Consider the following 57671-nt stretch of genomic DNA (forward strand, 5'->3'; position numbering starts at 1 on the left):
CGGCGTGGGCGGGATAGAGGTGGTAACAGTTGGTCCAGACGCGACCGGCCTTGATGCCACGGCCCATGCGGTAGGCGCGATTGATGTCGCGGGTCCAAACGCCGGCGCCGAGGCCGAACTCCGTGTCATTGGCAATCGCCAGCGCTTCGGCTTCGTCCTTGAAGGTGGCAACACCGACCACAGGCCCGAAGATCTCTTCCTGGAATACGCGCATCTTGTTGTGGCCCTTGATCAGGGTCGGCTGCACGTAATAGCCGGTGGCCAGACCACCTTCAAGCTTCTCGGCGGCGCCGCCGGTCAGGATCTGCGCGCCTTCCTGCTGGGCGATTTCCATGTAGGAAAGGATCTTGTCGAACTGCTGCTCGGACGCCTGGGCGCCGACCATGGTGTCGGTGTCCAACGGGTCGCCGCGCTTGATCGCTTTGATCTTCTTCATTACCACTTCCATGAAGGGTTCGAAGATCGATTCCTGAACCAGCGCACGCGACGGGCAGGTGCAGACTTCGCCCTGGTTGAAGAATGCCAGCACCAGGCCTTCGGCGGCCTTCTCGATGAACGCAGGCTCAGCCTGCATGATGTCTTCGAAGAAGATATTCGGCGATTTCCCACCTAGCTCCACAGTACTCGGAATGATGTTTTCAGCCGCGCAACGCATGATGTGCGACCCAACTGGTGTGGAACCGGTGAAGGCGATCTTGGCGATGCGGGTATTGGTCGCCAGCGCCTGCCCTGCTTCCTTGCCGAAGCCCTGAACGATGTTCAGCACGCCGGCCGGTAACAGGTCACCGACCAGCTCAGCAAATACCATGATCGACAGCGGCGTTTGCTCGGCTGGTTTGAGCACCACACAGTTACCGGCTGCCAGCGCCGGCGCCAGTTTCCAGGCCGCCATCAGCAGCGGGAAGTTCCACGGAATGATCTGTCCGACCACGCCCAGCGGCTCGTGGAAGTGGTACGCCGCGGTGTGTTCGTTGATTTCGGCAGCGCTGCCTTCCTGAGCACGAATGCAGCCAGCGAAGTAGCGAAAATGATCAGCTGCCAGCGGCACGTCAGCGTTCAAGGTTTCACGAACGGCCTTGCCGTTGTCCCATGTTTCGGCGATGGCCAACTTTTCCAGGTTAGCCTCGATGCGATCGGCAATCTTCAGCAGGATCAACGCACGATCTTGCGCCGCAGTCTTGCCCCATGCATCGGCAGCTGCGTGCGCAGCGTCCAGGGCCTTCTCGACATCTTCAGCCCCGGATCGCGGAAACTCGGCGATCACCTCGCCGTTGACCGGCGAGGTGTTGACGAAATATTCACCCTTGACCGGCGGGACGAATTCACCGCCGATGAAGTTTCCGTAACGTGGCTTGAAAGAAATGACGGCGCCTGCCGTACCGGGTTGGGCGTAGATCATGAGCGGCCTCTCTAGTTTTTCTGCTTGTCGGAGCCTGACCGGGGATGGACAGGGCATGGAGCGATCTTAGGCAGGCTGTGCCCATCCCCGGTATGCCCCCAAGGGACAGGTGCGTTCCTCATTTGGTAGTAGGTGCAAGGGCCTCATACCTTCCTGGCAAGCGGCACCCGTAGCCCCATCATCGAGCGGAACTGCCGCAAGTCGCCGGTCAGCCACATGGCCACAGGACGCAGAAACGCAAAGGCCGGCATTCAAGCCGGCCCTTCGTTGGAACACAGATCAGCGCTGGGCGACGACCTGTTCCTTCGGCAGCTTGAAGGTCCAAACCATGCCGCCCTGGTTGAAGTCCTTCACTCGCTTGGCGACTTCTCCACCCCATAGCGGTACCGCGCCGCCCCAGCCAGAGAGCACGGAGACATATTGCTCGCCGTCCATTTCCCACGTGACCGGGGAGCCGATGACGCCGGAACCGGTGTTGAATTCATACACCTTCTTGCCAGTCTTGGCGTCAAACGCCATCAGGTAGCCTTCCGGGTTGCCGGTAAATACCAGGTTGCCCTTGGTTGCAAGAACGCCACCCCACAGCGGTGCGTAGTTCTCGTACCGCCAGACTTCCTTGCCGGTCTTCGGGTCGATGGCGCGCAGGACGCCGATGTATTCCTCGTTCAGCGGTTTAATGGTGAAGCCAGCACCGAGATAAGCCGCGCCCTTCTTGTAGGCCACGCCTTCGTTCCAGATATCCATGCCCCACTCGTTGGACGGCACGTAGAACAGACCGGTGTCCTGGCTGTAGGCCATGGGCATCCAGTTCTTGCCGCCGAGGAATGATGGCGCGACGAACACCGACTTACCCTTGTCCGCTTCGCCCGGTGCGCCAGGACGCTTAGCGTCGTCGTAAAGCGGACGGCCATTCTCGTCCAGACCCTTGGCCCAGGTGATCTTGTCGACAAAAGGGAAACCACGGATGAACTTGCCGTTGGTGCGATCCAGAACGTAGAAGAACCCGTTACGGTCTGCGGTGCCAGCAGCCTTGATGGTCTTGCCGCCCTCTTGGTAATCGAAGGAGATCAGCTCGTTAACACCGTCGTAATCCCAGCCGTCATGCGGTGTGGACTGAAAGTGCCATTTGATCGAACCGTCGTCAGGGTCCAGTGCCAGGCGCGAGGATGAGTACAGGTTGTCGCCTGGGCGCAGGTGCGAGTTCCAGGGCGAAGGGTTGCCCGTACCGAACAGCAGCGAGTCGGTATCGGAGTCGTAGTAGCCGCCGAGCCAGGGCGCGGCGCCGCCGGTCTTCCACAGGTCGCCCGGCCAGGTCTTGCCGGCTTCTCCGCCGGAGATCCCGTTCTCGATCTTCTTGCCGTCCTTCATCACGAAGCCCATATGGCCTTCGACGGTCGGACGGCTCCACAGCAGCTCGCCATTCTTCGGGTTGAAGGCTTCGATCTTGCCCACCACGCCGAACTCGCCACCCGCCACGCCTGTGATCAGCTTGCCTTTCACCACCATGGGCGCCGCAGAGATGGAATAACCGGCCTTGTAGTCAGCCACGGTCTTCTTCCAGACGACCTTGCCGGTGTCCTTATTCAACGCGACCAGCTTGGCGTCGAGGGTGCCGAAAATCACCAGATCGTCATACAAGGCCACACCCCGGTTGATCACGTCGCAACACGGCATGATGCCGTCCGGTAGGCGTGCATCGTATTGCCAGAGCTCTTTACCGGTGCGCGCGTCGACGGCAAAGACCCGCGAGTAGGAGCCGGTGAGGTACATGACGCCGTCCTTCACCAGCGGCTGTGCTTCCTGGCCACGCTGCTTTTCGCCGCCAAAGGAGAAACCCCAGACCGGACGGAGCTGGCTGACGTTTGTGCTGTTGAGGGTATCCAGGGTGCTGTAGCGCTGCCCTTTCAGGCCCAGCCCGTTGGTCACGATCTGATCAGTGGATTCGGCATCATCGAGGATTTCCTGGTCGGTGACAGCCAAGGCCGACACGCTGGACAACGCCATGGCGGCGCAAAGCGCTGTCAGAGCGAAGGGCTTGCGAAGACCGGTGTGCTTCATTGCGGCTACCTCTGAGGGTTCATTGTTATCGTCGCCGGGAAAGTTTCCCGGTCTGCCGTGGATTCTTCGTTCCAAGCCCACCGCCAACAATTGCACGCAGTACCGATTTCCCTACTTCCTTGGTAGCAATACCCCGCGCAGCGCCCCCCATTGCTGCACCGCTATGAGATTGACGCACGGGCACCGAAGCCGAGCCCGGATGCGTCACAGGACGATTCCAGTCAGGCCGCGAGCCATACAACGCCCCGACTCACAGCGACATAAACCATGCTTCGTTGTTCAAGCATCATTCACCGCATGGAGCGCGGCGACGGTTCGTTGCTGCGATAATCGGAGCGCGTCATAGCCCGCGCACCCACGCGCCAGCGCGTTACAAATCGATGCTTCAGCAAGCCCAATCGCCTCTGCGGAGCGATAAAAGACAACCTGACCGAGGGGCGGCTTTTGCCACGGTACGGTCGAACAATTTCACACCCGTTATGCAGGCGTTTTTTAAATGAAAGAGAAGTGGTCAGCGTTTCCCTGGGTGTGCTTCGCCATGTGCGTAGGCGTGATGGGCACAGCGCTCATTTCACCGCTGTACCCGCTGTATCAGAACGTCTGGCAGCTCCGCACCAGCGATATCTCGCTGATCTACGTGGTGTACATGGTCGGCGCACTGTTCGGCCTGCTGTTCATGGGGCGCCTGTCAGATACCTTGGGGTTTCGCACCGTGATGCTGACCGGTCTGCTGCTGGGCTGGGCAGGTACCCTGCTGACCATGCTTGCCTGGAACCTGCCGAGCCGAATATTGGCCGCTTCGCGGTAGGGCTGTCCTCTAGTCTGATCGTCACGAGCGCCTCGGTGGGGCTGGTGCAGATTTCTCGCGACGGGGCCTCCCAGCGCATATCGATGATTACCAGCTTCCTGCTCGCGTTCGGCTTTGGTCTGGGGCCGATAATCGGCGGCATCATTGGTCAGTGGCTGCCGCATCCGCTGACGGTGACCTACGTGCCTTCGCTGATTCTCGGCGTGCTGGCCGTGTATGCCTTGATGCGCGTGCAGCTGAAATCTCATGCTGATGAACTGGCAACCGCGTCGCTCGGCTGGCGAACATTCGTCCCCCGCCTGGCTTGGGCCAGCCGCCGTGATTCGCTGGCTTTCATGCTGACCTGCGCCTGCCCGTTCTTTGCCTTCGGCGTATTCGGGATCTACGCCTCCCTGGCCCCGCTGTTTTTGGAAAAAATGCTGCCATGGCACGGTCCGGTGGTCAGCGGAACGTCGATCGGGGTCATTCTGCTGGCATCGGCCATGACACAGTTGGCATGCGCCAGAATGAGCGTGCGCTGGTGTGGCCTGCTGGGGCTGCTGGCGGTCGTGCTCAGCAATGCCATGCTCGTGTTCAATTTCAAGCTCGGCTCACCGGCCGTGTTCGTCGTCGGCGTATGCGCCGCAGCGGCGGGGCATGGCATGTGTTTGCTGGCCGGCATCAGCATGGTCAACCGCATCGCCACCCCGGTCGAGCGCTCCGGATTGATCTCGACCTACCTGGTATGCGGTTATGTCGGCAGCATCGTCCCGCTGATCGCCGCTGGCTGGATTGCCGATCATTACGGTCTGCCCGTCGCCATCACACTGCTGGGCCTGTGTGTCATTGCCATCGCCGCATCGCTGGCGGTGTGGTTTTTCCAGCATCCGCGCATGAGGGAGGCGTGAACGATGCCGCAGGTGCGCGAGCAGCTGCGGTGTCTTCGCAATGGGATCAGTTTTCGCTCAATTCGACTCGGTACAGCTCGGGCATCTCATAGCGTAGCCCGTAACTGGCGTAGCTCTCTTGCAGGACGCCGTCCTTGATCAGCCCCTCCAGCACGCCTTCGATCGCATACGCCAGCTGGCGGTTGGATTCGTGCACGGCCATGCCGAGCTCCCACACCTGTTTACCCATGTTCGGATAGGCGTTCTCCGCAAGCTTGAGGTGTTCATCAGCGGCCTGTGCGAGCAACCAGTCGATTTCGCCCCGCATGGCCATGGTCGCATCCACCTCCCCCGCCTGCATCGCGGCAAACGCTGCCTGTGCCGTCGGATAGTGATGGAGCATCGGCGAGATGCTGCCGTTGAATATCGATGACAGATAGAACGATGGAACGCTCTCTACTTCCACACCAACCGGGTGATAGCGGAACACACCCACGCTGGGCACCTCATCCAGGCGGCGATCGTCGTGCGCCGCTTGCCAGCGCTCGCTCTGGTAGGGACCGAACATGACCACCAGCTCGTTGATCAGCTCACCCAGCTCGTTCTGCTTGTAGGAGAACTCCCGGTCATAGGGCACGCGCATCATCACGTCGGCCAATACGTCCGGCCGCAGGTAATGGCCTTTCCAGATGAAGTTGCGCAGGTCGTCGTCCAGCGTCTCGTCTGGCGTGACCCACAGCACCTCGACTTTCAGGTCCAATCCGGCCGCCAACTTGTTCGCGAGCTCGACATCGACCCCGCGCGGTTTGCCGTCCACCATGAAGCTGTACGGTGGAAAATCCTCGTACATCGCCACCTTGAGCACGCCCGAGTCAATGATGTCGTCGAACGCGCGCACCTTGACCACGTCCGCTTGAACCCACGTGCAAACCATCAGAAGACAGAGCCCTGCGAGCAACTGGCGCATGATGATCACCGCTTGGCAGCTTCGCTTTCGATATAAGTGCGGATGGCCCAAAGCGCTTCCTGACTGAGGTAATCAGCCATGCGCGGCATGTACACGGCACCGTCGCGCACCGCACCGTTGATAACGCGCTCCTTGTACCACTCATCGCCATCGTAGCTGGCTTCCAGTTCGCGAAGATCGGGGGCGATCCCGCCAGAGATCGCTTCGAGACCGTGGCAGCGGGCGCAGTTCTGGTTGTAAGCGGAAGCTCCGATCTCGACGGCCTTGTCGTGGTACTCGCTCGGCGCACGGTAGGGGTTTTCATCAAGCCACTCCTCGCCCAACGGTTCCAGCCCTTTGGTCTCGACTTTTTGGGGCGTGACGTCGCCGTGAGCCAGCGCCAGACCGGCGAAGCCGAGCAGACCCGTAGCGAGAAGTGCGCGCAGTGATTTTTTGTTGTTCATGACTACCACCGTTGATTTCGATTACCTGAGCAAGGCAGCCCCGTCTGGAGCGCATGGTGGTCATCTTGGCGGTGGAACCGTGGTGGCAGAATCCTGCTTTGGTTGTCGGAACCTCCTCCCTTGGTAGTAGGCAACGGATCGCTTCCAGGAGACCCAGTCTCGCTTTCGGCCCGAGCGAAGCGCGTAAGATGCGAAGCGAACAGGCCTTGTCCATCCGCTCTATTCACAGGCGGGTGCCGTCAACATCCACCCAACGCGAGAGTCGATTGCCCATGACCGTAGTGCGTATCCCGCAGCGTTTGGATATCGACACCCTTCCCCGTTTCGAGGGCCTCCCGCTCGACCGCATCCTCACGCCTGTGACGCCGGAGCAGTTCGTTCAGGCTGTTGCCGAAATCACCGCCTACGCCGAAGTTGGCTTCGATACCGAGTCCAAACCCACCTTCAAGGTCGGCGAGCTATCCAACGGCCCGCATCTGATTCAGTTCGCCACGCCTGAAAAAGCCTATTTGTTCCAAGTGGGTGTGGAGGGTTGCATCGAGGCGGCGAAAGCGGTGCTGGAATCGGATCGGGTCCTGAAGATCGGCTTTGGATTGAGCTCAGATCGCAGCCGATTGCGCAGCAAGCTGGGGATCGAACTGCGGCATTACCTGGATCTGGGCACGACGCTGCGTTATCACGGCAAGAAAGGACAGGTCGGGCTGCGTGGCGCCGTCGCGGCGGTGCTGGCGGCCGGTCTTCGCAAGTCTCGTAGTGTGTCGACATCCAACTGGGCAAACCGGTCGCTGAGTGAAGCCCAGCAGCATTACGCGGCCAATGACGCCTATGCCGCGCTGAACGTTTTTCTGGCGCTGGATGACGAGGCAGCAGCTTCGCTGTATGAGCGGATCGTCGACAGACCGCAGCGGCAGCCCTGAGTCCTCCGGCTCCGCCCGCCCCTTATTGCCTTTGGCTTGCAACCCACCCGCCTCGATGACGTCTACTCCACAGATGCCATAACCGGAGGTGAATGTGGAGGGGATGTTTTTCAGTGGCTGGTCGACCCTGTTTCGAACCTTGGTGGTCGGCGTGCTGGCCTACATCAACCTGATCGTGCTGCTGCGTGTTTCCGGCAGGCGCACGCTCTCCAAGATGAACGCGTTTGACCTGGTCGTTACGGTGGCCCTGGGCTCGACCTTCGCTACCATCCTGCTGAATCGCAACGTGTCGCTAGCCCAGGGTACCTTGGCGCTGGCGCTGCTGATCGGCCTGCAGTATCTGGTGACCTGGTCGAGCGTTCGTGCCGGCTGGGTACGCAAAGCGGTAACGGGTGAGCCAGCGCTGCTGCTCTACCAAGGCCAACTGCTAAGTGGTGCGATGCGCGCCGCCCGCGTCACCGAAGACGAGGTGCGCTCGGCCATTCGCTCCAGCGGCTCCGCAGCGATGGATGACGTCGAAGCCGTGATTCTCGAAACAGATGGCAGCTTCAGCGTGGTAAGGGCGGGCTCCGGCGACAGCCGTTCCAGCCTGTCCGGCGTGATGACGCCTGGTCCGCGCGAGGTGGAGATCGAATCGTCTTAAATGCTCGACCTCAGGTGTGATGGAGCGAGCCATGCAAATTCTGTTGAATATCGACGTTGCCGATCTAGGCAGCGCGATCGGCTTCTATCGTGACGCACTGGGTTTGCGTCATGCGCGCACGCTGTTCGAGGGAACGGTAGCCGAGATGCTGGGTGCTTGCTGCAGGGTTTATCTGATCGAGCATGCCGAACGTGCGCCACCTACTGCCACAGACAAAACCAGCCGGAATTTTGGTCGGCACTGGACGCCGGTCCATCCGGATTTCGTCGTGGAGAATATCGCCATGGCCTGCGAGCGTGCGGTTGCTGCGGGAGCCCTTCAGGAGACACCCATACGCCAGTTCGCCTGGGGCGACCTAGTGACCTTCAGCGATCCCTTCGGCAATGGCTTCTGCCTGATCCAGTTTCCCGCTGAGCCATATGAGTGAGGGCGTGGTGCGCCAAACGCCACCCCGGCTACACTCCTGGCTCTCTCTTACATCGATCAGAGGACATGGATCATGACCCAACGGGGCAGCTGTTTATGCAAGCGCGTCACCTACGAGATCGACGGGCCGCTGACCGACGTCCTGAACTGCCACTGCAGCATGTGCCGCAAGCTACATGCATCCGCGTTTCGCACCCGTGCGCGGGTGGCGAGCCGCGATTGGAAGACCCTGAGCGGGGCGGAGTCGATCAAGTTCTACGAGTCCTCACCGGGTGAGCACAAGGCCTTCTGCTCGGAATGCGGTTCCAGTCTATTTACCCGTTTCGATGCCCATCCCGAGGTGCTTGGCTTTCCGCTGGGCACGCTGGACACTGACCCCGGCGTCAAACCCACCCGGCACATATACGTCGCCAACAAGGCGCCTTGGTTCGATATCACCGACGACCTGCCCTGCTACGATCAGATGTGAACCACGGCGCCACTCACGATACCCCCTTGGAGCGGTGTTCGGCGCCGAACACATCGTCCCAGCTCCAGCCATCCGCCTCGAGCAATGCGCCAAGCAGTCGGCGGCGCTCATCCTGCTCAACATGCGCTGGCCTCTTCAGCGGAATGCCCGCATGTTCCAGCGGCTCCAGCGCAACCACCGGACCTGGCGCCTGTGGCGACACACGGCGCAGGTAATTCGCCTTCAACATATCGAGGTGTTGGTTGATTGCCGCTTCCAGCACCTTCCGTTTCAGCCGGTTCTGGTCTACGTCGACCCGATCCAGCAGGCGCAGTGTCTCGTCCAGCGTCACGATCGCCGGGATAATGCTCTTGCTGGCCTCACTGTTGTGAAAGCAATGCACGACCGGGTAGGAATGGTGATTGAGCGTGTGCTGCACCAGCATCTGGCTCAAGCCAGTGGCGCTGTCGTAGAACCGAGAGAGATCCGTACCATTCCAGCTGTTGAGCAGAATTTGCTGCGGCGTCCGCCCCAGGCTCGTGACGATAATGCTTAGCTGGTTCTGCAAACTGACGGCCGAGAGCACCGGAACGAAGTAGGTAATCGCCACGGTAATGAACGTCAGCCCGCAGAACGCAGCGGCGCTGGTCAGCACGCGCCAGCCATCTCCGGAGGCCGAGTAGTCGCCGACGCCGAGGGTGGAGAGCGTGAAGCCTGCATAGTAGAAGGTTTCCCATAGATCGGCCGCGGCCTTGGTAGTGCTGTCGATTACCGAGCCGGGGTGAGACGCGAGCGCTAGAAACAGGCTCAGCCACAGGCAGACGATCCAGGTGAGCAAGATCGATATCAGCACACATTGGCCAGCGTATTCGAGCAGCCTGGATTCGCCTTGCCGTCTCGCTGCAAGAAAGAACAGACGCCATACGCCTCTCGACAATGCATTGGTGATCTTGCCTCCGCCGCGCATCGACAGCGTGGTCTTAGCTATATCCAGGGCCACCATGAGGAACAGAAAGATACCGAGAACGAGAAGAGCCATAACGCTGTGTGTCACTCCATCACTGAGAACCCACAGGGTAGGAAAGGAGCCGGCGTCCGGAAGTTCAGGTCACAGGACTCGCTGATTTCGGGTGCCCGATAGGCGTTCCGGCGGTCTGGTCTGTCACCCGCGCCTGATGCGTTGATCGACGTGCCACGAGCGGTCGAGGCGAATCCTGCCTCGTAACAGCTGTACCGTATCGAAGCCGCCCCCGAGAAGAACGTATTTCCCGCGCCGCGGGGCTGCAACGGATGTCAGTGACCGACCACCACCTCGCTGATTTGCATGACCGGCTCCAGGTCGGTGTAATTGGGAATATCGGCCAGAATTTCGTCGGCATGCGGGCCGAAGCCGGCCTGAAAGGCTTCAAGCGAATCACTGAAGATATGGCACATCGCAACGTAGGTGGCGGCCGAGTTCGGCGTGCCGCCAGATAGCCCCTTGTCCACCGTGTAGTAGAGACAAGCTTTGCCCATGCGGGCCTGCACCAGTGGCATGTGCTTGTCGCGGTAGTAGTTGTGGTCGAAACGTGCACCCGGGGTATTGGGATACATCACGCTGGCTTTGATCATGCTTCGTGTCTCCATCTTGCCGGACTTCGCGCAGCGCCCGGTTGCGGTTGGTTGTGGCACCGATGTCTATGGCACGCCCCGCACCGCACAGTTCATTGGTGAGTGACTCACTTGACCACGAACATGCCTTCCATGCCTTTGTTCTGCAGGCCCTTGCAGTAGAACGGGTAGCGGCCGGGCTTGATCGGCAGGAAGAAAATTTCGGCCTCGCCAGCGTCTTCGAACTCCAGCTCGACCAGCGTGACTGCCTTGATTTCCACGCCGCCGGCTTCGACCTTGCGCAGGAAGATCGACCGCGCGAACTCGGGCGCCTGAAAAGCGCATTCCTTTTGCCCGTCCGTAGTGATCTTCAGCTGATAGGCAACGCCGGTTTCCAGCTGATATTCCTTTTGCGACACGGCGTAGCCGGTTTCTTCGGAGCCGAACTTGAGGTCTGGCAAAGCCTGGGTGCGCAGGGTCAGGTCGCCGGCGGCGTGCACCTGGTCGAAGCCAATCAGGCTGCCGAGAAACAGTACGTTGAGAATCAGTGCTTTGTAAGGAGGCATCGGAATCTGCTCTTGTTGTTGTTGACGGTTCCTATGCTATTGGCCGTAACCAGACGCCGATTTACTACCTTGGTACACAGCGACTGGTACTTTCTGCATATTTCCTTCGCATCAACAGGGTTCCTATGCTGGCGACAACGCCGTAGGAGCCGCCCATGCCCTTTTATTTTCGACGAGTCGGTTGCCTAATCGCGCTCGCCTGCTGCACCTCGCTGACGCACGCCGACACGGCAAATGACAAAGCGCTGGACGTGCAGATCGGCTATCTGGGCTTTCGCCCCGATCCAGGGCCGCTGCTGTCCAACGTGATACCGGAACCCGAGGATGCCGGGCAGCGCGGCGCCGAGCTTGCAATCAACGACAGCAATACCACCGGGCGCTTCCTCAAGCACAGCTACGGGCTGACGGCAATCAGCAGCGACTCACCGCATCAGCTGATTGAAGAGGCCCTCGGACTGCACGGAAAAGGGCTGCGGCTGTTCGTAGTGAACGCGCCGGCCGCCAGCCTCAAGCAACTCTCCGAGACGTTACCCGATAGCCTGCTGATCAACGCCGGTAGCGCCAACGATGAACTGCGCATTACCCGTTGCCTCGGCAACGTGCTGCACACCCTGCCCAGCCGCAGCATGCTGGCCGACGCCCTGGGGCAGTTTCTCGCCGTGCGTCGCTGGAACAGATGGCTGTTGATCAGCGGCCCGACGTTGGAGGATCAAGCCTATGCGGCGGCGCTACGGCGCGCCGCCAAGCGCTTCGGCCACAGGATCATCGAGGAAAAGCCTTGGTCGTTCGACAACGACCAGCGCCGCAGCGCCCAGGCGGATATGCCGCTGTTCACCCAGGCCGACGACTACGACGTCGTGGTTGTAGCGGACGAACGAGGCGACTTTGGCGAGTACGTGCCTTATCACACCTGGCTGCCTCGGCCTGTAGTCGGGACTCAGGGGCTGACACCGACCGGCTGGCACAAGACGGTGGAAACCTACGGCGCCGCGCAGTTGCAGAAGCGCTTCGAAGCCCACGCCGACCGCTGGATGAACGACCGCGACTTTGCCGCCTGGATCGGGGTGCGCAGCGTCGCCACTGCCATCACCAAACTCGGCGTAACCGACCCGCAAGCCATCCGCCAGGTACTGCTCAGCGACACGTTACCGGTGGATGGCTTCAAGGGGCGGAAGCTGACGTTTCGTCCGTGGAACGGCCAGTTGCGCCAACCCATACCGCTAACCCATGCGCGTGGCCTGGTCTCGAATTCGCCCCAAAATGGATTTCTGCACCCCACCAGCGAGCTGGACACGCTCGGTTTCGACCGACCGGAAAGCGACTGCCGGATGAGCGAGACGAAATCATGAATCGCCGTCTCGCGATTCAGCTGCTGTGCAGCCTTCTGACGGCAGGATCGGCGGCGATTCAAGCCGACGAACTGGGCTACGAGGCCTATATCGATAGCCCCAAGCGGATCAAGTGCCTGTACGGCTACGTCACCGCCAAGACCGGCAACTTCGATGCAGCCAGGCAGATCTTCGAGGACTGTGTACGGCGCTGGGACGACATCTACTCGATGATTTCGCTGGCGCAGATGTACGAGAGCGGCAGCGGCGTCGACAAGGATCTCGAACGCGCCGCGGCATTGCTCAAGCGCGGCGCCCAGCAGCCGGACGACGCCAGCTACGTCAGCCTTGCGCGTTATCACTGGGGCGTCGCACTGGCTGAAGGCCGTGGCGTTGCAATCGATCGGCAGGCGGCTCGGGAATGGCTGATGAGCGCATCGAAGGGCGGCCAGACCGAGGCCGACGACTACCTGATACACATGGATCAGCAATCGGATTCCGACATCCGCTGATGTGCGCCACACAACAACAAGAGAGCTTTCAGATGATTCGAACCCTACTTGCCACCGCCATCACCTATACGCTGATCTGCGCCAGCGGATCGACCCTAGCCGCCACCGCCTACGTCTCCAACGAGAAGGACGACAGCATAAGCGTGATCGACCTGAATACCCTCGAGACGGTGGAAACGCTCGAGGTGGGCCAGCGCCCGCGCGGCCTGGCGCTCTCACATGACAACAAACTGCTCTATATCTGCGCCAGTGATTCGGACACCGTCCAGGTCATGGACCTTGCCACGCGCCGGATCATCAAACAGCTACCTTCCGGCGCCGACCCAGAGCAATTCGCCCTGCACCCCAACAACCGCTGGCTGTACATCTCCAACGAGGACGATGCCCTGGTGACCGTGGTGGACGTGGACAACGAAGAAGTACTGGCGCAGATCGATGTCGGCGTGGAGCCCGAGGGCATGGCCGTCAGCCCGGACGGCAAATGGGCGGTCAACACCAGCGAAACCACCAATATGCTGCACTGGATCGATACCGCCACCAACGCGCTGGTGGACAACACCCTCGTCGATCAGCGCCCGCGCCATGTTGAATTCACCAAGGACAGCAAGGTGCTCTGGGCTTCGTCGGAGATCGGCGGAACGGTTAGCGTGGTCGATGTCCAACAGCGGCAGATCCTCAAGACCATCAATTTCCAGATCAAGGGCGTCCACCGCGACAAGGTCCAACCGGTCGGCATCAAGCTCAGCTCGAATGGAAGGTACGCCTTCGTTGCCCTCGGCCCGGCCAACCATATTGCTGTGGTCGATGCGAAAACCTACGAGGTACTCGACTACCTGCTGGTCGGTCGACGCGTCTGGCACATGGCGTTCAACCTTGACGAGAGCCGGCTGCTGACCACCAACGGCGTCAGCGGCGACGTTTCGGTGATCGACGTCGATACGCTCAAGGTGGTCAAGTCGATCAAGGTCGGCCGCTATCCCTGGGGTGTGGTGGTCACGCCATGAGCGCACTGGACGTAGAAAACATCGGCTTCGCCTATGGCGCGCGGCAGGCATTGCAGAGCATTGGTTTCAGCGCTGCTGCCGGCCGTTTCACCGCACTGCTCGGCCCTAACGGCGCGGGCAAGTCGACACTGATTGCCCTGCTCACACGCCTCTACGATCTGCAACAGGGCGAGATTCGCGTGGCCGGTTACAGCCTGCGCAGCCAGCCGCGCGAGGCGTTGCGTCGCCTGGGTGTGGTGTTCCAGCAGAGCACGCTGGATCTCGATCTCAGCGTCCAGCAGAACCTGCGTTACCACGCGGCCCTGCACGGTATGCCGCGCAGCCTCGCGAATGAACGCATCGAGCTCGAACTGGAGCGCCAGCAGCTCGGCGAACGGCGCAACAGCAAGGTGCGTGAGCTCAACGGCGGTCACCGGAGGCGGGTCGAGATCGCCCGTGCGCTGCTGCACAGACCCAGCTTGCTATTGCTCGACGAAGCCAGCGCCGGTCTCGACCCGGTCAGCCGGCAAGCACTCAACGCGCATGTGCGGGCGCTCTGCCATGACGAAGGCATGAGCGTGCTCTGGACGACGCATCTGCTGGACGAAGTGCAGGCCGCAGACGAGCTGATCATCCTCAACCGCGGCGGCCTCGTGGCCCAGGGGCGCGCCGGCTCGCTGTCCGCAGCGGACGGCAGCCTGGCGCAAACCTTCGCTCGCCTCACTCGCACCCCAGCGGCGGCCTGATGCACCGTGATCAACCCCTGTTGCCCTTCCCCGCGCCGGATTCTGGAGCCATCGTTATGAGTGCCTATTGGGAATGCCTGCGCGCCATCGTCTGGCGTGAGTGGTTGCGTTTCGTCCAGCAGCGCTCGCGCTTTTTCAGCGCCCTAGTGCGCCCGCTGCTTTGGCTGGTGGTGTTCGCTGCCGGTTTCCGTGCGGCGTTGGGCATTGCGATCATCGAGCCGTACGACACCTACATCACCTACGAGACGTATATCGTGCCGGGACTGGCCTGCATGATCCTGCTGTTCAATGGCATGCAGGGCTCATTGTCGATGGTCTATGACCGCGAGATGGGCAGCATGCGGGTGCTGCTCACCAGCCCATTGCCGCGCAGTTTCCTGCTGGCGAGCAAGCTGCTCGCGACTGCCCTGATCTCGCTGCTGCAGGTCTACGCCTTTCTCATGATTGCCTGGTTCTACGGGGTACAGCCGCCAGCGGCTGGTCTGCTGATCGCCCTTCCGGCGCTGCTACTGGTGGCCTTGCTGCTCAGCGCACTCGGCCTGTTGCTGTCCAACGGCATCCGCCAGCTGGAGAACTTCGCCGGGGTGATGAATTTCGTCATCTTCCCGATGTTTTTCCTGTCTTCGGCGTTGTATCCGCTGTGGAAAATGCGTGAGGCCAACGAATGGCTGTACTGGATCTGCTCGTTCAATCCGTTCACCTATGCGGTGGAACTGGTGCGCCATGCGCTCTATGAGCGGCTCAATCCGACGGCGCTGGCGGTCTGCCTCGGCCTGACGCTACTGTTCAGCCTCCTTGCCGTACTCAGTTTCAACCCACAGCACGCCGCGCTGCGTCGTGCGGCCTGAACAGCTACTACTTTGGTACTGGTTTTCCTGTCGATTGTAGGATTCCCAATTGGCGCTCATTGCTCTGTAATGTGGCCGATCGAAGTACTGATGTTGCGCGCCGTTCGCCGCCGCCGCCAACGCCTTCGTCTCAGCCGCGGTGGATTACTTCGAGGGCTGGGCACGCCCGGGTACCGACGGCCGCTCCCTGAGAAACCGATTCAGCGCAACGCCCTGCCGCTGGACGATCGAAGCTGCGAACGAAGGCCTTTTCCGATCCACCCCACCATAATCACAACAATGAGGTGACCGGCCATGTACAAGATACTGATTGCTGATGACCACCCGCTGTTCCGCGAAGCCATCCACAACGTCATCCGCGACGGCTTTCCAGGCAGCGACATTCTTGAAACCGCCGACCTCGACAGCGCGCTGGCGATCACGCTGGAAAACGACGATCTGGACCTCGTGCTGCTGGATCTGAACATGCCCGGCATGCATGGGCTCAACGGGCTGATCAACCTGCGCAACGAAGCGCCGACCATTCCGGTGGTGATCGTCTCGGCCGAACAGGACAAACAGATCGTGCTGCAGGCCATTACTTATGGCGCCTGCGGTTTCATCACCAAGTCCTCGCCACGCGCGCAAATGACCGATGCCATCGAGCAGATTCTCAACGGCAATGTCTACCTGCCTTCGGACGTCATCCGCAGCCAGAAAGCCAATACTCGCCGCGCCCAGCACAACGAACCGACCATCCCACCCGAGCTGCTCCAGGCACTGACTCGCAAGCAGCTGCTGGTGTTGGAGCGCATGACCAAGGGCGAATCGAACAAGCAGATTGCCTACAACCTCGATATCGCTGAAACCACCGTCAAGGCGCACGTTTCGGCAATCTTGCGCAAACTCAACGTGCACAACCGGGTACAGGCGATCCTTTCGGCGGGGGACATCGACTTCACCGCCTATCTGCGCCGCTGATTCCCACGCGCAAGGTACCTTTCGCGAGCGAGCTCGCTCGCGAAAGTGCTGGCCTCCACTTCACGAACTCCCATGTTCCATCATGTGACAGATCGCGGTCTTCAGTTTCATCGGTCGCACCGGCTTGTGCATCAGCATGTGCCCCAGCTCGCGGACCTGCTGCTTGAGCTCATTGCTGTAGTTGGCCGTGATCATCAAGGCCGGTAACGGACTGGCGCGGCGTGCGTTGACAGTGGCGACCACATCAACGCCGTTGCAGCCGTTATCCAGATGGTAATCGACGATGATCAGGTCGGCGTCGGCATGGAAGTTGTCGACCTGGCCCGCCAGGTCTTCTTCGGAATGCGCAGTGATCACGATGCAGCCCCAACCTTCGAGCAAGGTGCGCATACCGGCGCAGATTGCGGTGTCGTTGTCGATTACCCAAACGCGCGCGCCCTTGAGTCGCTCCAGCAGCAAATCGGTGGTAGTCGGCTCCGACCGGGCTGTCGGTGCGCGTCTGGACAGTGGTACCTCGATGGTGAAGACCGAACCACGTCCCGGCTGCGAGCGCACCAGAATGCGGTGACCGAGCATGCGGGCAATCTTGTCGACGATCGCCAGACCGAGGCCGAGACCACGGTCCTGATTGGGACGTACCCCCTCGCCACGTTTGAACTCGTGAAAGACCTCCTCCAGTCTATCTTCGGCGATCCCCACACCGGTGTCCCAGACCTCGATCGAGAGGCTCTGGCGATGGCGCCGGCAGCCGAGTAGCACACGGCCTTGGGGTGTGTAGCGAATCGCATTGGTGAGCAGGTTGCGCAGAATCCGCGCAAGCAATTGAATATCGCTGCGCACCAGCGCCGAGCATGGAATAAAGTCCAGCTGCAGTTGCTCACTGCTGGCTACCTGGCGGAACTCCACAGCCAGGTTTTCCAATAGCTCGCTCACGGCGAAGGGCGCGATATCCGGCTTGATCACGCCAGCGTCGAGCTTGGAAATATCCACCAGGGTGCCGAGCAGGTTCTCCACGTCTTCCAGCGAATTGCTGATGTTGCGGATCAGCCCGCTGTTCGGCGCAGCAGGCTGCTCCAGCAGTGCACTGGTGAACAGCCGCGCGGCATTGAGCGGCTGCAGCAGATCGTGGCTGACCGCGGCGAGAAACTTGGTCTTGGACAGATTGGCCAGTTCCGCCTCACGCTTTGCCTCACGCAGACGCGCTTCGGCATGGGCGCGCTCGTCGATCTCGCAGAGCAGCTGCTCGTTCAGGCTGGTCAGCTCCGCGGTCCGTTCACGAACCCGCTGTTCGAGGTTCTGATAGGCCTGATGCAAGGCTTCGGCGGTTCGGCGTCGGTCGGTGATGTCCTGGATCAGCACGAAGATGCCGGCCACTTCGCCGTTGGGCTGCCGGTTCGGTACGTAGGAGCGCAGCATGTAGCGTTGCTGGCCCGAGTGGTTGGGCTCGGCCATTTCGAAACTGACGCTCTCACCCGACATTGCGCGCTCGATATACGGCTCGAGCTGCTGCCAGTGCTCCCCGCTGTGTATCTCCCGAAGGCATTGGCCGAGCATGCCGTCGCTGGGCCAGCGATACCATTCCTCGTAGACCTTGTTGGTGAACTCGTAGGTCAAATCCGCCGAGACGTAGGCGATCAATGCCGGCACATGATCGGTGATCAGGCGAATCCAGCGCTCGCTTTCGCGCAACGCCTCGGCATGTTGGTAGCGCTCGGTAATGTCGGTGAAGGTATTGACGAAGCCGCCGGTGGGCAATGGATGGGTGCGGATTTCCAGGGTGCGGCCATCGAACAGGTGCTGTTCGAGCTCGCCCAACGGCTGGCCGTTGGCGTCACGGGTATCGGGCGTCAGCAGCCTGAGTTCGCTGTCGGCCATTGCCTCCTCGAATGGCCGGTTCGCCTCGATCGGCGCAAGCCCGCAAAGCTCCAGAAAACGCCCGTTCCACAATTCCAGGCTGCCGTCCGCACTGATCATGGCCACCCCCTGGGAGAGGTTGTCGACCGCGCGCTGGAGCAGCCGCGATTTCTGAGCCAAGGCCTGTTCGCGGCGCATGGTTTCGCTGACCTTGACCTCGGTGATATCGGTATAGAGCATCACCAGCCCGCCTTCGCGGGTCGGCCGCTCGCTGACCTGAACCCAGCGACCGGTATGCAGCCGGTAGACGGTTGGCTCGTTGCCCTTGCCGCGATGCTCCTCGGCGATCAGCCCGCTGTTTTCCGCCAGCCTTCGCACCTCGGCCAGCCGCGTGCCGCTGTGGATGCGTGTACGCGTGCGGCTCCAGATCGACTTGAAGCGCTTGTTGAACAGCACGATGCGCTGGTCCTTATCGAACAGCACGAACGCATCGGAAATGCTCTCGATGGCATCGACGAGATGCTGGTGTGCGGTTTCTGCCCGCAGCCGCGCATCGCTGAGAAGCCGGTTGCTGGCCTTGAGTTCAGCCATCGCCTGGTTCAACGCATCGGTGCGCTCACGCACCTGCTCAGCCAGCTCGACCGAATGCTGAAACGCGGCATAGGAGGCATCACGTCCGGAGCCGCTGGATTCGATGCGTTCGATCAGCGCGGTATTGATGCGCCGTAGCTTGCCATTCTCGCGCTCGAGTTCGGCGTGGCGCTTCAGCAGTTCAGCGAGCGCCCCGCCCTCCAGGCCTACCGATGGCAACTCCGGTGAAGGTCTGGTTGATATGCATGCCATTGAACTGCTCCCCGTAGGTGTTGAAGCCGATCACCTGTTGGCGTCGGAGAAAAGCCGAGGTTTGCTCCGTGGCCCCGTCGGCCTCGATCTCAAGCCGCCGCAAAAAGCAGTCGCAGCCGATGGTCAACAAAGGCGTGCCGAGCCGTTGCTCGAGGCGTTCGAACAGCGCTTCGAGGTTTGGCATGAGCGGGCCTGGACGCATGGCGGTGAGTACGATGCCGTTCTCCACCGCACAGTAAAAAGTCAGGCTAAGGTCGTCGTTGACCTTCTGGATCGAGCGCACGTAGTAGTGCTCATTGATGCGCACCGCCAGCGGGTGCGCAGCGAACAGCCGGTGATCGAGATCGATCACGCTCACCCCGATCAGCCGTGCGTACTCCTCGGCCGCCGGTTCGGCATTGAGCTCGTAGACGCGCCTGGCGTGGCTGTCGGCCTCGGTCACCACCAGCTTCTCGCCGCGCGGCAGTATGTGGTGGGTGGTGAACACCTCGAAATCCAGCCAGGTGTTGATCAAAACCACGACGGCTGCCCCGTTGTGGAATTTGCCGTCGTAATAGACGTGGGTATCGGTCAGGTGATTGTCATCACCGGCCGAGCCGCCAAAGTGCGGGATGCTGCCAAAGGCGGCACTCAGCGCCGAGAGGACGATCTCCTCGCGACTGGACAGTCCGTCCAGCAGCGTCAGGGCGAAACTGTGGTCCTTGATCGGCGCCAGCGAGTTGCTGCGGCAATCGCTGCCCAGACGCTCCACCAATTGCTGGGCGTCGATCAGGCCGAAACGGTCCATTTCGACGATCAGCTCGCTGGCAATGGAAAAGCTGCGGTGATCGAAACCGACGGACGTCACGCAACTGCGGCCGTAGCCCTGGGAAGTGATTTCGCCCGCCGAGGTGCAACCCACCACCCGCACTCCGCCGAAGTACTGCTTCAGCGCATCGCCCAACGCTGGAAGGTCATATTCGGCCGAGCAGAAAAACAGCACGAAACCCAGATGCGGATGGATCAACTGGCGCGCCAGGTCCTGAGCCACCGTTTCGACGTCACGGGCCTCGGACATCGCTGTGCGTATCACCTCGCCTGTTTGTTCGATCACGCACCGCACCCCATACACCGATAGTGGTTATCCCATTCTTGGTCACGGCGTAGAGCGCGCAAATGCTACTTCAGTACCGGCGGCGGCCTGCCAAGGTAGCAAAGCGATGAAACAGCGCAGGCTCCAGACGGCTGTTCGTCGAATAAAAAAGGCGGACACCCCGAAAGAGGCGTCCGCCTGGATGGTGCCGGCTGCGCTTAGAAGCTCAGCGTCGCACCAATGGCGAAGGTGCGAGTGTCCTCGTCGAGGGCATCGGTTTCTCGACCGCGCAGCTCGAACTCGTTCACCTCGGCAACCAGCTTGAGGTTGTCGTTGATGGTACGGAAGTAGGCGATTCCGCGCGTTTCGTAGTCGGCGGCAGTACCCAGACCGTTACCGTCATCCTTGGTCTTGCCAGTCGACAGCGCTACACGGTTTTTGCCAAAGGTATAGGAGCCCTGAAGCAGATAGCCGTCGCTGTCCACGTCGCGCAGCTGCGCTTCGCCAGCGTTGTTGGTGTAGAACGGGTTGATGCCCTCCGCCTGAAAGCCCGACGCGGTAACGGAGAACGCCTCCATCTTGGCCTGAACCCCATAGCCAAGCCCCTTGGAGTCGACCTCGTCGATAGTGCTGTCGGTGTTCTTGGAGGTCTGCTGCATACCGTTGACCCAGGAGTAGATCTTGGCGCCGGCCAGGTCGAACTGGTAGGTGATTTCGGTTTCGAAACGAGGGCTGTCTTGGTAGGCCTCATCCAGCGCGTTGCTGGCGTCATCCGTGGTATCGACCGGATCCATGATGCCGGCGGCAATACGCAGGCCGTGCATGACTGGGGAGCGATAGGTGACCTGTGAAGTCGGGAACGGGTACGGGTAGCCGGTGCCGATATTGCCGAATGAAACGCCGCCGAAATCGACCAGCCCCAAGGTGTCGCTGACCTGGCCATATCCGGTGAGCATCTCGTCGAGGAAGATGTTGGAGCGGCCGAACAGGCCGAAATCCTTACCGAACAGTACCTCGCCCCACTGGTCGTTGGATGCGGTGCCGTAGAACTGACGAACGTCGATGCCGGTCTCGGTGCCATTGGTGTCGCTGTCGTTGATCGTCACCCAGAAGGAGGAGCGACCGCCGATTTTCAAATCGTCGAGCTGCTTACCGAAGTTGAAACCGATGTAATTGGGCAGAAAGCCCATTTTCACCCGGGACTGGTCGCGGTCGAACTGCTCCCCGGCACGATCGACATCGCTACTGACGTAGAAGGTGTTGAAGTAGCCGTCGACGGAGAACGTCGTGTCATCCTTATCGTAAAGCACTATCTCGGCAAAGGCCGACTGGCTCAGGGTCATGGCAATCGCGCTGGCCAGGGCCAGCGGCAATAAAGGGGTAACTGCTTTCTTCTTGTTGTGCATGGCGCTCTCCGCTGAGGTGACGACGGGCAGTCGTGTCGAGGCGGATTATCGAAAGCGCTGGGAGGCGGCCATACGCTGCAATAGCGGTAATTGGTTAGTGCTTTGGCCGGTTGGCATTGGCTGCTGCTTAAGCAGATGAGGCGCTGGCCGGAAGCAGCAGCGCTTTGGTATTAGGCCGTTACGCTTCGGGATGTGGTAGGCAGCATCACGCGCCGGGACAGACCAGTCGCTGGAAGGGCTTGGTAATTGCCGGGCTCAGGACCAACGTTCATCTGGCGCAGGGGCGTTGGCGACCACCACCCAACCACCGATCGCCGCACGCAGGGCCTCCAGGGCAGCGCTCAGGTCGTCGCGCCGCAAGCTGCGCATGGCGGCGGCAACCTGGCTAGGACGTGTAACCTCATGCCCAGCCAGGCAGCATTTCCAGGTCTGGTCGGCCCGGGTGCGCAGCTCGGCTGGCCCGGCGACGTGGCGTTCACTCGCTTCGAATGCGGCTCGCTCGACTGCAGCAGCCGGCTGCTCCGCCAGTTTCAGCGCAACGCCCGCGAGAAAGACCTGGATATGATCAAGAATCTCCCCGGCCGAAGCCGAGGGCGACTGCACGCCGAACAGCATTCCGAGCTGGCCACCCGCTTGGTGGAAGCGACTGAACACGGCGTAGCCCAGCTGCAATTCGCTGCGCAGACGACGAAAGAAATCGCCTTCGATCAATCGCGCCAGCACGCGCCATGACGCCTCGCATACAGGCGAGCGTTCCGGCAGTGGGCAGAACAGGATGAGGGCCGTTTCATTCATTGCCGCCCCACCGCTGACATCGTGCCAGTGATCGCCTCCGGGCGCTGTAACGATCGGCATCGCCCCGGGAACCCCCGGTAGCACCTTGAGCGCATCGTCGAGCGGACCGCTCACAGCCGACGCAAAGCCCACTGCCAGGCCTTGCCACTGGGCCGTTTGCCAATACCGAAACAGGGTGGATTGGTCCAACGCCGCAACCTGGCCGTCCTTCAACGCCCCCCTCGCCAGCAGCCGAGGCAAGCGTTGGAGCAATTGGCGAATCAGCATGTCATCGCCGCCGAGCGCAGCATCACGTTCGACAAGTCGGCGCCCCTGAGCGAGCGAGGCAGCCGGAGGCTCAGCCAACAGCAAAGCCAGATCGTCGGCAATCGCCGGTATCGCCTCGGCGAAGCCCTGTAATTCAAGATTCCAGACATTACCCATATCCTCGAACCGCAGCAGCACACCCGCCTGCTCCGCCGCCCAGCGACTTGGCTGCATCGTGTGCGACAGCGCATGCCAGAGCCCCGACGGCGGCTGACCGGCGGGGAACTGCCAGCTCAGGAACAACGCGGCCTGCTCGTTCACATCTTCCGGTCCAAGCCAGCGCAGCGTCTCTGGAAGCTCGCTCGCCTCGCGCCGCTCGACGCTGGGCCGCAACCAGAGATTGGGCGCCGGCTGCTGCCAGTCCCAGGCTTTCGGCTTAGCTTGCTGCTGCGACTCAAGCGCCAGGCGCAGCGGGAAACCATTGGTTTCGATGGGCTGGCAGGCAGCCCTATCAGCGGTCAAAACCAACGGGGCGGCGCCGATCATTTGCTCCAACAGCACACCGAACGCGTGGTGAATTGCCGCTTCGTCGCTGTCATCGCTCCAGGCCTGCGGCTCCACCCAGTGGCGCAGCCGCATCAGTGGCTCGGCGCCCTGCAGGCTTCGCCGACGTACACGCCGATACTCGTCGCGACACGGCTGCCAGCGCGCCTCATCCGCGAAAAAACGCAACCAGTCGAGCACCGCCTCGACGATCAGCGCGCGCTCGCTCAGCCCCCGCTCTGTGAGCAGCAGCTCGATGATCGCAACACCCTGCCCTGCATACCAATATGGCACGCGCAGCTTCACCGACTGGCATAAATCTCCGTCGCGCAGCCGATGGACAAGTGCACCGGGCGCCTCGGATGCAATCCATGTTGAGAGACAGTCCAATGCCGGCGCGCAATGCTCGGGCAGATCGTCAAGGGCAAATGCGAGGTGCAGGCGTGGCTGGGCATTCTCGATATGCAACCGAAGCCAGGCGTCACGGCTACAGCGCAGCGCCGGCGCTGCGCGGGTGATGGCGGCACCGGGCGCGAGCGAATCGTCCGCCAGGGCAGCGAGCCGCTGCAGCTCCTCGGCATCCTGAGGCCCGGCCAGGAGCAGCTCGATCTGGCCGCTGTGGTAGAAGCAGCGGTGGTACCCGAGCAACGCTTGCTGAAACTGCGCATTCTCGACCGGCAGCGTGTCGCGGCTGCCGGCATGAAAATCGGTGAACGGATGGTCTGGCTCGAAGACGGTGCTCAATGCGGCGTCACACAGCGTTTCGACGTCCTGCGCGCGGGCGCGAAATTCAGCTTGCAGCACTTCGCGCTCACGCAGCTGTGCAGCGGGGTCGAGCAGCGGATGCGCCAGCATGTCGAGAAGACGGCGCAGCCCCTCTTCGAGCTGGTCGTCCGGGAGCTGAAAGAAGAAATCGGTATGACGCTCCCGGGTCGATGCGTTCAGCTGCCCGCCGCAACCCTGAACGAATGGCATCAGGCTTTGCGCGGCGGGGTAATCGCGGCTGCCGAGAAACAGCAAATGTTCGAGAAAATGCGCCAGCCCTGGGTACTCCCGGGGAGCATCGTGGGAACCGGCATGAACCCGCACGAGGACCGCAGCCTGCGAGCTATGCGGCAGCGGCAACAGGCGCACCCGCCCCCCTCCGGTCAGGGTCACTTGTGGCGGGCACTGGGCAGGATCGAGGAGCTGGTGCATTGGCGGCCTTGTGTTTCGGGCGGGTTCGGTGAGCATCGCGCCTGGGCGCGACCGACACAATGGTGCTTAAGCATCGAACCTTGCGCGCTATTCAGCAAACGCCGCCTGGGAAAAAGACCCTAGGTATCCAGACGGCCATCGAGGAATTGCAACAGGCGGCGCTGCATCAGCGTGCCCGAACTGCCGAGGCAGGCAATTGGCGAGCCACGCAGGCTGTCTTCGGAAAGTTCCGCCGCCTCGCCTGCCAACGCCAGCGGGCAGTCGAGGCCCAGCGCGAGTTTGGCCAGCTGACGCAGCAGCGCAGTGCTGACCGGAATATCGGAGTAGAGCACCAAGGCGCAGGGGCGAGCCTTTTCGCAGACCAGGGGCAGCTCGTTGAGGGGTTGCCCGACCGCCAGCACGTTCACCGCAACCGTGTCGCTCGACATCAACAATCCGCTGACCAGCAGTTCGAGTTCACGGCATTGTCCTGGCGCCGCAGCCAGCAAAACCCGGCGTTCTGCGTGACTGCGCGCGCGCTGCAATCGTTGCAACACGCGGCCGCGGAGGAACGCATCGAGAAACAGCCACTCGCTGGTCTGGCCATACTCTTTTTGGCGCCGCAACAGCTGCTGCCACACCGGCAGCAGTACGTCCTGGAACACCACCGGCAGCGGGTAGATGGAAAAGATCTGCCCGTAGACCTGATCCAGCCGGGGCTCATCGAAGCTGCTCACGGCGCGCTGCACCTGCCCAATCCATTCAGCCCACTCGTCGGCCGTCGCGTCTTGCCGCTCCCCTGGTTCTGCAGCGCTGCGTGAAAGGATGCTACCCACCTTGCTTACCGCAACGCCGCGCTCGGTCCAAGAGAGAATGCTGCGTACGGCCTCGATATCAGCCATGGAGTAGAGGCGATGGCCGCTTTCGGTACGAGTGGGTTGAATCAAACCGTAGCGTCGCTCCCAGGCGCGCAGCGTGACCGGGTTGACTCCAGTGAGACGCGATACTTCCCGGATAGGAAACAGCTCTTGCTGCTTGAGCGAATCAGAGGGAAGCAGCTCGGACGCGCGGGCGAATTCGGTCATGACGCGGCAGCTCATGCGAAAGAGTTGGCGCATTGTAGCGCAGGGTCGGCGGCCATGGGCCGTACGAGAATGGGTAGCAGCTTGGCAATTCGCCATCGCCTTGCTGCGAGCCCATGACGGCGAGCTTGCTGGCAGCATGCGCATGACCAAACACTCTGTGCCGCCCCGGTCAAAGTTGTTCTAGAATGCCGCGACTACGCACAAGAGACGCCAGGATGATCAACGCCAAACTGCTGCAATTGGTAATCGACGCCTCGAACGATGGGATCGTGGTGGCCGAGCAGGAAGGCGAAGACAATATCCTCATCTACGCCAATCCTGCGTTCCAGCGCCTGACCGGCTACGAAGTGGACGAGATTCTCTATCAGGATTGCCGCTTTCTGCAGGCAGAGGATCGCGACCAGCCAGGTGTTGCGGCAATTCACGAAGCGATCAGGAATAACCAGCCCTGCCGCCAGATCATCCGCAATTACCGAAAGGATGGCAGCGCGTTCTGGAACGAGCTTTCGATCACGCCGGTATTCAACGACGGCGACCAGCTCACCTATTTCATCGGCATCCAGAAAGACGTCAGCACCGAAGTCGAGGCCAAGCAGCGCGTCCTAGAACTGGAGGCCGAGGTTCGGCAGCTCAAAGAGCAGCTTGCCGAACTGAAGCGCTGATATCGCGCTCGCGCTTTGCTATAGCGCCTGCGGTGCCCGGCGGCACAGGGCAACCAGCGCCTGGACCCAGCTTTCGTGCGTATTCATGCAGGGAATCAGCTGTAGCTCTTCCCCTCCCGCAGCGACGAACTGCTCGCGGCCACGGTCGCCGATCTCTTCCAGCGTTTCGATGCAGTCCGCAACGAACGCCGGGCACATTACCAGCAGCTTTTTCACCCCTTTGGCAGCCAGCTCTTCCAGATGCGCCTCGGTGTAAGGCTCGATCCACTTGGCACGGCCCAAACGCGACTGAAACGACACCGACCACTGCCCTGCTGCCAATCCGGCACGCTCGGCAAACGCAGCGGCACTCTGCACGCACTGGGCGCGGTAGCAGCTGGCGAGCACCGCACCTTCGGCTCGCTGGCAGCAATCTGTGGTTTTCAGGCAATGCGAGCCCGTCGGATCGGTCTTGTGCAGATGGCGCTCGGGCAGGCCATGAAAGCTCAGCAGCAAATGATCGAATTGCTGGGCCAGGTGCGGCCTGACGCTGTCCACCAGCGCATCGAGGTATTCCGGCTGGTCGTAAAACGGCTGCAGGATCGAGAGTTTGATGTCGAGACGCTTGTCGCGGATCACCCGCTGCGCCTCCGCTATCGCGGTGGTAGTGGTGCTATCGGCAAACTGCGGATACAGCGGTGCGAATGTCACCTGCTTGATGCCCTGCTTCGCAAGCCTGACCAATGACCCTTCGATGGACGGCTCACCGTACCGCATCGCCAGTTCCACCGGCCCGTCGGTCCAGTAAGGCCGTACCGCATCGGTCAGACGCCGGCTGAACACCACCAGCGGCGACCCTTCTGGCCACCAGATCGAGGCATAAGCATGAGCCGACTGTGCCGGGCGCTTGACGAGAATCAGCGATACCAGCAAGCGCCGAAGGGGCCACGGCAGATCAACCACATAAGGGTCCATCAAGAACTGGTTGAGATAGCGCCGGACGTCGGCCACCTCAGTAGAAGCGGGGGAACCCAGGTTGACCAATAACAACGCCTGCTCAGTCATGCACATTCCTGACTACTGATTTAAAGAAATCCGCCACCCCATCGGTCGGCGCGCTATTTTCACACAGGCCCTACGGCTTGCGCAGGTCCGCCAATGCCGCGTCCAGTTCGACGAAGCGAAAGCGAAAACCTTCCTCCTCCAGTCGCGATGGAACCGCTTTCTGCCCGCCCAGAATCAACCCGGACAACTCACCCAACCCGGCCTTCAACACCAGCGCCGGGACAGGCATCACCGCCGGCTTGCCGAGGCTGCGGCCCAGCGCCTTAGCGAATTCGGCGTTGCGCACCGGTTGTGGCGAGCAAGCATTGTAGGGGCCCTGCGCCGCTGGCTGCCGCAACAGAAAATCTATCAGGGCGATTTCATCGTCTATATGAACCCAGGGCATCCATTGCCGACCGTTACCCTGGCGCCCACCCAAGCCCAGGCGAAACAGCGGGACCAGACGCTGCAAGAACCCACCCTGGCGCGCCAGCACCAGACCGGTACGCACCAACACGACCCGAATCCCAAGACGCTGCGCACGCAGGGCGCTTTCCTCCCAAGCGTTACATAGCTGGGCAGCAAAATCGTTGGTGACCGGGGCATCGTCCTCGTGCAGCTCGCGCTCGCCGCCGTCGCCGTACCAGCCAACCGCCGATCCGGATATCAGCACCTGCGGTTGCTGCTCGCGCCCAGACAGCCACTCGATCAGCTGTTCGGTCAGGTTGATCCGGCTGCTCCAAAGCAACAGCCGCCGCGATCGGGTCCAGGGACGATCAGCGATCGGCGCACCGGCCAGATTGACGACCGCATCCAGCGGCAACTGACCCAGCTCATGCAGTTGACCGATCCCCGTTACCGTCTCGCCGCAGCGTTCGGCCACCCGTTCGGGCGAGCGGCTCCACACCCAGAGGCTGTGTCCCTCCGCCACCCAGCGCCTGCACAGTTCTCGCCCGATCAGGCCAGTCCCTCCGGTCAGCAATATATTCATGCGCGGCCTCCAAGGTTCAGCGAGCCGGCCCGTACCAAAACACGATCGCGGGTCGAGATGCTTTGATGATAGACCTGTACGCCGACGTGTTTATGTATAGCTTTTTTGGGGATTATTTAGACAGACAACGCAAACCCGCGACTGCGAACACGCGCTCATACGGCCAGGCGCTCGTGCTCTGGCTCGCTTATAGATAGCGTTTTGTAACGATTACTTAAGCCTCACAATACTTCTACAGCGTTATTGACTTGTACAAGAACGAACCTAAGATGGCTACAAAGTTGTACAAAATAACGTTTCTGTACAAGACGCATCGAGGCCAAGCCGATGACCCAGCCCTCCCGTCCCACTATCAAGATCGGTATCAGCGCTTGTCTGCTGGGCAATCCGGTGCGCTTCAACGGCGGGCACAAGGAGTCACGGCTGTGCAGCGAAACCTTGGCTCGTCACTTCGAGTTCGTGCCGATCTGCCCCGAAGTAGCCATTGGCCTGGGTACGCCGCGCGAACCTATCCGGCTGGTTGGCGACCCTGCCAGCCCCCGCGCCGTCGGCACGGCGCATCCGGAGCGGGATATCAGCGATGCGTTAACCGCCTATGGCGAGCAGATCGCAGCCGAGCGAGACGATCTCAGCGGCTACATCCTCATGCAAAAATCCCCCTCTTGCGGCATGGAGCGGGTGAAGGTTTACCAAGCCAACGGCCATCCAATCGATGGCGGTGGTACCGGCTTGTTTGCCCGTGCCCTGATGAAGGCGCGGCCGGATCTGCCCATCGAAGAGGATGGCCGGCTCAACGACCCGGTGTTGCGGGAGAACTTCCTGACCCGGATCTTCGCGTATGCCGAATGGCAGCGCTTGCTGCGCCTAGGCTTGACGCGCAAAGCGCTGGTGGATTTCCACTCGCGCTACAAGTACCAGCTAATGGCGACCGACCCGCAGCAATACAAGGCACTCGGCCAGCGGGTAGCAACGATTGGCAACACCCCGCTGGATGAGTTCGCACCGCCCTACTTCAGCCAGCTAATGGCGGCGCTGAAGAAGACCGCATCACGCGGTAACCACAGCAACGTGCTGCAGCACCTGAGTGGCTATCTCAAGCACGACCTTGGGCGCGAGGACAAACAGGAGCTGCAACACCTGATAACCCAGTACCGCGAAGGAATCGTGCCTCTGGTAGTGCCGCTGACGCTGCTCAAGCACCACTTTCGTCGACATCCGGATCGCTATGTTTCCAACCAGGCCTACCTGCAGCCGCATCCCGAAGACCTCAGCTTGCGCAACGGCATCTGACCATGACTGACGTCTCAGATGACCGCATAGACGACGACCTCGCCGAGGGCTGGGTTCCGATCAGGGAGGTCGCACGCCTGACCGGGATCAACCCGGTAACTCTGCGCGCCTGGGAACGGCGCTACGGCCTGATCATGCCGCGACGCACGCCGAAAGGTCATCGGCTTTATGACGACGGCCATGTGCAGCGCATCCAGAGCATTGTCAGCTGGCTAAACCGCGGCGTTGCGGTGAGCCAGGTCAAGCAGCTGCTGGACAAACGCCAGAGTGCCAGCCTGAGCCAATACAACCCGTGGAGCGGTCTGCATGGAGAAATGCTCCTTGCCATCGGTCAGCTGGCGGAACACCGACTTGATGACAGCTTCAACCGGGCGCTGGCGATCTACCCGCCGCGCACGCTATGCGAGCACCTGCTGCTGCCGCTTTTGGGGAGCCTGGAACAGCGCCGGCGCGACCGTTTCGGCGCGGAGCTCGAGCGCAGTCTGTTCCATTCCTGGCTGCGTACCAAGCTTGGTACGCGCCTTTACCACAGCAATCGCCAGCACAACGGCGCGCCATTGTTACTGGTAAGCCTGAGCGACCAACACTTCGAGCCGGGTCTATGGCTCTGTGCCTGGCTTGTCGCCAACACGGGCTGCCCGGTTGAAATCATTGAGTGGTCCGTGCCCCTTACAGAACTACCCCTGGCCTTGGAAAGGTTCGCACCCCGCGGCCTGTTGTTTTACGCAAGTCAGTCGCTGGATAGCGGCTATTTCCGGCGGCAACTGTCTCGGCTGGTTCCTCCAGCTACCCTGCCACTGTTGCTGGCCGGCCCGGCCGCCAGTATCCATCAGGCCGAGCTTCAAAACGTGCCCAACCTGACGCTGGCCGATGATCCGCTTGCCGTGCTTGAAGCGCTACAGACCAGCCTGCTCCTCGGCTGAAAGGAAACCCGAAATGAATCAACTGCTCTGGCTGCGCAGCGATCTGCGTGTCGCCGACAACACCGCCCTGGTCGCGGCAATGAACGCCGGACCGACTATCGCCCTGTATTTGATCACTCCCGCGCAGTGGCTCGGCCATAACGATGCAGCGTGCAAGGTCGATTTTTGGCTGCGCAACCTGAGCGCGCTTTCGGCACGCCTCGCCGAGCTGAACGTGCCCTTGCTGATCCGCTGTGTAGATCACTGGCAAGCGGTGCCTGCCCTGATCGCCGACCTCTGTCGCCAACACGGCGTGGAGGCCGTGCATATCAACAACGAGTACGGCGTAAACGAGCAACGTCGTGACGATGCGACGGCCGAGGCACTTCGCCAAACCGGGACGACGCTGCGACGCCATCTGGACCAACTGCTTTTTGCGCCGGGCAGCGTTAAGACCCTGGCCGGCGACTGTTTCAAGGTCTTCAGCCAGTTCCGCAAAGTCTGCTACTCACGCCTGAGCCATTCGCTGCCACGCTGCCTACCGGTCCCCGCACCGCAAGCGTGGATGGCTATTCCAAGCGATCCGGTGCCCGAGATTGTGCAGGGTTTCACCCCGCCCAGTGACGCGCTGCGTTCGCACTGGCCCGCCGGCGAACACGCTGCATATGGTCGGCTGGCGTCTTTCGCGGAGCAGGATCTGGCGGACTACCAACAGCGTCGCGACTTTCCCGCCGAGCCTGGCACCAGCCAGATTTCGGCCTATCTGGCGGCCGGTGTCGTATCGCCGCGGCAATGCCTGCACGCCGCCCTGGGAGCGAACCAGGGCGAATTGGACAGCGGCAATCCGGGTGCGGTCACCTGGATCAACGAGCTGCTCTGGCGCGAATTTTTCAAACATATTCTGGTGAGCTATCCGCGCGTCTCAATGGGCCGGGCGTTTCGGCCTGAAACTGAAGCCCTGCCCTGGCGCCACGCGCCCGACGAGCTGGCCGCCTGGCAGCAAGGCCGTACCGGTTTCCCGATGATCGACGCGGCTATGCGCCAGCTGTTGGCCACCGGCTGGATGCATAACCGCCTGCGCATGGTGGTTGCCATGTTTCTGAGCAAGAACCTGCTGATCGATTGGCGCAAAGGCGAGCGCTGGTTCATGCAGCACCTCATCGACGGCGACTTGGCGGCCAACAACGGCGGCTGGCAGTGGAGTGCTTCTACTGGCACCGACTCGGTGCCCTACTTCCGGCTGTTCAATCCGCTCAGCCAGTCGGCCAGGTTCGACCCGGACGGTCGGTTTCTGCGCCACTGGTTGCCGGAGCTGGCGCAGCTGAGCAACCGTGAGGTTCATGACCCGGGCGTTATGGGCGGCCGCCTTGCTGCCGCTTATCCGCAGCCGATCGTGGATCTGGCGATGAGTCGTGAGCGTGCCCTGTCTGCCTTCAGACATTTGGGCGCGCGGCTGTAAATGGGGTCGGTTCCGCCGCGCAAAGCCGCTTCAGCCACTTCAACCGCAAGCACTGCATTAGTCGAATCGAGTTTCAAACGGGGCATCAGCAACCCCGACATTCCAATGCGGAGCCTACCGACGTTTACCGGCTATGTTCGGCGCGACGTTACGCGATGTGTTGATTTGTCCTGAGAGTTCGTAGTCTTGGCATCAGCAACCAATAGGAATCAAGCCGATGATCCCAGCCCCGCTGATCGAAACCTTGCGCAGCGCCCGTAACGTCATGGTGTTCACCGGTGCCGGCGTCTCGGCCGAAAGCGGAATTCCGACTTTTCGCGACTCGCTTACCGGCCTCTGGGAGCGCTTCGACGCCGCCTCCCTGGCCACGCCCGAGGCCTTCCGCGCAGACCCCGCTTTGGTCTGGGGCTGGTATGAATGGCGACGCATGAACGTCTTGCAGGCTCAGCCAAATCCGGCCCATCGAGCCATTGCCGAGCTGGCCCGGCATGTACCCCGCCTCACACTGGTTTCACAGAACGTCGATGATCTGCAAGAGCGTGCCGGCAGCGCTGAGGTCATTCATCTTCATGGCAGCTTGCATCAGCCACGCTGTTTCACGTGCGGGAAAATCCCAGAAGAGCCACTGAGTATGCCCGACGAGCCAGAAGGAGGCCGCCGAGTACAGCCACCTCAGTGCGCAGTCTGCGATGGCCAGTTGCGTCCGGGCGTGGTCTGGTTTGGCGAAAGCCTTCCGCTCGATCAGCTGAACGCTGCATTCGCAGCGGCTGAGCTTTGTGATGTGCTGATATCGGTAGGCACGTCCGGCCTGGTCTACCCTGCGGCAGAAGTGCCAGGGCTGGCCTGGCGCGCCGGCGCGACGGTCGTCCACGTAAATCCCCAGGCGGGAACCAGCCATGGCGAACGAGAATACGCCCTGGCCGGCCCGGCCGGCGAAAAGCTACCTGAGCTCATTCAGCAGGCGTTCGGGAGGTCCTAGCGTTGAAGTTGATCAACCCGACCACGTGCTGTTGAGCCCGGCTATACCCGCCACGATCAGCGCGATCGAGAGAAGTTTCAGTGGCGTCAGCGCCTCTCCTAACAGCAAGGCGCCCAGCAATACGGTGCCAAGCGTGCCAATACCCGTCCAGATTGGATACGCGATGCTGACTGGCAGGTCGCGCAGCGCCAGGGTCAGGAAATAGATGCCCGCGCTCGCAGCTACCACCACCAAAACACTGGGAACTAGCCGAGTGAAACCCTCGGCGTACTTCATCGCCATCGCGAACAGTACCTCGAATCCAGCCGCCAGCAGAAGAAATATCCAGCCGCTGGACATCAGAAATCCACTGCCAGCTGTGCCAGCCGCAGTTGGGCCGCCTGGTATGAATCGTCGAACGCCATCCCGCCGAACTCATCGTTCTCCACCGCAACCACCTCTACATCGGTGATACCGATCAACCCGAGCACATCACGCAGATGGGTATCGGCGTGGTTGAGGCGCGCGTTCACACCCTCCGGGCCGTAGCCGCGGTCTCCCCGTGTGGTAATGATCAGACCGCGTTTGCCAAGGACTCGTGGCTTGTACTGGTTTACTGGGTCCTCGGGAGTGAAGTCGAACGTGCGACCGATACGGACGATCTGGTCGATCCAGGCCTTCACGCCGCTAGGAACACCGAAGTTGTACATGGGGGCAGCAATGACCAGTCGATCCGTGGCAAGCAGCTCACCGACCAATTCATCGCTAAGCGCCAGATCGGCGTGCATCGCCAGGGTGCGCTCGTGTGGCTTGCTAAAGGCGGCTGCTACCCAGCCCTCGGTGACCGGCGGCAGCGTGATACGACCCACCTCCCGGCGCGAAATCTCAACGTCACGCTGCTCGGCCGTCAAGGCTTGAAGAAAATGATCGAGCAAGCGCCGTGAATGCGAGCGTTCCCCGCGTGGGCTGCCCTGTATGCCAAGAATTCTTTTCATCACTTACCTCCCGATGCCGCACCATGCGGCTGACGGAGGCCAAGTTATTGGCCACTGCAAGCGACGACAAATGAGCAATACTCTTGTCGGATGAAATCAACTCACCTGAGGGCATCATGTTCGCGAACCTGCCACTCACTGCATTGCGCACCTTCGAATCCGCCGCGCGGCTGCAAAGCTTCAAGGCGGCGGCCGAAGAGCTCGCCGTCACGCCCACGGCGGTGTCGCATCAGGTCAAGTCGCTCGAAGGATGGCTGGGCGTGCCGCTGTTCCAGCGCATGGCTCGAGGCGTGCGCCTGACCGAGTGCGGCGAGCGGTTGTTCCGCAGCCTGCACGGAGCGTTGCTCGAGGTCGTGCAAACCGTCGATCATCTGCGCCCGCAGCCGAGCATCGGCAGCCTGACCCTGTCCACCACACCGGCCTTCGCGGCGCTCTGGCTGATTCCTCGCCTCGGCCGTTTCTATCAGGTGCATCCCGGCATCAAGGTGCGTGTCGAAACCAGCACCGAGCTGCTCAATCTACATCAGGACGCCAGCATCGATCTGGTGATCCGCTATGGCTACGGCAACCACTCCACCCTGCACAGCCAGTGCTTGCTCGACGAGTGCTTCGGCGTATATGGCGCACCAGGGCTACTCGCCTCCCTCGATCCGACGCGGCTAACGCTGATCACTGTTCGCTGGCGTAACTCGCAGCTTTACGATCGCAGCTGGAAAGCCTGGTGCGAAGCCGCTGGCGAGTCATGGCTGGAAACCACCGAATTGCGCGAATACGACGAGGAGCATTACGCCTTGCAGGCCGCCATCGCCGGGCAAGGCCTGGTGCTGGCGAGCAACGTGCTGGTATCGCAGAGTCTGGCGATGGGACTGCTGCAACCCTACCGCCCCGAGATAACCGTCCCCGGGGCGAACTACACGGCGCTCTGCGTACCCGGCCGTGAGCGGCATCCCCCAGTCAAGGCCTTGTTCGACTGGCTGGACAACGAGTCCACCAGTCGCTGAGGGCTGTCAGGTCAGCGGTGTGATCACCGCGGTCTGATACGCCGGGCGCTGTTGCAGTCGCTCATACCAGCTGCGCAGGTTTGGCAGGTCTGGGCGTTCAATGGGCATCTCAAACCAGGCGTAGGCGAAGCAGCCTAGTGGAATATCGCCCATGCCAAAGGATTCGCCCGACAGATACGGTTGTTCCGCCAAGGCTTGATCAGCGACGGCGAGAAGCTTGCCGCATTGCTCCATCGCTGCATTCACGGCGGCCATGTCGCGTTTTTCGGGGGCGGTACGCACCATGTTCCAGAATACCGGACGGAAGGGCGCTGCCAGAGATGACGTCACCCAATCCATCCACTTGTCCGCCGAGGCGCGCTGGCGCGGTTCAGCACTCCACAGCGTGCCCTCGCCATACTGCGCGGCCAGGTAGCGAACGATGGCGTTGGATTCCCACAGCACAAAGTCGCCGTCTTCGAGGCAAGGCACCAGCCGATTCGGGTTCTTTTCGGCGTATTCAGATTCACCCACTACGCCGAAAGCACCTCCCGCATCGACGCGGGTATAGGGAACACCAAGCTCTTCCAGGCACCAGAGCGCCTTCTTCACGTTGGTCGAATTGATTCGGCCCCATAGCTTCAGCATGCAATCACCCTCTCTTCGGTCGGCGTTCATCGCCAAATCAAACCCTAACCGTAAATCGATGGCAATCGCCAGCTGCCTTGCTTCAGCGTGTCAGGCTGCAGGTTGTTTCTCTGGCATGCGATGGTTCAACCTATCAGAGCGTTTTCCTTTGCGCCGTAAGCAGGCGCGTTGCGCCTTGAGCTTTCTGGGTGAACCAGAGTACCCGACTCACGCCACGAGTGATTGCCACGTAGGCCAAGCGCAGGTTCTCGTCAGCCATGGCCTGGTCATAACTGTTTCGGAAGAAACCCGAATAGGCGTACAGCGCATTGCGCAGCGGATGCTTTTCTGGCGGCAGGCAGTCGTCGATGATGATGGCGACCTCCGCCTGCAACCCCTTGGCCCGGTGAATGGTGTAGGCCTTGACCGGCAGCTTCTTGTCTAGCTCGGCCTGGATAGCGCGTAGTGGTTCGTTGCGCCGGCTGAGCACCAATACGGCGCTACAATCCGCATTCGGCCGGGTTGCGACGTGCTCGCACTGTGCCTTGATCTCTTTGATCAGTTCAGGCAAACGCGCCTTCACATCGAAGCGGGTCACCAGCTTCACGCCGTGATCGCCGGGTTGCGTCGTCTTGCCGGCTTTGCTGACGTTTGCCTGCTTGAACTCGACGCCAGCCAATACCGCCTCGCCATCGCGAATGATCGGCTCGATGGATCGATAGTTGGTTTCCAACAGCAGCACCCTGCTCTTCTTCGACGCGCCTCTACTTGGGAAGTACTTGTCGAAATCCATGAACAACTCCGGCGAACTGCCACGCCAGCCATAGATCGACTGCCAATCGTCGCCAATGGCCATCAGACTCACGGCCTCGCCCTGGCTGGCCAGCGATCGATGCAGCGCCTGTAGCCATTGCACGATCTGCGGCGAGATGTCCTGGAACTCGTCGATCAACAGATGACTGAACGGTGCCAGGGCGTCCATGGAAACACTTCCGCTGCCCGACGCCAGTCGCTGTGTGAGTTGCTGGAAGGCACCGTTGAACGTCATCAACCCCTGTGCCTGCAGCGTGGTCTGGAAATGCTTCCAAAACAGGACCAGCGCCTCGATGAACCATCGTTCGCGCTCCGAGCAGGTCATCCGGCTGGTCTGCATTTGCTCGATGCGAATGCCGATGCTTTCGATGAAGCCCGCCTGTGCGTAGAACACTTCGAACAGCGGAGCCGGAGCGAACTCTCCTACCAGCTTGAACATATCCAGCGGCGCCTTTGGCAGGGTGCGTTTAGCGTTTTCGGTGACAGGCTGTGGCAGATCCAGCAGCTTGTGAACCAGCGTGCGGAAGCCATCCTCTTCGGCGTAACAACGCTGGTACGCCTGCTTCAGCAGCCGCTGCTGTGCCGGGCGCAGGCGCGAGGACGTCAGCGGATTGTCCAGCTCAGTCGGCGAGGCGCCCTTATCGTCCAGCTGTTCGAACCAGACCGGTTTTCCCAACACATCCCTGGCCAGCTCGGCCATAGACGAGTGGAAGGTGCGCACGCATCGGCGAACCGTGGCCGGGTCGAACTCGACATTCCAGAAACCCAGCACCCTGATCAGCTGCTCGCGCAGTTGCGCGCAGGACGCGTTGGTGAATGAGATCACCGTAAGCCGCTCCGGCGGGATCTCCAGGTGACACAGCATGAACACCACCCGAAGTACCAGTGTGGTGGATTTGCCTGAACCGGCGCCCGCGAAAATCCGCGTCACTGGGCTGTCGCTGAGGATCATTGCCCATTGTTCTTCGGATGGCGCGCAGATCACACCGGCGTCGACCGCACGACCGACGCGCAGACGCATGGCCTGAATCTGCTGATCCTCGACGGAAAGTTTTGCCGGGCCATAGATGCCTTCGCCACCGGGCTTGCGCGGTTTGGCTCGTGGCTTGGCGGGCTGCGTGGGCTTGGCGGAGAACTCGGTTTTCTTGACGTTGCGGCCGAGCTTGGGGGATGACTGGGAGGCGCGCTTGCCGGCCTGCTTGGGAACAGCACCGGGCCAGGGCCGCAGCACCAAGTTATCTTCCGATTGCAAATAGGCCGAGGTGCGTGGAAAACAACGCGCCAGCGCACCCGAGACGAGCAGCTTGTAGCGCTTGACGGCAGACAACATGAAATCAACCAGAGCATGAACAGATGGTTGATATGGTAAGGGTTTTTCGCGATGGGCTGGCGTCTGACCGCGCAGTGGTCGCCCTGCGTTAGACCACGACGTTCGTCACCTGCATGGCACCCTACGGGCGAGCTGACGACTAAACAGAACAGTCGTCCGCGACGCTTGCCGCATTCCATTGCGCAACACGCCACAGGTTCCCATGTACAGAATCGGTTTCGCCTGCATGTATCGGCATCCCGGCCATAGCGAATCGCTGAAGGAGCTGGAGGCCATCGAACGCGCATTCAATCCGCGCTCAACCACGCTGCGCTGGCTCAACAGCGTGTCCCAGGACATCGCTCGTGAAAAGCTCAGCGGCATCATCGAACACAACCTGGCCGCGCAGCTGCGCCTGCTGGACTACGTTGGCAGCTTGCCAGCGCCATTGCGCATGCTCCGGCTGAGCAGCGATCTGCTGCCGTTCTACAGCCACCCCGAGGCCGCCGAGTTTTACCAGCAGTCCGAGGTCAGAGCGACCCTGGAGGCCGGATTCGCCAGAATAGGCGAGTGCGCAAGAGCGCAGGCCATTCGCTTGTCGCTGCATCCGGGCCAGTACTGCGTGCTGGCGTCGGATAAGCCGCAGGTGGTGGAAAACAGCCTGGCGGAATTCGAGTACCACGCCGACATGATCCGCATGATGGGCTTCGGCCGGCAGTTCCAGGACTTCAAATGCAACGTGCATATCGCTGGCCGTCTGGGCGTCGATGGCATCCGTGCTGTCTGGCCGCGCCTGTCGCAGGAGGCGCGCCACTGCATCACCTTCGAGAACGAAGAAAAAACGTATGGCGTCGATGACTGCCTGCAGCTGGCCGATCTGGCACCCGTTGTGCTGGATATCCATCATTGTTGGATCAACGAGGAGCGCTATATCGACCCGCATGACGCACGCGTGGCGCAGATCATCGACAGCTGGCGTGGCGTGAGGCCGACCATGCATTACTCGCAGCCACCGGAAAGCTTGATCGCCGAGGGGTTTTCAGCAGAAGAGAAACTCGATATGCACGCCCTGCTACAGCGTGTAAGCAAGCGCGACCTCTACAGCCACAGCAAGCGCATGTGGAATCGCTGGACGAACCTTTACGCCCGTGAGTTTCTGGATCGCTTCGACATCATGTTCGAGGCCAAGGACAAGAACCTGGCCGCGCTGGAGTACTTCGCCGATTACCTGGCGGACGAGGAGGCTTCGAATCTGCGGTAACGCCAGGTCAACGACACAGATGCCGGCGCGTCTGAACTCGCTGGCACGGTATGGCGACAGCGCGAAGGCAATGGGAAGGTTGATACAGGACGAGTTGTTGCTGGTATGCGCAGTAGTGTTTGTCACCGCTCGCCAAACGCAGGCTAGACGACTCGGTACACACTATAGGGCTGCGGATGGCACCCTGCGCAAGCCCCGTGACGGTTTGCGCAGGGTAGCGAGGGTTAGGAATTCCTTACTTGAATCTCATGCTCCCGCCGCTTGGCCAACGCATCGGCGGCCACGAGCGCCAACAGTGGTAGCACACCGACCTTGAGTGCTAGGTCCCAGGATCCAAGGAAACCAATAAGTACCGCTCCTACAACGACGATTATGGCTATGCAATGTGCACAGAAGCGCCACAATTCGAGTGCAACGACCTGAGCATTCTGGTTGTTGATCATACTGAGCCCCTCTCTTGTTGTAGTCGCCTTGTATAGGTTCAGCGTAGCTATCCTGAGCACATGCGCAAACACAATTTTGTTTCATTAATGTGTCTAGGACGCAGGTTACAGCGATTTTTCACAATGGTTCGATTGAAGCCAAACGGCTCGATACGCGGAGCCGATATGCCTGTTGCCACCCTCCCCTGGCAACAAGCGGGTACTCAGTATCAACGGCGAGCTAGCGGCTGCCCGCGAGTATCTCGCCCAATGCCTGTTCCAGGATGTTCACGGTACGGTCGAGGTTTCTCAACTTCTCCAATCCGAATAAACCGATGCGGAAGGTCTGGAAATCGCTCGGCTCGTCACATTGCAAGGGTACGCCGGCCGCGATCTGCAGCCCTTTGGCGGCGAACTTGCTACCGCTCCTGATTTCACTGTCGGTCGTGTAACACACCACTACGCCTGGCGCCTCGAAGCCATCGGCCGCGACACTGCTGAACCCCTTCTCGGCCAATAGCGTCCGCACCCGATGGCCCAATTCAAGCTGCTGGGTACGAAGGGTCTCGAAGCCGTAATCCTTGGTTTCCGACATGACATCGCGGAAACGCGCCAGGGCATCGGTCGGCATGGTCGCGTGATAGGCGTGTCCACCCTGTTCGTAGGCCTGCATGATCTGCAGCCATTTCTTCAAATCACAGGAGAAGCTGCTGCTCTGGGTCGCCTCAATGCGAGACCGGGCAGCCTTGCTGAGCATTACCAGCGCACAGCAAGGCGATGCGCTCCAGCCTTTTTGCGGCGCGCTGATCAGTACATCGACCCCGCTTGCCTGCATGTCCACCCAGAGGGCGCCGGAGGCGATGCAATCCAAAACGAACAAACCACCAACCGCATGCACGGCGTCGCCCACGGCACGTAGATAGTCGTCAGGCAGGATCATCCCGGACGAGGTTTCCACATGGGGCGCGAACACCAGGTCCGGCTTCTGCGCAGCAATGGTTGCGACTACTTCGTCTATCGGCGCAGGTATATACGCCGCCTGGGACGCCTGGCTTTGCGGTCGCGCCTTGAGCACCGTGGATCGCTCTGGAATCGCGCCCATCTCAAATATCTGGCTCCAGCGATAACTGAACCAGCCGTTGCGAATCACCAGACATCTGCGCCCATGTGCCAGCTGGCGCGCTACCGCTTCCATACCGAAGGTGCCACTGCCCGGCACTACTGCCACCGCATCGGCGTTGTAGACGGATCTGAGCGTAGTGGAAATGTCGTTCATCACGATCTGGAACGACCGAGACATGTGATTTAGAGATCGGTCCGTGAATACAACCGAGTATTCAATCAGCCCATCGGGATCGACGTGAGGGTAAAGGTCCGACATGGAATAGCTCCGCAGCAAGAGACCCAACATCGACCCTGCCCGAAGCCCGAACGCTTTACAAGCGCTACCAACCCCCGCCGCGGCATCTCCATGCTGTGTGAAAACGTGGGACGTGACCATCCAGGCCAACTCGCCAACCACCCAGGGCGGCCTGAAGCGCCATAACGCATACGCACTTATAGAAGTTCAATAAGCAGCTTACCGCCTGTCGGATTCATACCAAATAGTCACAGGCGATTGGTCAGCCTTTAGTTCAAAAAAATGGCGCCAAAGATATTTACAACCTAGCGATTCAGGGCTTTGAAACGGGCTCTACTTTATTAGCGCTGTAGCCATCTAATATCAAAATAATATCAATCGATTCTTTTGACGATTTATTGGCGACATTAATAAAGCGGTCACGGTTTTAATCATAAATAAAACGAATTATAAAAGCGCAACCGAAACGGCAGGCCGGCCTGGCCGTCTCTCCGTTTTGCCTAGTGGTTCGTTCTGTTTGTGGGTTCCGCCTGCTTCGGCAGCGCCATTTATTGATCGATTTCCTGTCGCTTCGCTTCAGCGAGACGCCTTATTCACGTTTCGTTGATCCAGTCACGGTGAGCTCATGCCTATTACAGCCTTTCCGAGCGCCAGCAAAGGCCTCATTTCCGTCATTGCCTTAACCGCCCTGTTGGGCTTTCTTCCTGGCGTCAGCAATGTTCATGCTGCAACCACTGGCAGCACGAGCGCCGCGGGAATTTCCTATTCAGCGCTGATCAACAAGTTCACCAACAGCTACTGGCTGAATGGCTCCTGGCGCGCATCAGCTGGGGTTTCGGTCGCTGCCACTCAGCAAAACATCGCGGCGTTTCGTGTCGGTACCTCCGTGCGAACCGCTGACGGCCAGATCCGCACCATCACATCGATCAAACCTGCAAGCGGCGCGCTGACCGTCTTCATGAATGGTCCAGCCTTGGACGGGAACGTTATCGGTTATCCGAACCGCCTGAGCGTAAGTAACGCCACCAGCTCGACTCCGGTCGCCACCAAGCCGGATAGCGCGCCTGTCGCTGCATCAAGCTACGCCGCGCTGATCAACAAGTTCACCAACGCTTACTGGCTCAACGGGTCCTGGCGCGCATCAGCAGGCGTTTCGATCGCTGCCACCGCCCAGAACAAGGCGGCGTTCGTTGCGGGTGCATCGGTACGCACGGCGGATGGTCAAGTACGTACCATTACTTCGGTAAAGCCTGCCAGCGGCGCGCTGACTGTGTTCATGGATGGTCCCGTGCTTGACGGCAACGTCATCGGCTATCCGAACAAGCTAAGCCTGGTCCCGTCCCCGACCCTCTTGCCGGCTGCCCCTTCGGCGCCGCTGGCAGAGGTAACACTGCCAGCGCGCGAGCCCGTACAACTCGTCGGCGTCGCTCTGTCCGGTGCCGCATTCGGGCCCTCGGTTCTACCGGGCAAGCATGGCACCAACTACATCTATCCGGCCGAGTCGTATTACAAAAAGTACGCCGAACAGGGTCTGAAACTGGTCCGCCTGCCATTTCTCTGGGAGCGCATCCAGCCGCAACTGGACACCGAGCTCGACGCTGCGCAGTTGGCGCTGCTCACGCAATCGCTCGACTTCGCACAGAAGCACGGCGTAAAGGTCGTGCTGGACATGCACAACTACTACCGTTACTACCGCGAGCCGATCGGCTCGGAAAGCGTACCGATCAAGTCGTTCGCCAACGCCTGGAAACGTATCGCGCTGAAAATAGGCGATCACCCGGCGCTCAGCGGTTATGGCCTGATGAACGAGCCGAACACCAAGGGGCTCTGGCCTGAAGCCGCACTGGCAGCAGCCAAGGAGATCCGCAAGGTCGACCGGACTAACTGGATCTATGTCGCCGGGGATCGTTTCTCCAGCGCCTGGCACTGGCCGCAGTCCAACACTCAGCTCATCGCCGACCCATGGATGCGCGACCCTGAGAACAAGCTGATCTTCGAGGCCCACATGTACCTCGACCGCGATACATCGGGCATGTACGTCGACAAGACCGAGACCTTCGCTCCAGACCTGGGGATCATTCGCGCCAAGCCATTCGTAGATTGGCTGCGGACCAATAATCTGCGCGGCTTCATTGGCGAGATGGGCGTTCCGAACTATGCCCCCGATGCGATCGTCGCGATGGATAACCTGCTTGGCTATCTGCGCGAGAACTGTGTGCCTCTCACTTACTGGGCCGGGGGCCCATGGTGGGGCAACTACATCCTCGCCTTGGACGTATCGGGCGGCGCGGAGCAACCCCAGCTACCGGTCCTGCGAAAGCACGCTGCCACACCGAACAGCTGCGTAGCGATTGGCGAGCCGCTGTAATACGGTTGAAAACAACGGAATCGAAGGCCTGTCACGTTCTGCGTGGCAGGCCTTTTTTCTCCATTTCTCGCCTACGCTCTAGTAAAGGCGTGGTTCTTGACGGCGCTGTAGTACAACGCAAGCGGAACCAATCACCAGATCAATAGGACGAATCCCTGTGCCTGTGCTCAGGTACCTGAATGGATTGACATGACGTCGAGCCGATAGCGCCGAGGATCGGAATGACCGAAGGGATCTTGTTGGCAGCGACCGGCCTGCTGCTGGTGCTGACCTTCTTGCCGCTCTGGAAGAACCCAGCCTGGTGGGTGCGAGGGCTGGACTTTCCCCGTCTGCAGCTGTGCGTACTGGCCTTCGCACTGCTGCTGGCCCAGGCGTTGCTGCTGCCCTACTCCGAGCCGCTGCAGATCATGATCTCCGTTCTGGTTGTCGGCTGCCTCGCCTATCAAGCCTGGTGGATCATTCCGTATACCCGGTTATGGCGCCCTGAGGTGAAAACCGCCGACACGAGCCGCGACAGGCCGCGTATTCGCGTCATGGCGGCCAACGTCCTTACACCGAACCGTCAGGCTGACAAGCTCAAGGCACTGGTACGCAAGCATCGGCCCGATGTACTGGTGACGCTCGAAACCGATCACTGGTGGGAAGCGCAGCTCGAGGAGCTTGCCGAAGAGTATCCCCACTCCATGCGCTGTCCGCTGGACAACCTCTACGGTATGCACGTCTGGTCACGGTTGCCCCTGGAGAATGCAGAAACCTGTTTTCTGGTCGAAGACGACGTGCCCTCCATGCACGCCAAGGTGCGACTGAACGAGCAAGTAGCGATCCGCATGCACTTCCTTCATCCCGCCCCGCCCAGCCCCACGGAGAATGATGAATCCACCGAGCGCGATATCGAATTGCTGGTGGTGGCGAAAAGCGTACAGGACGACGAGCGAGACACACCGATCATCGTCACCGGAGACCTCAATGATGTGGCCTGGTCAGCCAATACACGGCTGTTCCGCAAGATCAGCGGGCTACTCGACCCTCGGATCGGGCGTTACATGGTCAACAGTTTTCATGCCCAGCACTGGTTTCTGCGCTGGCCGCTGGACCACCTGTTTCATAGCCATCACTTCCAGCTGATCCGCATCCAGCGTTTGCCACAGTTCGGCTCCGACCATTTTCCGGTACTGGTCGAGCTGCAATACGACCCTGCCTCCGAGCAGCAAAGTCTGCGGGGCGACGCGGCCGACGAACTCGAAGCAGACGAAAAGATCAGCGAGAAGGATGTCAGCGAGTCGGATGTGCCGGAGCCAGAGAAGCGCTGAGATCAGGTCCCGCTAGCCGTCACGCTGTCAACCGGCTTCGATTCGCAGCCTGTGCGGGCCGCCGTTCGAGCTTGCCGGTTGCCCCTCGGTCCGGCAGCAAGCAGTGCGATCCGTGGCGGCCGAAACCCTTGCTCAGTTTCAGACCTCGTTGACCCGGTTGAACTGCGTCGCCAGACGCATCGTTTCATGAGACTCAAGCGCCAGCAGATCGTTGGCAAGGTCGCGCGCGCCATCGATTTCGGCCCGACGCGCCAGTGAGCGGTACAGGTCCATGACCTGATTGTGGATCGTGAAGAGTTCGTAGGATATCTGCTCGACGCTCATGGCCGCATACGGCATGGCACAGGGCTGGCTGCGTATAACCGGATTGCGCGCCACGTAGTCGTAAATCCAGGTATGCAGGGCCTTCGGGTCGGCGTGACGCTCGACGCGTTCGATGGTATTGGCCAGTGCCTTTTCGTGATCGGCGAGATAGGCCAGCAACCATTGTGCCCGCTGTTCTTCGTGTTGCGGCGCGCTCCGGCGCAGGCATCTGGACAATTCCCGGTGGGTATCACGGGTCCAGTCGATGAGGTCTTCGAATCGCTCGATCTTCATATTCTCTTCCCTCCACGCCTTTCGATGGGAACGGAGCCGCTGGCTGACGAGTCATCCGCAGGCACCCGCAGCCGCAACCATCTCCCCCGGGCTCTCAACGGGTCGTTTTTTACGGGTCATGATTGAAGACTAGTCATGAGTCACTGAATTGGCTCAGAACCGGCACCGGCCTGTGCCAGATTTCGCCGTCGGTCCCGCCAATTGGCGCACGACAAAGGTCTACGCTGAACACAAACAGCTCGATGAGCTGACCGATGCTGCGTTCGGAGTGCGCCCGTCGCAGCGACACACCGCCATCGCATGACAGAGGGCAGGCATATGGAGACCACCACGCTCGGCATCAAGCTCGACGAGGCAACCGGTGATCGACTCGAGGCGGCAGCCCGGCAGGTCGGCCGTACGCCACAGGAGCTGATAGAACAGGCGCTGCTCCGGTACCTCGAACATCTGGAAAACGGTGCAGAACCCCTCGGTGCTACGCCCCGGGAGCGCGCCACCAAGCAACCGGCGGTCGCTGTCGGGCACGGCCGTCAACCGTTCCTCGAGTTCGCCGAGAGCATCCTGCCGCAGCCTGTGCTGCGCGCCGCCATAACGGCAGCCTACCGCCGACCTGAGCCCGAGGCGTTGTCGATGCTGCTGGAACAGGCACGCCTGTCGCCAGAAAAAGCCAGCGCCACACACCAGCTGGCCCTGCGTATCGCCGAGAAGTTGCGCAATCAGAAAAGCGCCGGTGGGCGTCAGGGCCTGGTGCAAGGATTGCTGCAGGAGTTCTCGCTGTCGTCCCAGGAAGGCGTGGCGTTGATGTGCCTCGCTGAAGCCCTGCTACGCGTGCCCGACAAGGGCACCCGCGATGCGCTGATTCGCGACAAGATCAGCACCGGCAACTGGCAGCCTCACTTGGGCAACAGCCAGTCAGTATTCGTCAATGCAGCGACCTGGGGGCTGATGCTCACCGGCAGACTGGTGGCCACGCATAACGAATCCAGTCTTTCGTCCTCGCTCAACCGTTTGATTGGCAAAGGCGGCGAGCCGCTGATCCGCAAGGGCGTGGACATGGCGATGCGGCTGATGGGCGAGCAGTTCGTGACCGGCGAAACCATCAACGAAGCCCTCGCCAACGCCCAAACCATGGAAGCCAAGGGTTTTCGCTATTCCTACGACATGCTCGGCGAGGCGGCCCTGACCGCCGGTGATGCACGGCGCTATCTGGCGTCGTACGAACAGGCGATCCACTCCATCGGCATGGCCTCGCGCGGGCGAGGCATCTATGAAGGACCGGGCATCTCGATCAAGCTATCGGCGCTGCATCCCCGCTACAGCCGTGCGCAGTATGACCGCGTTATGGACGAGCTCTACCCGACCTTGCTGTCGCTGACGCAATTGGCGCAGCGCTACGACATCGGCATCAATATCGATGCGGAAGAAGCGGACCGCCTCGAGCTGTCGCTGGATCTACTCGAACGGCTCTGCTTCGAATCCTCATTGAGCGACTGGAATGGCATCGGCTTCGTCATCCAGGCCTATCAGAAGCGCTGCCCGTACGTGGTGGATTATCTGATCGATCTAGCTAAACGCAGCCGGCATCGGCTGATGATTCGCCTGGTCAAGGGCGCCTACTGGGACAGCGAAATAAAGCTGGCGCAGATCAACGGGTTGGAGGGCTACCCGGTCTATACCCGCAAGGCCTACACCGATGTGTCCTTCATTGCTTGTGCACGCAAGCTGCTTGCGGCACCGGAGGCGATCTATCCACAATTCGCCACTCACAACGCCCACACCCTGGCCGCCGTGTACCACCTCGCCGGACAGAACTATTACCCCGGCCAGTATGAATTCCAGTGCCTGCACGGCATGGGCGAGCCGCTCTACGAGCAGGTCGTCGGCAAGGGCAGCGAGCGGCTGAACCGGCCGTGCCGTATCTACGCACCGGTCGGCAGCCACGAGACGTTGCTGGCCTATCTGGTGCGCAGACTGCTTGAAAACGGCGCCAACACCTCATTCGTCAACCGCATCGCCGATAAAAGTATTTCGCTGGAAGAGCTAGTGGCCGACCCGGTGCTAACGGTGGAGCAGATGCTCGCCGCGGAAGGCGCGCTCGGGCTGCCTCACCCGCGGATCCCGCTGCCCAGAAATCTTTACGGGGACACACGCCTCAATTCGTGCGGCCTCGACCTTTCTAACGAACAGCGCCTGGCCTCGCTCTCCTCCGCCCTGCTCGCCAGTACACATCAGCGCCATATCGCGGCTGCGCTGCTCGGCTGCGAGAACGCCTCGATAACACCGGCCGAACCCTTACTCAACCCGGCGGACCATCGAGACGTGGTCGGGCTGGTGCAGGAAGCCAGCGAAGACGATGTCGACAACGCGCTGCGCTGCGCGCAGGACAACGCCAGCCTCTGGCGGTCCACTCCACCTGTCGAGCGCGCGGCGGCGCTCGACAGGGCGGCGGAGCTGATGGAACAACGCATGCAGCAATTGATGGGCGTACTCATCCGTGAAGCGGGCAAGTCATACGTCAACGCCATCGCTGAGGTTCGCGAAGCGGTGGATTTCTTGCGCTTCTATGGCACCGAGGTGCGCAGCAATTTCGACAACGACACCCATCACCCACTCGGCCCGGTGGTCTGTATCAGCCCTTGGAATTTCCCCCTGGCGATCTTCACCGGGCAGGTCTGCGCCGCGCTGGGCGCCGGCAATACGGTATTGGCCAAACCGGCAGAGCAGACGCCGTTGATCGCCACGTTGGGCGTGCAGATCCTGCATGAGGCCGGCGTTCCCAAGGGCGCCCTGCAGCTTCTGCCCGGGCGCGGCGAAACCGTCGGTGCACGGCTGGTGGCCGATGAGCGTGTCCGCGGCGTCATGTTCACCGGTTCCACTGCAGTTGCCTCGATTCTGCAACGCAGCATTGCCGGGCGGTTGGATGAGCGCGGTCGGAGCATTCCGCTGATCGCCGAAACAGGCGGGCAAAACGCGATGATCGTCGATTCCTCGGCTCTGACCGAACAGGTCGTGATGGACGTGATGGCCTCAGCCTTCGACAGCGCCGGTCAACGCTGCTCGGCGCTGCGCGTGCTCTGCGTCCAGGAAGACGTCGCCGAGCGGGTCATCGGCATGCTCAAGGGTGCCATGGCCGAGACGCGCATGGGCAATCCGCAGCGGCTTGCGGTGGATGTCGGCCCGGTTATAGACGCTGAAGCGCGAGACAACATCGAGCGTCACCTCCAGGCGATGCGCGATAAAGGCCGCCGGGTGCATCAGATGGCCCGCATCGACGAGCAGGAATGTGCCCTCGGCACCTACGTCACCCCAACGCTGATCGAGCTGGAGCGTCTCGATGAGCTACAGCAGGAAATATTCGGGCCGGTGCTGCATGTGTTGCGCTATCGCCGTGCCGAGCTGGACCAACTGCTGGAGCAGATCAACGCCGCCGGTTACGGATTGACCCTGGGCGTACACACCCGCATTGACGAAACCATTGCCAAGGTCATTGACTGCGCCAAGGTTGGCAATCTCTATGTCAATCGCAACATCGTCGGTGCGGTGGTGGGCGTGCAGCCGTTCGGCGGCGAAGGGCTGTCCGGCACCGGGCCCAAAGCCGGCGGCCCGTTGTATCTGTATCGCCTGCTATCGGAGCGGCCACACGACGCACTGCTGCGCGCGTTGGACTTCGGCGGCACGCAGACATTGCCCGAGGTGCAGCAATCCTCTGTGCAGACCGATGCCGCCCGGCAGTTCAGACAATGGGCGCAGGATAACGGCCGAAGCGAGCTGGCGGCGCTTTGCGACCGCTACGCCGAGCAATCCCAGAGCGGCACAACGCGATTGCTCGATGGCCCCACCGGCGAGCGCAACAGCTATAGCCTGCTGCCTCGCGAGTACGTGCTGTGTCTGGCCGAGAACGCGGAGGATCTGCTGATACAGATCGCCGCAGTATTGGCTGTGGGTAGTGAAGCGGTTACGCCAGATGCCCCGCCCGGCAAGGACGTGATCACCCAGCTGCCGCAAGCGGCACGAGCTCGAATCGCCCGCGTTGCGGATTGGACCAGCGATGCAGTGCGCTTCGATGCGGTGCTTCACCACGGCAATCCCGATCAGCTGCTTGATGTCAGCCAGAGCCTCTCGCGTCGCAGCGGTCCCATCGTTGGCGTGCAAGGCCTGGCTCCAGGCGAAACCGACATCCCACTGGAGCGTCTGCTGATCGAGCGTGCGCTGAGCATCAACACTGCCGCGGCTGGCGGCAATGCGAGCCTGATGACCATTGGCTGATTGTCACGACCCGACCGCCTGGCCAAGGGCGGCGGCCAGTGCAGGCGCGGACCGTTGGGACATAGACCGACCTCAGGTAGCAAGTCGTGAACGCAGCACAACTGCCGCTGACGCGCCGGCTGCCCTGCTACAGGTCCGCTGAAGGCCAAATCCGACGCCTACGCAGCTTATATGTCGCTATAGGTTTAGCTCTCAAATAGCCGATACATAAGCTTATCGGACAGGTTCATCGACGCTTTCAGTTCCTCCATCATCGCTGGTTACCCGAATGACAAATATCTTCGTTAACAGACCGATATCACCTCGTACTGCTGACGCCGGCCATTCACCTGTACCTCGACGTCATCACCTTCGCGTCGACCGAGCAGCGCCTGCCCCAGGGGTGAGCGTGGCGAAATTACCAACACCTCGGTGTTGTCCACAGCCACCCGTAATCCTGCGGCGTCCGGCCCCAGAAAGACCCAACGACAGTCACCCGCGAGCTCCAGAGATACCAGCGCACCTAGCTTGATCGTTTCACCCACCAAGGAGCGCACCGGCAGGTTGCGGTAGCTGGACAGCGCGGCCTCGATCTCATGGACCCGCCGACGCTGACCGTCCGCCAGGTAGGCGGCCTCAAGGCCACGGGTGTCGTACTTGTTTTCGGCCTTGCTCTCGGCATGCGTTGCCGCCTCGTGGGAAGCCTTCAGCGCATCCCTGGCAATAGCCAGATCGGCCTCTAGCGTCTCGATGATCAGCGGAAGGAGATGGGTTTTGTTCATACGAGCTCGGAATAGGCGTGCAGGCGTCTAGCATGGCATCGGTGCGCACCAAGGGCCATGATGATTGCCGCTTCGGTCAGCAGCGCTACGAACGGCGCAACCCCGCCAAGGCAGGCCCCACTTCGGGCTTCACTAATAACAGGCGGACCGTCGCCAGCGCCGCCGATGGTCGGGTGAGCGCTGAACCGATGCCGAAAAGCAGCTGTCCAGACAGAAGCGTCTGGATCAGCTAAACATGCGATTTGTCGGCCCGCGCGGGATATTTTTACAAAAGAGGAAAATTGCCGCAGGCGACGGAGCGAGACGCTGCTTATACTGTCCACCCATCCCAACCTGGAGCCACACCCGTGAATAAAGCCGAGTTGATTGAAGCGATCGCAGCCTCCGCCGATGTTCCGAAGAGCACCGCCATCCGTGTATTGGATGCCTTCACCGAAAGCGTAACCAATACCTTGCAGAACGGTGACAGCGTGACACTGGTCGGTTTCGGCACCTTTGCCGTCAAGGAGCGCGCCGCTCGTGACGGTCGCAACCCGCAGACAGGCGCGACGATCAAGATCTCCGCGGCCAAGCTGCCAGGCTTCAAGCCAGGCAAGTCGCTGAAAGATGCAGTGAACTAAGCACCGCATTCGAATCCCGGGCCGCTGACGTCCTTCGTGGGCGCAGCGCCTGCTTCAACCCCGCCTATCTGCTCTCTGTCCCATACTGACTCCGACTCTCTCCGCCCAATACCTGCGCGACACCGAACGCAATGAGGCGGCTCGGACGATCACACCACAAACACACGCAGCGACCTAAGCCACGCGATACCGCCACGTGCGGTAGACGGAAGTACCGAACCAGCGCGCGCGACCCGAGCCGCGCCGTTTCTGACTGCAGCCTGGTAGTTACTTGTCGCGATCCACGGCAAAACCAGCCCAGGCCTGACGCGACGGCATGATTTCCAGCCGGTTGATATTGATATGCGCAGGAAGCGTAGCCACGTAGAAGATCTGCTCGGCGATATCCTCAGCTGTCAGCGGCGTGGTAGTGCCGTAGAGCGCATCGGAAGCCGCCTGGTTGCCCTTGGTCCGGACTAGAGTGAACTCGGTTTCAGCCATGCCTGGAGCGATGTCCGTGACCCGCACGCCAGTGGCGATCAGGTCGCAGCGCAGGTTGTAGCTGAACTGTTGGACGAACGCCTTGCTGGCGCCATACACATGGCTACCCGGATACGGCCATTGCCCGGCAACCGAGCCGATATTGACGATGCTGGCGCCCTTGCCGGTCTCGATCAGCGTTGGCAGAAGCGCATGGGTGACGTTGACCAGACCGGTGATATTGGTATCGATCATGGTGTGCCAATCATTCAGATCAGTCTTCTGCGACGGCTCCGGAGCCAGGGCGAGACCCGCGTTATTGACCAGGCAGGTCACTGCGCGGAAGGCTTCCGGCAGCGTGGCGACGACTTCCTTAACCGCTTCGTGCTTGCGTACGTCCAGGGTGGCGACATGCACCGGGACCTTGCTGGCCAGTTCCTCCTTCAAGGCGTCCAGGCGTTCGGCGCGGCGACCGGTGAGCACCAGCGACCAGCCCGCTTCAGCAAATCGGCGAGCGGTGGCGCGACCAAATCCAGAGGTGGCACCGGTGATGAAAACGACCTTACTGTTCATGCTTTTCCTCTTTCGATTAGCGACGCTCGTAGAAGCGCGCAATGGTATCGGTGGCTTATGGTCCGTTGGTCGACAGAAAATTTCGAGTAGTTTCTCCGCCTCGTTAGGCCAACGCACGTACGGATTAAGCAAACGAAGCCGCCGCTTATTTCAAATAAATACAAAGCAGAACGGTGGCGGTCCGGGCCGCCTGGAGCGTTTTATCAGGCTTTCAGCCACATCGAATCGCGGCTTAATCCCCCGTTCAACCGCTATAGACTGAAAGGCGGATTTCAGGGCGTAAGTGTGCCGGTTAAAAGCCGATCTCCAGCCATCAAGGAATCTGAACATGCTCACAACAAAAACACTTCTAGCAGGCGCTATTGCGGTACTGGTAGCGAATCAGGCTTCTGCCCTCAACGAATCCACGCAAGACCAGACCGGCAGCGATAACTACGCTGATGTAATGCAGCAGAACGGAACGGACAATCTCAGCAGTCAAGTGCAGGATGGCGACGCCAACATTGTCTATACGCTGCAGAACGGATCGGAGCTGACCTCCACGAGTGAGCAACGTGGCGTCGGTAACTTAACCACCATCGAACAGGACGGCAGAGCCAGCCAGGCGGACGTGTCTCAGGACGGCAGCTACAACCGCGCTACGGTCTATCAGGCCGCCTATGGCGACATCGGCCACACCGTGGCGATTTCTCAGGTCGGCACTGACAATCTGGCCTATATCGAGCAGATCGATGGAGCAGCCAATAGCGCAACGATTGACCAGGATGGGCTGCGGAACGTGGTTGACGCCTCGCAGCAACTGACCGCCAACCATCTCGGCGCCACACAGGTTGGCGAAGACAATACGTTACTGGTCGAGCAGCTCGGCAATAGCTCGGCCTATACAAGCCAGACTGGAACCGCCAACGCCATCGACTTGCAGCAGGATGGCGGATTCTCCGGTGCATCTGCCACCGTCAGCCAAAACGGCACGGGCAACCAGGCCTCGCTCACCCAGCAATCCAGTCAGTACAGCGCAGGTGACGTGCAACTGACTCAGATCGGTACGAGCAACGTTGCCAATGTGGTCGAGAACAGTGGTTTCGGAACCTTCACCTTCACCCAGGACGGCACAGGGAACGAACTGACCGCACAGCATGGCGGCCGCTCAACGTCGGTGGTTGGCACTTCTACCGGTGACTATAACCGGGTCGACATTCAACAGGGCTTCGACGGCAGCAGCCTGCTCATCGACCAGAACGGTACACGCAACGAAATCGATGTCGACCAGACGGGCTACTACGGTAGCGGCGACATTCGACAGACCGGCACGGAGAACTACGCGTCGCTGGTTCAGATTGGAACCTCTGCCAGCGTGACGCAAGAGAGTGCGGTCATCATGCAGACCGGTTCCGGCAATTCGGCGTTCGTGACACAGGGGCAGTAGCGCCTTTTATAGGCAGGTTATCCGGCAGGCCCGTCGATGCGGGCTTGCCGCGACCAGCCCGCGACAAGCTCCAGCGCCCTGTATCCCCTTCCGCCAGAACTGAAGAAGAACGGCTTGTGCAACAAGAGGACGTCGCGCAGCGTTGACCCATCCCACCAGTCTTAAATCTCTGAGGAACAGGAGCGGATACTTCGGCAATGCATTGCCCTGTGATCGGGCCAGCCATTCGATGCGCTGCTGGTGGTCAGCACATCTATAGTTATCTCCAGAGCCTCAATCGAATCTTGCGTTGCCAGTGCTGAGCATCGCAACGGCGCGGTGTGGCATCTCGCCGTCGAGATAATCTATGACCAACTCGTTGTGCATTTATGCAGATCAGGTATGCGTTAAACCGTATTGTCTTGGACAAATTTGCACTCTAGGATCAGGGAATGCTTGATCGATCCGATGTACTCAAATAACAACAACCGCCGAGGGCCTACCATGAACCAGTCAAGTGCCATCCCCACTGTCAAACTCCTGATCGGCGGCGAGCTGGTTGAGTCGTCCACCAGCGAGTGGCGAGACATCGTCAATCCGGCGACGCAGGAAGTGCTCGCTCGCGTGCCCTTCGCCACCGATTCGGAAATGAACGCTGCGGTCGCCGCCGCCAAAGAAGCCTTCAAGACCTGGCGCAAGACGCCCATCGGCGCGCGCTCGCGGATATTTCTCAAGTATCAGCAGCTCATCCGCGAGAACATGAAGGAGCTGGCAGCTATCCTCACCGCCGAGCAGGGCAAGACCTTGCCGGATGCCGAGGGTGACGTCTTCCGCGGGCTGGAAGTGGTCGAACACGCGGCAGGTATCGGCAACCTGCAGCTGGGTGAGCTGGCCAACAATGTCGCCACCGGCGTCGACACCTACACCCTGCTGCAGCCGCTCGGCGTCTGCGCCGGCATCACCCCGTTCAATTTCCCGGCAATGATCCCGCTATGGATGTTTCCGATGGCCATCGCCACCGGCAATACCTTCGTCCTCAAGCCGTCCGAGCAGGATCCGATGGTCACCATGCGCCTGGCTGAGCTAGCCATCGAAGCTGGCGTGCCGCCGGGCGTGCTCAACGTCATCCATGGTGGCGCCGACGCAGTGAATCTGATCTGCGATCACCCGGATATCAAGGCCGTCTCCTTCGTTGGGTCGACCAAGGTTGGCACCCATGTCTACAACCGTGCGAGTCAGGCCGGCAAGCGCGTTCAGTGCATGATGGGCGCGAAGAACCACGGCATCATCCTGCCCGACGCGCACAAGGAGCAGACCCTCAACAACCTGACCGGGGCTGCATTCGGCGCGGCCGGTCAGCGCTGCATGGCGCTGTCGGTGCTGATCCTGGTGGGCGAGGCGCAGAGCTGGCTACCGGATCTGATCGCCAAGGCGAAAACACTGAAGATCAACGCAGGCGCCGAAAGCGGCACCGATGTCGGCCCGGTGGTGTCCTGCGCAGCGCTGGATCGCATCAGTTCGCTGATCGAGCGCGGTGTCGCCGAAGGCGCGGAGCTGGCGCTGGACGGTCGCAACCCGCAAGTGGCTGGCTACGACAAAGGCAACTTCGTTGGGCCGACCATCTTCTCTGGCGTGACGCCCGAAATGAGCATTTACCGCGAGGAAATCTTCGGTCCGGTGCTGTGCGTGATGCAGGTCGATACCCTCGACCAGGCTATCGAGCTGATCAATGCCAATCCCAACGGCAACGGCACCGCCCTCTTCACCCGCTCCGGGGCTGCGGCCCGGCATTTCCAGGAGGAAATTGACGTTGGCCAGGTGGGCATCAATGTGCCGATTCCGGTGCCGGTGCCCATGTTCTCGTTCACTGGCTCGCGCGCTTCCAAGCTTGGTGACCTCGGCCCGTATGGCAAGCAGGTGGTGCAGTTCTACACTCAGACCAAGACGGTCACCCAGCGCTGGTTCGACGAGAACGAAGTCGGCGGGCCGGTGAACACCACCATCAACCTGAAGTAACCGTGGCCGGCGCCGTGCCCGTTGGTCGCGGCGCCGCTCAACCGCCAATCAATAACAAGAAGGAAACGGCCATGCATATCGGTTTTCTCGGACTCGGCAACATGGGCGGGCCCATGGCCCACAATCTGCTAAAAGCCGGTCATCAGATCAGCGTCTATGATCTTTCCGCCACTGCCGTCTCCGGGCTGGTGGCAGCCGGCGCTAAGGAAGCCACTTCTCCCTCCGCCATTGCCCAGGCGGGGGTCGAGGCAATCATCACCATGCTGCCGGCGGCCGCACATGTAAAACAGGTTTATCTCGGCGAGGACGGCCTGCTGGCTCACGTGCCGGCCGGTGTGCTGCTGATCGACTGCTCTACCATCGATCCCATGAGCGCGCGCGAAGTTGCCGCCGCCGCGGAAAATAACGGCAACCCGATGCTCGACGCCCCCGTCTCCGGCGGCACGGTCGGCGCGGCGGCCGGCACCCTGACGTTCATGGTCGGTGGCAGCGACGCAGACTTTCAAACGGCTCGGCCGATCCTCGCGAATATGGGGAAGAACATCGTCCACTGCGGTGGCAGCGGTAACGGTCAAGTAGCCAAGGTTGCCAACAACATGTTGCTGGGCATCTCGATGATCGGCGCGGCCGAAGCCATGTCACTGGGCGTCGCGCTGGGGATGGATGCCAAGGTGCTAGCCGACGTAATCAACTCATCCAGCGGTCGTTGCTGGAGCTCGGAAGTCTACAATCCCATCCCCGGCGTAGTGGAAAACAGCCCAGCCTCACGCGGCTACAGTGGCGGTTTCGGCACCGACCTCATGCTGAAAGATCTCGGACTTGCCAGTGAAGCAGCCAAACAGGTGCGCCAGCCGGTTATCCTCGGTGGTCTCGCGCAGCAGCTGTACCAGGCCTTCAGCATGCAGGGCCATGGTGCACTGGATTTCTCCGCGATCATCAAACTCTACCGTCAGGAGCATTGAGCATGACCCAGGCTGAAGCGCCGGTACTGATCGAGGTCCGCAACCGCGTCGGCTACCTCACCCTCAACCGTCCGGCCGGACTGAACGCCGTAACGCTGCCGATGGTACAAAGCCTTCATCGCCAACTGCAGGACTGGGCGGATGACCAGGACGTGGTCGCCGTGGTGTTGCGCGCCGCCGGTGAGAAAGCCTTCTGCGCTGGCGGCGACATCCGCTCGCTGTACGACAGCTACCAGAACGGTGAAAGCCTGCACCGCGTTTTCTTCGAGGAGGAATATGCCCTCGACCAATATATTCACGCCTACAGCAAACCGCTGCTGGCGTTAATGACCGGCTTTGTGCTCGGCGGCGGTATGGGGTTGGCCCAAGGCGCTTCGCTGCGGGTGATTTCCGAGCGCACGCGAATGGGCATGCCGGAAGTTGGCATCGGTTACTTCCCGGATGTCGGGGGCAGTTATTTCTTGCCCCGACTGCCAGGCAATCTCGGCATTTACATGGGTGTGACCGGCAATCACGTCGGCTCGGCCGATGCGCTCTACGCCGGACTCGCCGATTACTGCGTGCCCCATGAGCGCTTCGCCGAGCTGGAACAGCGCTTGGACGAGCAAAACTGGAGTACGCCGGCCAGCGAAGTACTCAGCGCCCTGCTCGCCTCCATGGGCTGTAAGGAGCTTCCGGACGCACCCTTCAAGACGCTGTTCCCGGCCATCGAAAAGCATTTCAGCCATGAAAGCATCGCTGCCATCCGCGACTCTCTGGACAGTGAAAGTCGCCCGGAGTATCGCGACTGGGCGGCCGAAACCCTCAAAGTCATCGACAGCCGTTCGCCGCTGGCGATCAGCGTCACGCTGGAAATGCTCCGTCGCGGGCGCGAGCTGCCCCTGGCCGAGTGCTTTCGCATGGAGCTGCACCTGGACCGACAGTGGTTCGACCAGGGCGACATCATTGAGGGCGTCCGTGCGCTGATTGTCGACAAGGACAAGGATCCGCGCTGGAACCCACCTACGCTGAGCGAAGTGACACCGCAGCGCGTTGCCGGCTTCTTCGCTGGCGTAGAAAGGCCGATGAATACCTAGGCGAGGCAAGCGGTTCTCACGGCCTGCCAACGATGAGGGACCAGATATGCAAGACATCGAACTGAGTGAAGAACAGCGGATGATCCGCGACATGGCGCGCAACTTCGCCCGCGCCGAGATCGCACCGAAGGCTCAGGCCTGGGAACAGGCCGGTTGGATCGGCGACGACACCGTGACCCAACTGGGCGAGCTTGGCCTACTCGGCATGATCGTTCCCGAACAATGGGGCGGCACCTATATCGACTACGTCGCTTACGCGCTGGCGGTCGAAGAAATTTCTGCCGGCGACGGCGCCATCGGCGCGTTGATGAGTATTCACAGCTCGGTCGGCTGCGGTCCCATCCTCAAATACGGCACGCCGGAGCAGCAGGACGAATGGCTGCCCGATCTGGCTGCGGGCCGCGCCATCGGCTGCTTTGCATTGACCGAGCCCCAGGCCGGCTCCGAAGCCCACAATCTTCGCACCCGCGCCGTGCTGGAAAACGGCGAGTGGGTGATCAACGGTGCCAAGCAATTCGTTAGCAACGGCAAACGCGCCAAGATCGCCATTGTGTTTGCAGTGACCGATCCCGACTTGGGCAAGAAAGGCCTGTCGGCGTTTCTTGTGCCCACCGACAACCCTGGTTTTGTCGTCGATCGCATGGAAAGCAAAATGGGCATCCGCGCGTCGGATACGTG

The 57671-nt window shown here is 60.9% G+C and carries 51 protein-coding genes (2 of these 51 only partly in view); 29 read left to right on the top strand and 22 right to left on the bottom strand.

From position 1 onward, the window contains the following. Together H3028_RS11960 and H3028_RS11965 are read right to left on the bottom strand one after the other, a co-directional pair. On the bottom strand, nt 1-1399 hold the 5' portion of the coding sequence (locus H3028_RS11960) for an aldehyde dehydrogenase family protein (RefSeq protein WP_181297234.1). Its footprint begins 122 nt before the window's first position; 1399 of the gene's 1521 nt are visible here — the first part of the coding sequence; the start codon lies at nt 1397-1399; its stop codon lies beyond the left edge, outside the window. 279 nt (nt 1400-1678) lie between these two features. Further along, nucleotides 1679-3457, bottom strand: a complete 1779-nt coding sequence (locus H3028_RS11965; RefSeq protein WP_181297235.1) for a methanol/ethanol family PQQ-dependent dehydrogenase — start codon at nt 3455-3457, stop codon at nt 1679-1681. Nucleotides 3458-3953: 496 nt separating this feature from the next. Between H3028_RS11965 and H3028_RS21280 the strand changes: the two genes are divergently transcribed. Together H3028_RS21280 and H3028_RS11970 are read left to right on the top strand one after the other, a co-directional pair. Continuing rightward, the gene (locus tag H3028_RS21280) at nt 3954-4265 is read left to right on the top strand and encodes an MFS transporter (RefSeq protein ID WP_258237786.1); all 312 of its coding nucleotides are present in this window, start codon (nt 3954-3956) and stop codon (nt 4263-4265) included. 44 nt (nt 4266-4309) lie between these two features. After that, complete coding sequence (locus H3028_RS11970; RefSeq protein ID WP_258237787.1) at nt 4310-5152, top strand: MFS transporter; 843 nt, start codon at nt 4310-4312, stop codon at nt 5150-5152. A 46-nt stretch (nt 5153-5198) separates the two neighbouring features. Here H3028_RS11970 and H3028_RS11975 read toward each other — a convergent pair whose 3' ends face one another. After that, nucleotides 5199-6098: an ABC transporter substrate-binding protein gene (locus H3028_RS11975; protein WP_181297236.1), complete on the bottom strand. Its 900-nt coding sequence runs from the start codon at nt 6096-6098 to the stop codon at nt 5199-5201. A gap of 5 nt (nt 6099-6103) precedes the next feature. Then, nucleotides 6104-6541, bottom strand: a complete 438-nt coding sequence (gene pedF, locus H3028_RS11980; RefSeq protein WP_181297237.1) for a cytochrome c-550 PedF — start codon at nt 6539-6541, stop codon at nt 6104-6106. A gap of 53 nt (nt 6542-6594) precedes the next feature. On the opposite strand from pedF, the gene H3028_RS11985 reads away from it, so the two are divergent. The 4 genes from H3028_RS11985 (at nt 6595) to H3028_RS12000 (ending at nt 8996) form a co-directional block, all read left to right on the top strand. Next, nucleotides 6595-7458 (top strand): 3'-5' exonuclease, encoded by an 864-nt coding sequence (locus H3028_RS11985; RefSeq protein WP_258237788.1) that lies wholly within the window; start codon nt 6595-6597, stop codon nt 7456-7458. 94 nt (nt 7459-7552) lie between these two features. Then, nucleotides 7553-8101 carry a DUF421 domain-containing protein gene (locus H3028_RS11990; RefSeq protein ID WP_181297238.1) on the top strand — a complete coding sequence of 183 codons (549 nt, stop codon included), beginning with the start codon at nt 7553-7555 and terminating at the stop codon, nt 8099-8101. Nucleotides 8102-8132: 31 nt separating this feature from the next. Continuing rightward, nucleotides 8133-8528 (top strand): VOC family protein, encoded by a 396-nt coding sequence (locus tag H3028_RS11995; protein ID WP_181297239.1) that lies wholly within the window; start codon nt 8133-8135, stop codon nt 8526-8528. 72 nt (nt 8529-8600) lie between these two features. Beyond that, nucleotides 8601-8996: a GFA family protein gene (locus H3028_RS12000; protein WP_181297240.1), complete on the top strand. Its 396-nt coding sequence runs from the start codon at nt 8601-8603 to the stop codon at nt 8994-8996. Nucleotides 8997-9009: 13 nt separating this feature from the next. Here the strand turns inward: H3028_RS12000 and H3028_RS12005 are convergent, their stop codons facing one another. The 3 genes from H3028_RS12005 to H3028_RS12015 form a co-directional block, all read right to left on the bottom strand. After that, entirely contained in the window at nt 9010-10014 is a 1005-nt protein-coding gene (locus H3028_RS12005; RefSeq protein ID WP_181297241.1) for a potassium channel family protein, read from the bottom strand. Nucleotides 10015-10268: 254 nt separating this feature from the next. Further along, a complete protein-coding gene (locus H3028_RS12010) occupies nt 10269-10586 on the bottom strand; it encodes an EthD family reductase (protein ID WP_181297242.1) in 318 nt (105 codons plus the stop codon). 107 nt (nt 10587-10693) lie between these two features. Then, nucleotides 10694-11131 carry a copper-binding protein gene (locus H3028_RS12015; protein WP_181297243.1) on the bottom strand — a complete coding sequence of 146 codons (438 nt, stop codon included), beginning with the start codon at nt 11129-11131 and terminating at the stop codon, nt 10694-10696. Between the two features lie 155 nt (nt 11132-11286). Here H3028_RS12015 and H3028_RS12020 point away from each other — a divergent pair, with 155 nt between their 5' ends. The 6 genes from H3028_RS12020 (at nt 11287) to H3028_RS12045 (ending at nt 16508) form a co-directional block, all read left to right on the top strand. Further along, nucleotides 11287-12480, top strand: a complete 1194-nt coding sequence (locus H3028_RS12020; protein WP_181297244.1) for an ABC transporter substrate-binding protein — start codon at nt 11287-11289, stop codon at nt 12478-12480. Continuing rightward, the gene (locus H3028_RS12025) at nt 12477-12971 is read left to right on the top strand and encodes a tetratricopeptide repeat protein (protein WP_181297245.1); all 495 of its coding nucleotides are present in this window, start codon (nt 12477-12479) and stop codon (nt 12969-12971) included. Before H3028_RS12020 ends, H3028_RS12025 begins: the two co-directional genes overlap by 4 nt. A 32-nt stretch (nt 12972-13003) precedes the next feature. Then, complete coding sequence (locus tag H3028_RS12030) at nt 13004-13975, top strand: YVTN family beta-propeller repeat protein (RefSeq protein ID WP_181297246.1); 972 nt, start codon at nt 13004-13006, stop codon at nt 13973-13975. Further along, nucleotides 13972-14700 carry an ABC transporter ATP-binding protein gene (locus H3028_RS12035; RefSeq protein ID WP_181297247.1) on the top strand — a complete coding sequence of 243 codons (729 nt, stop codon included), beginning with the start codon at nt 13972-13974 and terminating at the stop codon, nt 14698-14700. Before H3028_RS12030 ends, H3028_RS12035 begins: the two co-directional genes overlap by 4 nt. 56 nt (nt 14701-14756) lie before the next feature. Next, nucleotides 14757-15548 carry an ABC transporter permease gene (locus H3028_RS12040; protein WP_181297248.1) on the top strand — a complete coding sequence of 264 codons (792 nt, stop codon included), beginning with the start codon at nt 14757-14759 and terminating at the stop codon, nt 15546-15548. A gap of 294 nt (nt 15549-15842) precedes the next feature. After that, complete coding sequence (locus H3028_RS12045; protein WP_181297249.1) at nt 15843-16508, top strand: response regulator transcription factor; 666 nt, start codon at nt 15843-15845, stop codon at nt 16506-16508. 60 nt (nt 16509-16568) lie between these two features. Here the strand turns inward: H3028_RS12045 and nahK are convergent, their stop codons facing one another. From nahK to H3028_RS12070, 5 genes are all read right to left on the bottom strand, one after another. Next, complete coding sequence (gene nahK, locus H3028_RS12050; protein WP_258237789.1) at nt 16569-19205, bottom strand: hybrid sensor histidine kinase/response regulator NahK/ErcS'; 2637 nt, start codon at nt 19203-19205, stop codon at nt 16569-16571. Next, on the bottom strand, nt 19135-20262 hold the full coding sequence (gene nosP / locus H3028_RS12055; protein ID WP_181297487.1) for a nitric oxide-sensing protein NosP: 1128 nt from the start codon (nt 20260-20262) through the stop codon (nt 19135-19137). The genes nahK and nosP overlap by 71 nt, the downstream gene beginning before the upstream one ends. 233 nt (nt 20263-20495) lie before the next feature. Continuing rightward, the gene (locus tag H3028_RS12060; RefSeq protein ID WP_181297250.1) at nt 20496-21683 is read right to left on the bottom strand and encodes a porin; all 1188 of its coding nucleotides are present in this window, start codon (nt 21681-21683) and stop codon (nt 20496-20498) included. A gap of 255 nt (nt 21684-21938) precedes the next feature. Then, complete coding sequence (pqqF, locus tag H3028_RS12065) at nt 21939-24464, bottom strand: pyrroloquinoline quinone biosynthesis protein PqqF (RefSeq protein ID WP_181297251.1); 2526 nt, start codon at nt 24462-24464, stop codon at nt 21939-21941. Between the two features lie 119 nt (nt 24465-24583). Further along, nucleotides 24584-25528: a MerR family transcriptional regulator gene (locus H3028_RS12070; protein WP_181297252.1), complete on the bottom strand. Its 945-nt coding sequence runs from the start codon at nt 25526-25528 to the stop codon at nt 24584-24586. Between the two features lie 215 nt (nt 25529-25743). Here H3028_RS12070 and H3028_RS12075 point away from each other — a divergent pair, with 215 nt between their 5' ends. After that, nucleotides 25744-26190: a PAS domain-containing protein gene (locus tag H3028_RS12075; RefSeq protein WP_181297253.1), complete on the top strand. Its 447-nt coding sequence runs from the start codon at nt 25744-25746 to the stop codon at nt 26188-26190. Between the two features lie 18 nt (nt 26191-26208). Here the strand turns inward: H3028_RS12075 and hemH are convergent, their stop codons facing one another. Both hemH and H3028_RS12085 read right to left on the bottom strand, forming a co-directional pair. Further along, nucleotides 26209-27234, bottom strand: coding sequence for a ferrochelatase (gene hemH, locus H3028_RS12080; RefSeq protein ID WP_181297254.1), 1026 nt, complete (start codon nt 27232-27234; stop codon nt 26209-26211). 70 nt (nt 27235-27304) lie between these two features. After that, nucleotides 27305-28204 (bottom strand): TIGR01777 family oxidoreductase, encoded by a 900-nt coding sequence (locus tag H3028_RS12085; protein ID WP_181297255.1) that lies wholly within the window; start codon nt 28202-28204, stop codon nt 27305-27307. Nucleotides 28205-28531: 327 nt separating this feature from the next. On the opposite strand from H3028_RS12085, the gene H3028_RS12090 reads away from it, so the two are divergent. The 4 genes from H3028_RS12090 (at nt 28532) to H3028_RS12105 (ending at nt 32834) form a co-directional block, all read left to right on the top strand. Next, entirely contained in the window at nt 28532-29494 is a 963-nt protein-coding gene (locus H3028_RS12090; protein WP_181297256.1) for a DUF523 and DUF1722 domain-containing protein, read from the top strand. 2 nt (nt 29495-29496) lie between these two features. Continuing rightward, nucleotides 29497-30417, top strand: a complete 921-nt coding sequence (locus H3028_RS12095; protein WP_181297257.1) for a MerR family transcriptional regulator — start codon at nt 29497-29499, stop codon at nt 30415-30417. A 13-nt stretch (nt 30418-30430) separates the two neighbouring features. Next, nucleotides 30431-31855: a deoxyribodipyrimidine photo-lyase gene (phrB, locus tag H3028_RS12100; protein WP_181297258.1), complete on the top strand. Its 1425-nt coding sequence runs from the start codon at nt 30431-30433 to the stop codon at nt 31853-31855. Nucleotides 31856-32072: 217 nt separating this feature from the next. Then, nucleotides 32073-32834 (top strand): NAD-dependent deacylase, encoded by a 762-nt coding sequence (locus H3028_RS12105; protein ID WP_181297259.1) that lies wholly within the window; start codon nt 32073-32075, stop codon nt 32832-32834. 12 nt (nt 32835-32846) lie between these two features. Here the strand turns inward: H3028_RS12105 and H3028_RS12110 are convergent, their stop codons facing one another. Beyond that, nucleotides 32847-33173, bottom strand: a complete 327-nt coding sequence (locus tag H3028_RS12110) for a multidrug efflux SMR transporter (RefSeq protein WP_181297260.1) — start codon at nt 33171-33173, stop codon at nt 32847-32849. After that, on the bottom strand, nt 33173-33808 hold the full coding sequence (locus tag H3028_RS12115; protein WP_181297261.1) for an FMN-dependent NADH-azoreductase: 636 nt from the start codon (nt 33806-33808) through the stop codon (nt 33173-33175). The genes H3028_RS12110 and H3028_RS12115 overlap by 1 nt, the downstream gene beginning before the upstream one ends. Before the next feature lie 116 nt (nt 33809-33924). Between H3028_RS12115 and H3028_RS12120 the strand changes: the two genes are divergently transcribed. Further along, nucleotides 33925-34809, top strand: a complete 885-nt coding sequence (locus H3028_RS12120; RefSeq protein ID WP_181297262.1) for a LysR substrate-binding domain-containing protein — start codon at nt 33925-33927, stop codon at nt 34807-34809. Between the two features lie 6 nt (nt 34810-34815). On the opposite strand, the gene H3028_RS12125 is transcribed toward H3028_RS12120, so the two are convergent. Both H3028_RS12125 and H3028_RS12130 read right to left on the bottom strand, forming a co-directional pair. Further along, nucleotides 34816-35436, bottom strand: a complete 621-nt coding sequence (locus H3028_RS12125; RefSeq protein WP_181297263.1) for a glutathione S-transferase — start codon at nt 35434-35436, stop codon at nt 34816-34818. Between the two features lie 133 nt (nt 35437-35569). After that, nucleotides 35570-37558, bottom strand: coding sequence for a DEAD/DEAH box helicase (locus tag H3028_RS12130; RefSeq protein WP_181297264.1), 1989 nt, complete (start codon nt 37556-37558; stop codon nt 35570-35572). A gap of 202 nt (nt 37559-37760) precedes the next feature. Here H3028_RS12130 and H3028_RS12135 point away from each other — a divergent pair, with 202 nt between their 5' ends. Then, entirely contained in the window at nt 37761-38798 is a 1038-nt protein-coding gene (locus H3028_RS12135) for a UV damage endonuclease UvsE (protein WP_181297265.1), read from the top strand. A 663-nt stretch (nt 38799-39461) separates the two neighbouring features. Here H3028_RS12135 and H3028_RS12140 read toward each other — a convergent pair. Beyond that, the gene (locus tag H3028_RS12140; protein ID WP_181297266.1) at nt 39462-40601 is read right to left on the bottom strand and encodes an aminotransferase class V-fold PLP-dependent enzyme; all 1140 of its coding nucleotides are present in this window, start codon (nt 40599-40601) and stop codon (nt 39462-39464) included. 604 nt (nt 40602-41205) lie between these two features. On the opposite strand from H3028_RS12140, the gene H3028_RS12145 reads away from it, so the two are divergent. Both H3028_RS12145 and H3028_RS12150 read left to right on the top strand, forming a co-directional pair. Beyond that, entirely contained in the window at nt 41206-42948 is a 1743-nt protein-coding gene (locus H3028_RS12145; RefSeq protein ID WP_219920120.1) for a glycoside hydrolase family 5 protein, read from the top strand. Nucleotides 42949-43169: 221 nt separating this feature from the next. Further along, the gene (locus H3028_RS12150) at nt 43170-44258 is read left to right on the top strand and encodes an endonuclease/exonuclease/phosphatase family protein (RefSeq protein ID WP_181297267.1); all 1089 of its coding nucleotides are present in this window, start codon (nt 43170-43172) and stop codon (nt 44256-44258) included. Nucleotides 44259-44396: 138 nt separating this feature from the next. On the opposite strand, the gene H3028_RS12155 is transcribed toward H3028_RS12150, so the two are convergent. Beyond that, nucleotides 44397-44855 carry an ATPase gene (locus H3028_RS12155; RefSeq protein ID WP_181297268.1) on the bottom strand — a complete coding sequence of 153 codons (459 nt, stop codon included), beginning with the start codon at nt 44853-44855 and terminating at the stop codon, nt 44397-44399. 318 nt (nt 44856-45173) lie between these two features. Here H3028_RS12155 and putA point away from each other — a divergent pair, with 318 nt between their 5' ends. Further along, entirely contained in the window at nt 45174-49121 is a 3948-nt protein-coding gene (putA, locus tag H3028_RS12160; RefSeq protein ID WP_181297269.1) for a trifunctional transcriptional regulator/proline dehydrogenase/L-glutamate gamma-semialdehyde dehydrogenase, read from the top strand. 284 nt (nt 49122-49405) lie between these two features. Here putA and H3028_RS12165 read toward each other — a convergent pair whose 3' ends face one another. Further along, the gene (locus tag H3028_RS12165; RefSeq protein WP_181297270.1) at nt 49406-49882 is read right to left on the bottom strand and encodes a GreA/GreB family elongation factor; all 477 of its coding nucleotides are present in this window, start codon (nt 49880-49882) and stop codon (nt 49406-49408) included. A gap of 32 nt (nt 49883-49914) precedes the next feature. On the opposite strand from H3028_RS12165, the gene H3028_RS12170 reads away from it, so the two are divergent. After that, the gene (locus H3028_RS12170; RefSeq protein ID WP_181297271.1) at nt 49915-50115 is read left to right on the top strand and encodes a hypothetical protein; all 201 of its coding nucleotides are present in this window, start codon (nt 49915-49917) and stop codon (nt 50113-50115) included. Between the two features lie 48 nt (nt 50116-50163). Continuing rightward, nucleotides 50164-50502 carry an HU family DNA-binding protein gene (locus H3028_RS12175; protein ID WP_181297489.1) on the top strand — a complete coding sequence of 113 codons (339 nt, stop codon included), beginning with the start codon at nt 50164-50166 and terminating at the stop codon, nt 50500-50502. 267 nt (nt 50503-50769) lie between these two features. On the opposite strand, the gene H3028_RS12180 is transcribed toward H3028_RS12175, so the two are convergent. Further along, nucleotides 50770-51534 carry an SDR family NAD(P)-dependent oxidoreductase gene (locus H3028_RS12180; RefSeq protein ID WP_181297272.1) on the bottom strand — a complete coding sequence of 255 codons (765 nt, stop codon included), beginning with the start codon at nt 51532-51534 and terminating at the stop codon, nt 50770-50772. 328 nt (nt 51535-51862) lie between these two features. Between H3028_RS12180 and H3028_RS12185 the strand changes: the two genes are divergently transcribed. The 5 genes from H3028_RS12185 to H3028_RS12205 all read left to right on the top strand — a co-directional run. Then, nucleotides 51863-52960, top strand: coding sequence for a hypothetical protein (locus H3028_RS12185; RefSeq protein ID WP_181297273.1), 1098 nt, complete (start codon nt 51863-51865; stop codon nt 52958-52960). 483 nt (nt 52961-53443) lie between these two features. Beyond that, nucleotides 53444-54955, top strand: a complete 1512-nt coding sequence (locus tag H3028_RS12190; protein ID WP_181297274.1) for a CoA-acylating methylmalonate-semialdehyde dehydrogenase — start codon at nt 53444-53446, stop codon at nt 54953-54955. Between the two features lie 71 nt (nt 54956-55026). Beyond that, nucleotides 55027-55917, top strand: a complete 891-nt coding sequence (gene mmsB, locus H3028_RS12195; RefSeq protein WP_181297275.1) for a 3-hydroxyisobutyrate dehydrogenase — start codon at nt 55027-55029, stop codon at nt 55915-55917. 2 nt (nt 55918-55919) lie between these two features. Continuing rightward, entirely contained in the window at nt 55920-56993 is a 1074-nt protein-coding gene (locus H3028_RS12200) for an enoyl-CoA hydratase/isomerase family protein (RefSeq protein ID WP_181297276.1), read from the top strand. Nucleotides 56994-57039: 46 nt separating this feature from the next. Then, a protein-coding gene (locus H3028_RS12205; RefSeq protein ID WP_181297277.1) for an acyl-CoA dehydrogenase family protein crosses the window boundary here: on the top strand, nt 57040-57671 show its 5' portion. 520 nt of this gene lie beyond the right edge of the window; the window shows 632 of its 1152 coding nt (coding positions 1-632); it begins with the start codon at nt 57040-57042; its stop codon lies off the right edge, out of view.

Origin of the sequence: Pseudomonas sp. Q2-TVG4-2, assembly GCF_013620795.1 — a bacterium.
In the GTDB taxonomy this organism is placed as follows: domain Bacteria; phylum Pseudomonadota; class Gammaproteobacteria; order Pseudomonadales; family Pseudomonadaceae; genus Stutzerimonas.

Bases quoted from the DNA above. Each gene is read 5' to 3' on its own strand.
- phrB (WP_181297258.1), top strand. From the start codon at position 30,431: ATGAATCAACTGCTCTGGCTGCGCAGCGATCTGCGTGTCGCCGACAAC.
- H3028_RS12180 (WP_181297272.1), bottom strand. From the start codon at position 51,534: ATGAACAGTAAGGTCGTTTTCATCACCGGTGCCACCTCTGGATTTGGT.
- H3028_RS12110 (WP_181297260.1), bottom strand. From the start codon at position 33,173: ATGTCCAGCGGCTGGATATTTCTTCTGCTGGCGGCTGGATTCGAGGTA.
- H3028_RS12000 (WP_181297240.1), top strand. From the start codon at position 8,601: ATGACCCAACGGGGCAGCTGTTTATGCAAGCGCGTCACCTACGAGATC.
- H3028_RS12070 (WP_181297252.1), bottom strand. From the start codon at position 25,528: ATGACCGAATTCGCCCGCGCGTCCGAGCTGCTTCCCTCTGATTCGCTC.
- H3028_RS12090 (WP_181297256.1), top strand. From the start codon at position 28,532: ATGACCCAGCCCTCCCGTCCCACTATCAAGATCGGTATCAGCGCTTGT.
- H3028_RS12115 (WP_181297261.1), bottom strand. From the start codon at position 33,808: ATGAAAAGAATTCTTGGCATACAGGGCAGCCCACGCGGGGAACGCTCG.
- H3028_RS12165 (WP_181297270.1), bottom strand. From the start codon at position 49,882: ATGAACAAAACCCATCTCCTTCCGCTGATCATCGAGACGCTAGAGGCC.
- H3028_RS12185 (WP_181297273.1), top strand. From the start codon at position 51,863: ATGCTCACAACAAAAACACTTCTAGCAGGCGCTATTGCGGTACTGGTA.
- H3028_RS12040 (WP_181297248.1), top strand. From the start codon at position 14,757: ATGAGTGCCTATTGGGAATGCCTGCGCGCCATCGTCTGGCGTGAGTGG.
- H3028_RS12045 (WP_181297249.1), top strand. From the start codon at position 15,843: ATGTACAAGATACTGATTGCTGATGACCACCCGCTGTTCCGCGAAGCC.
- mmsB (WP_181297275.1), top strand. From the start codon at position 55,027: ATGCATATCGGTTTTCTCGGACTCGGCAACATGGGCGGGCCCATGGCC.
- H3028_RS12035 (WP_181297247.1), top strand. From the start codon at position 13,972: ATGAGCGCACTGGACGTAGAAAACATCGGCTTCGCCTATGGCGCGCGG.
- H3028_RS12075 (WP_181297253.1), top strand. From the start codon at position 25,744: ATGATCAACGCCAAACTGCTGCAATTGGTAATCGACGCCTCGAACGAT.
- hemH (WP_181297254.1), bottom strand. From the start codon at position 27,234: ATGACTGAGCAGGCGTTGTTATTGGTCAACCTGGGTTCCCCCGCTTCT.
- H3028_RS12060 (WP_181297250.1), bottom strand. From the start codon at position 21,683: ATGCACAACAAGAAGAAAGCAGTTACCCCTTTATTGCCGCTGGCCCTG.
- H3028_RS12085 (WP_181297255.1), bottom strand. From the start codon at position 28,204: ATGAATATATTGCTGACCGGAGGGACTGGCCTGATCGGGCGAGAACTG.
- H3028_RS12030 (WP_181297246.1), top strand. From the start codon at position 13,004: ATGATTCGAACCCTACTTGCCACCGCCATCACCTATACGCTGATCTGC.
- H3028_RS12095 (WP_181297257.1), top strand. From the start codon at position 29,497: ATGACTGACGTCTCAGATGACCGCATAGACGACGACCTCGCCGAGGGC.
- H3028_RS12155 (WP_181297268.1), bottom strand. From the start codon at position 44,855: ATGAAGATCGAGCGATTCGAAGACCTCATCGACTGGACCCGTGATACC.
- putA (WP_181297269.1), top strand. From the start codon at position 45,174: ATGGAGACCACCACGCTCGGCATCAAGCTCGACGAGGCAACCGGTGAT.
- H3028_RS12170 (WP_181297271.1), top strand. From the start codon at position 49,915: ATGGCATCGGTGCGCACCAAGGGCCATGATGATTGCCGCTTCGGTCAG.
- pedF (WP_181297237.1), bottom strand. From the start codon at position 6,541: ATGAACAACAAAAAATCACTGCGCGCACTTCTCGCTACGGGTCTGCTC.
- nosP (WP_181297487.1), bottom strand. From the start codon at position 20,262: ATGTCCGAGGCCCGTGACGTCGAAACGGTGGCTCAGGACCTGGCGCGC.
- H3028_RS12105 (WP_181297259.1), top strand. From the start codon at position 32,073: ATGATCCCAGCCCCGCTGATCGAAACCTTGCGCAGCGCCCGTAACGTC.
- H3028_RS12025 (WP_181297245.1), top strand. From the start codon at position 12,477: ATGAATCGCCGTCTCGCGATTCAGCTGCTGTGCAGCCTTCTGACGGCA.
- H3028_RS12015 (WP_181297243.1), bottom strand. From the start codon at position 11,131: ATGCCTCCTTACAAAGCACTGATTCTCAACGTACTGTTTCTCGGCAGC.
- pqqF (WP_181297251.1), bottom strand. From the start codon at position 24,464: ATGCACCAGCTCCTCGATCCTGCCCAGTGCCCGCCACAAGTGACCCTG.
- H3028_RS12005 (WP_181297241.1), bottom strand. From the start codon at position 10,014: ATGGCTCTTCTCGTTCTCGGTATCTTTCTGTTCCTCATGGTGGCCCTG.
- H3028_RS11985 (WP_258237788.1), top strand. From the start codon at position 6,595: ATGGTGGTCATCTTGGCGGTGGAACCGTGGTGGCAGAATCCTGCTTTG.
- H3028_RS12190 (WP_181297274.1), top strand. From the start codon at position 53,444: ATGAACCAGTCAAGTGCCATCCCCACTGTCAAACTCCTGATCGGCGGC.
- H3028_RS12200 (WP_181297276.1), top strand. From the start codon at position 55,920: ATGACCCAGGCTGAAGCGCCGGTACTGATCGAGGTCCGCAACCGCGTC.
- H3028_RS12135 (WP_181297265.1), top strand. From the start codon at position 37,761: ATGTACAGAATCGGTTTCGCCTGCATGTATCGGCATCCCGGCCATAGC.
- H3028_RS12010 (WP_181297242.1), bottom strand. From the start codon at position 10,586: ATGATCAAAGCCAGCGTGATGTATCCCAATACCCCGGGTGCACGTTTC.
- H3028_RS12130 (WP_181297264.1), bottom strand. From the start codon at position 37,558: ATGTTGTCTGCCGTCAAGCGCTACAAGCTGCTCGTCTCGGGTGCGCTG.
- H3028_RS11995 (WP_181297239.1), top strand. From the start codon at position 8,133: ATGCAAATTCTGTTGAATATCGACGTTGCCGATCTAGGCAGCGCGATC.
- nahK (WP_258237789.1), bottom strand. From the start codon at position 19,205: ATGGCATGCATATCAACCAGACCTTCACCGGAGTTGCCATCGGTAGGC.
- H3028_RS12020 (WP_181297244.1), top strand. From the start codon at position 11,287: ATGCCCTTTTATTTTCGACGAGTCGGTTGCCTAATCGCGCTCGCCTGC.
- H3028_RS21280 (WP_258237786.1), top strand. From the start codon at position 3,954: ATGAAAGAGAAGTGGTCAGCGTTTCCCTGGGTGTGCTTCGCCATGTGC.
- H3028_RS12140 (WP_181297266.1), bottom strand. From the start codon at position 40,601: ATGTCGGACCTTTACCCTCACGTCGATCCCGATGGGCTGATTGAATAC.
- H3028_RS11965 (WP_181297235.1), bottom strand. From the start codon at position 3,457: ATGAAGCACACCGGTCTTCGCAAGCCCTTCGCTCTGACAGCGCTTTGC.
- H3028_RS11975 (WP_181297236.1), bottom strand. From the start codon at position 6,098: ATGCGCCAGTTGCTCGCAGGGCTCTGTCTTCTGATGGTTTGCACGTGG.
- H3028_RS12120 (WP_181297262.1), top strand. From the start codon at position 33,925: ATGTTCGCGAACCTGCCACTCACTGCATTGCGCACCTTCGAATCCGCC.
- H3028_RS12145 (WP_219920120.1), top strand. From the start codon at position 41,206: ATGCCTATTACAGCCTTTCCGAGCGCCAGCAAAGGCCTCATTTCCGTC.
- H3028_RS12125 (WP_181297263.1), bottom strand. From the start codon at position 35,436: ATGCTGAAGCTATGGGGCCGAATCAATTCGACCAACGTGAAGAAGGCG.
- H3028_RS12150 (WP_181297267.1), top strand. From the start codon at position 43,170: ATGACCGAAGGGATCTTGTTGGCAGCGACCGGCCTGCTGCTGGTGCTG.